Origin of the sequence: Ureibacillus xyleni (assembly GCF_900217795.1) — a bacterium.
In the GTDB taxonomy this organism is placed as follows: domain Bacteria; phylum Bacillota; class Bacilli; order Bacillales_A; family Planococcaceae; genus Ureibacillus; species Ureibacillus xyleni.
On sequence record NZ_OBMQ01000005.1, the window covers coordinates 230,686 to 278,781 of the forward strand.

General features: G+C 36.7%; 60 protein-coding genes and 1 rRNA gene (1 of these 61 only partly in view). 52 read left to right on the top strand and 9 right to left on the bottom strand.

Annotated elements, in window-relative coordinates:
* From CRO00_RS09595 to CRO00_RS09820, 46 genes are all read left to right on the top strand, one after another.
* Positions 1-82 carry the final stretch of an FtsX-like permease family protein gene (locus CRO00_RS09595; protein WP_097073473.1) on the top strand. The gene continues 1,895 nt to the left of window position 1, outside the view, so only the last 82 of its 1,977 coding nucleotides appear in the window; its start codon lies beyond the left edge, outside the window; the stop codon is at positions 80-82.
* Positions 83-224: 142 nt separating this feature from the next.
* The gene (locus tag CRO00_RS09600; RefSeq protein ID WP_097073474.1) at positions 225-1,541 is read left to right on the top strand and encodes a Na+/H+ antiporter family protein; all 1,317 of its coding nucleotides are present in this window, start codon (positions 225-227) and stop codon (positions 1,539-1,541) included.
* Between the two features lie 312 nt (positions 1,542-1,853).
* Positions 1,854-2,162: a 30S ribosomal protein S10 gene (rpsJ, locus tag CRO00_RS09605; protein ID WP_036172433.1), complete on the top strand. Its 309-nt coding sequence runs from the start codon at positions 1,854-1,856 to the stop codon at positions 2,160-2,162.
* 47 nt (positions 2,163-2,209) lie between these two features.
* Positions 2,210-2,839 (top strand): 50S ribosomal protein L3, encoded by a 630-nt coding sequence (gene rplC, locus CRO00_RS09610; protein ID WP_097073475.1) that lies wholly within the window; start codon positions 2,210-2,212, stop codon positions 2,837-2,839.
* A 26-nt stretch (positions 2,840-2,865) separates the two neighbouring features.
* Complete coding sequence (gene rplD / locus CRO00_RS09615) at positions 2,866-3,489, top strand: 50S ribosomal protein L4 (RefSeq protein ID WP_097073476.1); 624 nt, start codon at positions 2,866-2,868, stop codon at positions 3,487-3,489.
* Entirely contained in the window at positions 3,489-3,773 is a 285-nt protein-coding gene (gene rplW / locus CRO00_RS09620; protein WP_097073477.1) for a 50S ribosomal protein L23, read from the top strand. Before rplD ends, rplW begins: the two co-directional genes overlap by 1 nt.
* 48 nt (positions 3,774-3,821) lie before the next feature.
* Positions 3,822-4,652, top strand: a complete 831-nt coding sequence (gene rplB, locus CRO00_RS09625) for a 50S ribosomal protein L2 (RefSeq protein ID WP_097073478.1) — start codon at positions 3,822-3,824, stop codon at positions 4,650-4,652.
* A 60-nt stretch (positions 4,653-4,712) separates the two neighbouring features.
* Entirely contained in the window at positions 4,713-4,991 is a 279-nt protein-coding gene (rpsS, locus tag CRO00_RS09630; protein ID WP_036200750.1) for a 30S ribosomal protein S19, read from the top strand.
* A 22-nt stretch (positions 4,992-5,013) separates the two neighbouring features.
* Positions 5,014-5,358 carry a 50S ribosomal protein L22 gene (gene rplV / locus CRO00_RS09635; protein ID WP_036183146.1) on the top strand — a complete coding sequence of 115 codons (345 nt, stop codon included), beginning with the start codon at positions 5,014-5,016 and terminating at the stop codon, positions 5,356-5,358.
* 3 nt (positions 5,359-5,361) lie between these two features.
* A complete protein-coding gene (gene rpsC / locus CRO00_RS09640) occupies positions 5,362-6,018 on the top strand; it encodes a 30S ribosomal protein S3 (RefSeq protein ID WP_097073479.1) in 657 nt (218 codons plus the stop codon).
* A gap of 2 nt (positions 6,019-6,020) precedes the next feature.
* A complete protein-coding gene (rplP, locus tag CRO00_RS09645) occupies positions 6,021-6,455 on the top strand; it encodes a 50S ribosomal protein L16 (RefSeq protein WP_097073480.1) in 435 nt (144 codons plus the stop codon).
* Positions 6,445-6,645, top strand: a complete 201-nt coding sequence (gene rpmC, locus CRO00_RS09650; protein ID WP_004233646.1) for a 50S ribosomal protein L29 — start codon at positions 6,445-6,447, stop codon at positions 6,643-6,645. Before rplP ends, rpmC begins: the two co-directional genes overlap by 11 nt.
* Before the next feature lie 17 nt (positions 6,646-6,662).
* Positions 6,663-6,926, top strand: coding sequence for a 30S ribosomal protein S17 (gene rpsQ / locus CRO00_RS09655; protein WP_036200740.1), 264 nt, complete (start codon positions 6,663-6,665; stop codon positions 6,924-6,926).
* A 43-nt stretch (positions 6,927-6,969) separates the two neighbouring features.
* Positions 6,970-7,338 carry a 50S ribosomal protein L14 gene (gene rplN, locus CRO00_RS09660; RefSeq protein ID WP_097073481.1) on the top strand — a complete coding sequence of 123 codons (369 nt, stop codon included), beginning with the start codon at positions 6,970-6,972 and terminating at the stop codon, positions 7,336-7,338.
* A 37-nt stretch (positions 7,339-7,375) separates the two neighbouring features.
* Positions 7,376-7,684, top strand: a complete 309-nt coding sequence (gene rplX / locus CRO00_RS09665) for a 50S ribosomal protein L24 (protein WP_141396956.1) — start codon at positions 7,376-7,378, stop codon at positions 7,682-7,684.
* A 28-nt stretch (positions 7,685-7,712) separates the two neighbouring features.
* Positions 7,713-8,252, top strand: a complete 540-nt coding sequence (gene rplE, locus CRO00_RS09670) for a 50S ribosomal protein L5 (RefSeq protein WP_097073483.1) — start codon at positions 7,713-7,715, stop codon at positions 8,250-8,252.
* Positions 8,253-8,273: 21 nt separating this feature from the next.
* Positions 8,274-8,459 (top strand): type Z 30S ribosomal protein S14, encoded by a 186-nt coding sequence (locus CRO00_RS09675; RefSeq protein WP_097073484.1) that lies wholly within the window; start codon positions 8,274-8,276, stop codon positions 8,457-8,459.
* Between the two features lie 29 nt (positions 8,460-8,488).
* Positions 8,489-8,887: a 30S ribosomal protein S8 gene (gene rpsH / locus CRO00_RS09680; protein WP_097073485.1), complete on the top strand. Its 399-nt coding sequence runs from the start codon at positions 8,489-8,491 to the stop codon at positions 8,885-8,887.
* 30 nt (positions 8,888-8,917) lie between these two features.
* Positions 8,918-9,457, top strand: a complete 540-nt coding sequence (rplF, locus tag CRO00_RS09685) for a 50S ribosomal protein L6 (protein WP_097073486.1) — start codon at positions 8,918-8,920, stop codon at positions 9,455-9,457.
* A gap of 33 nt (positions 9,458-9,490) precedes the next feature.
* Positions 9,491-9,850: a 50S ribosomal protein L18 gene (rplR, locus tag CRO00_RS09690; protein WP_097073487.1), complete on the top strand. Its 360-nt coding sequence runs from the start codon at positions 9,491-9,493 to the stop codon at positions 9,848-9,850.
* Between the two features lie 21 nt (positions 9,851-9,871).
* Positions 9,872-10,372, top strand: coding sequence for a 30S ribosomal protein S5 (rpsE, locus tag CRO00_RS09695; protein ID WP_097073488.1), 501 nt, complete (start codon positions 9,872-9,874; stop codon positions 10,370-10,372).
* 14 nt (positions 10,373-10,386) lie between these two features.
* Positions 10,387-10,569 (top strand): 50S ribosomal protein L30, encoded by a 183-nt coding sequence (rpmD, locus tag CRO00_RS09700; protein WP_097073489.1) that lies wholly within the window; start codon positions 10,387-10,389, stop codon positions 10,567-10,569.
* A gap of 33 nt (positions 10,570-10,602) precedes the next feature.
* Positions 10,603-11,043: a 50S ribosomal protein L15 gene (rplO, locus tag CRO00_RS09705; protein WP_097073490.1), complete on the top strand. Its 441-nt coding sequence runs from the start codon at positions 10,603-10,605 to the stop codon at positions 11,041-11,043.
* Positions 11,043-12,338 (top strand): preprotein translocase subunit SecY, encoded by a 1,296-nt coding sequence (gene secY / locus CRO00_RS09710; protein ID WP_097073491.1) that lies wholly within the window; start codon positions 11,043-11,045, stop codon positions 12,336-12,338. The genes rplO and secY overlap by 1 nt, the downstream gene beginning before the upstream one ends.
* Before the next feature lie 61 nt (positions 12,339-12,399).
* Entirely contained in the window at positions 12,400-13,056 is a 657-nt protein-coding gene (locus tag CRO00_RS09715; RefSeq protein ID WP_097073492.1) for an adenylate kinase, read from the top strand.
* A 388-nt stretch (positions 13,057-13,444) separates the two neighbouring features.
* The gene (gene infA, locus CRO00_RS09720) at positions 13,445-13,663 is read left to right on the top strand and encodes a translation initiation factor IF-1 (protein ID WP_016839390.1); all 219 of its coding nucleotides are present in this window, start codon (positions 13,445-13,447) and stop codon (positions 13,661-13,663) included.
* Positions 13,664-13,700: 37 nt separating this feature from the next.
* The gene (gene rpmJ, locus CRO00_RS09725) at positions 13,701-13,814 is read left to right on the top strand and encodes a 50S ribosomal protein L36 (protein WP_000868344.1); all 114 of its coding nucleotides are present in this window, start codon (positions 13,701-13,703) and stop codon (positions 13,812-13,814) included.
* 23 nt (positions 13,815-13,837) lie between these two features.
* Positions 13,838-14,203, top strand: a complete 366-nt coding sequence (gene rpsM, locus CRO00_RS09730) for a 30S ribosomal protein S13 (protein WP_097073493.1) — start codon at positions 13,838-13,840, stop codon at positions 14,201-14,203.
* 25 nt (positions 14,204-14,228) lie between these two features.
* Positions 14,229-14,618 (top strand): 30S ribosomal protein S11, encoded by a 390-nt coding sequence (gene rpsK / locus CRO00_RS09735; RefSeq protein WP_097073494.1) that lies wholly within the window; start codon positions 14,229-14,231, stop codon positions 14,616-14,618.
* A 142-nt stretch (positions 14,619-14,760) separates the two neighbouring features.
* Positions 14,761-15,705 carry a DNA-directed RNA polymerase subunit alpha gene (locus tag CRO00_RS09740; RefSeq protein ID WP_097073495.1) on the top strand — a complete coding sequence of 315 codons (945 nt, stop codon included), beginning with the start codon at positions 14,761-14,763 and terminating at the stop codon, positions 15,703-15,705.
* Positions 15,706-15,752: 47 nt separating this feature from the next.
* Positions 15,753-16,133 carry a 50S ribosomal protein L17 gene (gene rplQ / locus CRO00_RS09745; RefSeq protein WP_097073496.1) on the top strand — a complete coding sequence of 127 codons (381 nt, stop codon included), beginning with the start codon at positions 15,753-15,755 and terminating at the stop codon, positions 16,131-16,133.
* A 456-nt stretch (positions 16,134-16,589) separates the two neighbouring features.
* The gene (locus CRO00_RS09750) at positions 16,590-17,435 is read left to right on the top strand and encodes an energy-coupling factor ABC transporter ATP-binding protein (protein WP_097073497.1); all 846 of its coding nucleotides are present in this window, start codon (positions 16,590-16,592) and stop codon (positions 17,433-17,435) included.
* Positions 17,411-18,283 carry an energy-coupling factor ABC transporter ATP-binding protein gene (locus tag CRO00_RS09755; RefSeq protein ID WP_097073498.1) on the top strand — a complete coding sequence of 291 codons (873 nt, stop codon included), beginning with the start codon at positions 17,411-17,413 and terminating at the stop codon, positions 18,281-18,283. The genes CRO00_RS09750 and CRO00_RS09755 overlap by 25 nt, the downstream gene beginning before the upstream one ends.
* Positions 18,280-19,077: an energy-coupling factor transporter transmembrane component T family protein gene (locus CRO00_RS09760; protein WP_097073499.1), complete on the top strand. Its 798-nt coding sequence runs from the start codon at positions 18,280-18,282 to the stop codon at positions 19,075-19,077. The genes CRO00_RS09755 and CRO00_RS09760 overlap by 4 nt, the downstream gene beginning before the upstream one ends.
* A gap of 13 nt (positions 19,078-19,090) precedes the next feature.
* Complete coding sequence (gene truA / locus CRO00_RS09765; RefSeq protein ID WP_097073500.1) at positions 19,091-19,831, top strand: tRNA pseudouridine(38-40) synthase TruA; 741 nt, start codon at positions 19,091-19,093, stop codon at positions 19,829-19,831.
* 179 nt (positions 19,832-20,010) lie between these two features.
* Complete coding sequence (gene rplM, locus CRO00_RS09770) at positions 20,011-20,448, top strand: 50S ribosomal protein L13 (protein ID WP_097073501.1); 438 nt, start codon at positions 20,011-20,013, stop codon at positions 20,446-20,448.
* A gap of 22 nt (positions 20,449-20,470) precedes the next feature.
* Positions 20,471-20,863 carry a 30S ribosomal protein S9 gene (gene rpsI, locus CRO00_RS09775; protein WP_097073502.1) on the top strand — a complete coding sequence of 131 codons (393 nt, stop codon included), beginning with the start codon at positions 20,471-20,473 and terminating at the stop codon, positions 20,861-20,863.
* Positions 20,864-20,990: 127 nt separating this feature from the next.
* Positions 20,991-21,551: a GNAT family N-acetyltransferase gene (locus CRO00_RS09780; protein ID WP_097073503.1), complete on the top strand. Its 561-nt coding sequence runs from the start codon at positions 20,991-20,993 to the stop codon at positions 21,549-21,551.
* Positions 21,548-22,111, top strand: a complete 564-nt coding sequence (locus CRO00_RS09785) for a dihydrofolate reductase family protein (protein WP_097073504.1) — start codon at positions 21,548-21,550, stop codon at positions 22,109-22,111. Before CRO00_RS09780 ends, CRO00_RS09785 begins: the two co-directional genes overlap by 4 nt.
* A gap of 60 nt (positions 22,112-22,171) precedes the next feature.
* The gene (uvsE, locus tag CRO00_RS09790; protein ID WP_097073505.1) at positions 22,172-23,137 is read left to right on the top strand and encodes a UV DNA damage repair endonuclease UvsE; all 966 of its coding nucleotides are present in this window, start codon (positions 22,172-22,174) and stop codon (positions 23,135-23,137) included.
* A 49-nt stretch (positions 23,138-23,186) separates the two neighbouring features.
* The gene (locus tag CRO00_RS09795) at positions 23,187-23,447 is read left to right on the top strand and encodes an alpha/beta-type small acid-soluble spore protein (protein WP_097073506.1); all 261 of its coding nucleotides are present in this window, start codon (positions 23,187-23,189) and stop codon (positions 23,445-23,447) included.
* A gap of 315 nt (positions 23,448-23,762) precedes the next feature.
* Complete coding sequence (locus CRO00_RS09800; protein ID WP_097073507.1) at positions 23,763-26,477, top strand: penicillin acylase family protein; 2,715 nt, start codon at positions 23,763-23,765, stop codon at positions 26,475-26,477.
* Positions 26,478-26,594: 117 nt separating this feature from the next.
* Entirely contained in the window at positions 26,595-27,659 is a 1,065-nt protein-coding gene (locus tag CRO00_RS09805; RefSeq protein ID WP_419865873.1) for a PQQ-dependent sugar dehydrogenase, read from the top strand.
* 12 nt (positions 27,660-27,671) lie between these two features.
* Positions 27,672-28,097: an SRPBCC domain-containing protein gene (locus CRO00_RS09810; RefSeq protein WP_097073509.1), complete on the top strand. Its 426-nt coding sequence runs from the start codon at positions 27,672-27,674 to the stop codon at positions 28,095-28,097.
* Between the two features lie 155 nt (positions 28,098-28,252).
* Positions 28,253-28,813, top strand: a complete 561-nt coding sequence (locus tag CRO00_RS09815) for an RNA polymerase sigma factor (RefSeq protein WP_097073510.1) — start codon at positions 28,253-28,255, stop codon at positions 28,811-28,813.
* Positions 28,794-30,407: a DUF4179 domain-containing protein gene (locus CRO00_RS09820; RefSeq protein WP_097073511.1), complete on the top strand. Its 1,614-nt coding sequence runs from the start codon at positions 28,794-28,796 to the stop codon at positions 30,405-30,407. Before CRO00_RS09815 ends, CRO00_RS09820 begins: the two co-directional genes overlap by 20 nt.
* A 43-nt stretch (positions 30,408-30,450) precedes the next feature.
* On the opposite strand, the gene CRO00_RS09825 is transcribed toward CRO00_RS09820, so the two are convergent.
* The 7 genes from CRO00_RS09825 to CRO00_RS09855 form a co-directional block, all read right to left on the bottom strand.
* A complete protein-coding gene (locus tag CRO00_RS09825; protein WP_097073512.1) occupies positions 30,451-33,333 on the bottom strand; it encodes an ATP-binding protein in 2,883 nt (960 codons plus the stop codon).
* On the bottom strand, positions 33,323-33,691 hold the full coding sequence (locus CRO00_RS09830) for a response regulator (RefSeq protein ID WP_097073513.1): 369 nt from the start codon (positions 33,689-33,691) through the stop codon (positions 33,323-33,325). Before CRO00_RS09830 ends, CRO00_RS09825 begins: the two co-directional genes overlap by 11 nt.
* A gap of 34 nt (positions 33,692-33,725) precedes the next feature.
* On the bottom strand, positions 33,726-35,138 hold the full coding sequence (locus tag CRO00_RS09835) for a glycosyltransferase family 2 protein (protein WP_097073514.1): 1,413 nt from the start codon (positions 35,136-35,138) through the stop codon (positions 33,726-33,728).
* On the bottom strand, positions 35,116-36,180 hold the full coding sequence (locus CRO00_RS09840; RefSeq protein WP_097073515.1) for a HEAT repeat domain-containing protein: 1,065 nt from the start codon (positions 36,178-36,180) through the stop codon (positions 35,116-35,118). The genes CRO00_RS09835 and CRO00_RS09840 overlap by 23 nt, the downstream gene beginning before the upstream one ends.
* A complete protein-coding gene (locus CRO00_RS09845; protein ID WP_237658371.1) occupies positions 36,181-37,800 on the bottom strand; it encodes a GGDEF domain-containing response regulator in 1,620 nt (539 codons plus the stop codon).
* Positions 37,801-38,007: 207 nt separating this feature from the next.
* Entirely contained in the window at positions 38,008-38,670 is a 663-nt protein-coding gene (locus tag CRO00_RS09850) for a GNAT family N-acetyltransferase (RefSeq protein WP_097073517.1), read from the bottom strand.
* A 22-nt stretch (positions 38,671-38,692) separates the two neighbouring features.
* The gene (locus CRO00_RS09855) at positions 38,693-39,550 is read right to left on the bottom strand and encodes a carbon-nitrogen hydrolase family protein (RefSeq protein ID WP_097073518.1); all 858 of its coding nucleotides are present in this window, start codon (positions 39,548-39,550) and stop codon (positions 38,693-38,695) included.
* 162 nt (positions 39,551-39,712) lie between these two features.
* Here CRO00_RS09855 and CRO00_RS09860 point away from each other — a divergent pair, with 162 nt between their 5' ends.
* The 4 genes from CRO00_RS09860 to CRO00_RS09875 all read left to right on the top strand — a co-directional run bounded on the left by CRO00_RS09860 (position 39,713) and on the right by CRO00_RS09875 (position 45,460).
* Positions 39,713-41,452: an ABC transporter ATP-binding protein gene (locus CRO00_RS09860; RefSeq protein ID WP_097073519.1), complete on the top strand. Its 1,740-nt coding sequence runs from the start codon at positions 39,713-39,715 to the stop codon at positions 41,450-41,452.
* Positions 41,445-43,250, top strand: a complete 1,806-nt coding sequence (locus CRO00_RS09865) for an ABC transporter ATP-binding protein (protein WP_097073520.1) — start codon at positions 41,445-41,447, stop codon at positions 43,248-43,250. The genes CRO00_RS09860 and CRO00_RS09865 overlap by 8 nt, the downstream gene beginning before the upstream one ends.
* 183 nt (positions 43,251-43,433) lie before the next feature.
* Positions 43,434-44,147, top strand: a complete 714-nt coding sequence (locus CRO00_RS09870) for an N-acetylmuramoyl-L-alanine amidase (RefSeq protein ID WP_097073521.1) — start codon at positions 43,434-43,436, stop codon at positions 44,145-44,147.
* Positions 44,148-44,404: 257 nt separating this feature from the next.
* Positions 44,405-45,460: an Mrp/NBP35 family ATP-binding protein gene (locus tag CRO00_RS09875; protein ID WP_097073522.1), complete on the top strand. Its 1,056-nt coding sequence runs from the start codon at positions 44,405-44,407 to the stop codon at positions 45,458-45,460.
* A gap of 64 nt (positions 45,461-45,524) precedes the next feature.
* On the opposite strand, the gene gerD is transcribed toward CRO00_RS09875, so the two are convergent.
* Complete coding sequence (gene gerD, locus CRO00_RS09880) at positions 45,525-46,139, bottom strand: spore germination lipoprotein GerD (protein ID WP_161946657.1); 615 nt, start codon at positions 46,137-46,139, stop codon at positions 45,525-45,527.
* 147 nt (positions 46,140-46,286) lie between these two features.
* Between gerD and CRO00_RS09885 the strand changes: the two genes are divergently transcribed.
* The gene (locus tag CRO00_RS09885; RefSeq protein ID WP_097073524.1) at positions 46,287-46,982 is read left to right on the top strand and encodes a KinB-signaling pathway activation protein; all 696 of its coding nucleotides are present in this window, start codon (positions 46,287-46,289) and stop codon (positions 46,980-46,982) included.
* Positions 46,983-47,038: 56 nt separating this feature from the next.
* On the opposite strand, the gene CRO00_RS09890 is transcribed toward CRO00_RS09885, so the two are convergent.
* Positions 47,039-47,692: a hypothetical protein gene (locus CRO00_RS09890; RefSeq protein WP_097073525.1), complete on the bottom strand. Its 654-nt coding sequence runs from the start codon at positions 47,690-47,692 to the stop codon at positions 47,039-47,041.
* Positions 47,693-48,036: 344 nt separating this feature from the next.
* On the opposite strand from CRO00_RS09890, the gene CRO00_RS09895 reads away from it, so the two are divergent.
* Positions 48,037-48,096: ribosomal RNA gene (locus CRO00_RS09895) — 16S ribosomal RNA — on the top strand; the annotation flags it as partial.

The window sequence follows — 48,096 nt, forward strand, 5'->3', positions numbered from 1 at the left end:
CTGTTTATACGTTGTCATGTACACTGTATTTGCGGTACTTTCAATTCAATATTATAAAAAGGTTGTTAGAGAGTCATTATAATAGAAGGAAGTCACTATATATTCCGAATATTTCAGGAATTTATAGTGGCTTTTTCTTATATTGACATTATATTATCGAGCAGTTAGACTTTAACACGTTGCCAATTTAGCAATTTAGCAAATGAAAGTAAGAGGGATTATTTATGAATGCTGTTTTAGTAGCAGTTATTGTTATGTTGTTGTTAAGTTTACTCAGAGTCAATGTTGTATTATCACTTGTAATTGGAGCAGTTATTGGTGGGTTATCAGGCGGGTTGTCTATAACCGAGACAATAGAGGCTTTTAATAATGGATTAGGTGGCGGTGCACAAGTAGCATTGAGCTATGGTTTACTTGGAGGTTTCGCAGTCGCGATTTCAAAAACTGGTATCACAGAATTACTTATATCAGGTATTTTGAAAATTGTAAGAAAAGAAGGAGATTCAAAAAATAAAGCATTAGGAAAAGTAGTAATCTTTTTCTTCCTGCTATTAATGGCAATCTTCTCTCAAAACTTAATTCCAATTCATATTGCGTTCGTACCTTTATTAGTACCACCTATTTTAAAAATTTTAAACTTATTAGAAGTGGATCGTCGATTAATAGCATGTATTATCACGTTCGGGTTAATTACGCCGTATATCTTCTTACCGTACGGATTTGGTGCCATTTATCAAGATATAGTTGCTACTCAAATTGGGCTATCAGGTTTAGAGATTAAGACTTCTGATATTTCTAAAGCAATGGCGATACCAGCTTTAGGTATGGTAGTAGGATTAGCTATAGCATTTTACGTCTATCGAAAGCCACGTAAATATAATCAAGTCGATATAGAGGAAGACAAACTTCAAGTTAAGATAGATAATAAAACAGTTCTATTTACTATTGTTTCCTTAATAGGCGCAGTTGTTATCCAAGTAGCAACAGGATCGATGATTATAGGTGCATTATGTGGGATATTAATTCTATATGTAACAGGGGCATTAAAATGGAATGAAGCGGATTTAATCTTGTCAGATGGAATGCGTATGATGGCGTTCGTTGGATTTGTTATTATTTCTGCGAATGGCTTCTCATCAGTAATTAATGCAACAGGAGATGTAGAAACTCTAGTGAAAAGTACGTTAAGCATATTAAATGGAAATGTTAGTTTAGCAGTTTTACTTATGCTGTTCATCGGGTTAGTTGTTACGATGGGGATTGGATCATCCTTTGCAACAATTCCTATTATTGCAGCAATCTTTGTACCGTTATGTTTAGAGCTTGGATTAAGTGAAATGGCAATTATATCGCTAATTGGAACAGCTGGTGCTTTAGGAGATGCTGGTTCCCCTGCTTCTGACTCAACATTAGGTCCGACATCTGGTTTAAATGTAGATGGACAGCACAATCACATTTGGGATACATGTGTACCGACGTTTGTTTTCTACAACATACCATTAATTATTTTTGGATGGATTGCAGTAATGTTTGTTCTATAATTTGTATTACATTTAAAAGGAAAACAAAACTCGAATTACCATAAAAATTATTGAAGATTTTAATTGATATACTGTATAAATTCTTATATACTAAATATCGGCTTGAAAAAGCGACATCTAAAACTTATCAATAAAAATGAATTTGTAAAAAGTACTTGCACATTCGTTTTTTATTGTATATAATGTTGAATGTTGGTCTTTGACTGCGATGAAGCGAGAGGTTGCCGACACACCCGGCCGCTTTGCCATGGCGCGTGTGTGGGAAATTTTCGTGGAGAATGTCTAGAAAATAGGCGAGAAGGAGGGAAAATAATGGCAAAACAAAAGATTCGTATCCGTTTAAAAGCGTATGATCACCGTGTTTTAGATCAATCTGCTGAGAAAATTGTGGAAACTGCTAAACGTTCAGGTGCAAGTGTATCAGGTCCGATTCCGTTACCAACTGAAAAGTCTGTGTACACAATTCTTCGTGCGGTTCACAAGTACAAAGATTCTCGTGAACAATTCGAAATGCGTACGCATAAACGTTTAATCGACATCATTAACCCAACACCACAAACTGTTGACGCGTTAATGAAACTTGATTTACCATCTGGCGTTGATATTGAAATCAAACTTTAATGGTAAAAACAAATAGAACTTTTTAATAATCACAGGAGGTGTGACAAATGACTAAAGGAATCTTAGGTAGAAAAATTGGTATGACTCAAGTTTTCGCTGAGAATGGCGATTTAATCCCAGTAACAGTAATTGAAGCTTCTGCAAACGTAGTACTTCAAAAGAAAACTGTTGAAACTGATGGCTACGAAGCAATCCAAGTTGGTTTTGAAGATAAGCGCGTTAAGCTTTCTAACAAACCAGAACAAGGTCACGTAGCAAAAGCGAATACTGCTCCTAAGCGCTTCATTCGTGAATTCCGTAACGTAAACGTTGGAGAATACGAAGTTGGTCAAGAAGTCAAAGTAGAAATTTTCGCAGAAGGCGATGTAGTAGACGTAACAGGCGTTACTAAAGGTAAAGGTTTCCAAGGTGTTATCAAACGCCACGGACAATCTCGTGGACCAATGGCCCACGGTTCTCGTTACCACCGTCGTCCTGGTTCAATGGGTCCAGTTGCTCCGAATCGCGTATTCAAACAAAAGAAATTACCTGGTCAAATGGGTGGAAATGTAGTTACAATCCAAAACTTAGAAATCGTTAAAGTTGACGCAGAGCGTAACTTACTACTTGTTAAAGGTAATGTTCCTGGTTCTAAAAAAGCATTAGTTACAGTTAAAACAGCTGTAAAATCTAAATAATTTCTCGAAGAAAGGAGGAAACAGGAATGACAAAGGTATCTGTACTTAGTCAAACAGGTGCTTCAGTTGGCGAAATCGAATTAAACGATACGATTTTTGGAATCGAGCCAAACGAAGCAGTATTATTCGACGCAGTAATCGCTCAACGCGCTTCTCTACGTCAAGGTAATCATAAAGTAAAAAACCGTTCTGAAGTTGCTGGTGGTGGACGTAAACCATGGCGTCAAAAAGGAACTGGTCGTGCACGTCAAGGTTCAATCCGCTCTCCACAATGGCGCGGCGGTGGTATCGTATTCGGTCCAACTCCACGTAGCTATTCTTATAAATTACCGAAGAAAGTTCGCCGTTTAGCTCTTAAATCAGCTTTATCAGCTAAAGTTGGAGAACAAAACTTCGTAGTTCTTGATGCATTACAATTAGATGCACCAAAAACTAAAGACTTCGTTTCAATTTTAGGTAACCTAAACATTGATTCAAAAGCATTGTTCGTTACTGCTGAATTAAATGAAAACGTAGCATTATCTGCTCGTAACATCCCTGGCGTAACGGTAGTAACAGCTAACGGAATTAACGTTCTTGACCTTCTAGGTCATGAAAAAGTTGTATTCACAAAAGCTGCAGTAGAAAAAGTTGAGGAGGTGCTTGGATAATGGAAGCACGTGATATCTTAAAACGTCCGGTCATTACTGAGCGTTCTTCTGAGCTTATGGCTGAGAAAAAATACACTTTTGAAGTTGACGTTCGTGCAAACAAAACTCAAGTTAAAGATGCTGTAGAAGAAATCTTTGATGTAAAAGTTGATAAAGTTAATATCATGAACTATAAAGGTAAATTCAAACGTGTTGGTAAATTTGGCGGATACACAAACAAACGTCGTAAAGCAATCGTTAAATTAACTGCTGATAGCAAAGAAATCGAAATATTTGATATCTAATTCCTATAAAGAACTAGATTTTTAACATTCAAGAAGGAGGGAAAACAAATGGCGATTAAAAAGTATAAACCAACCTCAAATGGTCGTCGTAATATGACGTCATCTGACTTTGCGGAAATCACAACTAATAAGCCTGAAAAGTCATTATTAGCTCCAAAAAAACGCAAAGCTGGTCGTAATAACCAAGGTAAAATTACTGTTCGTCATCACGGTGGTGGTCACAAGAAACAATACCGCGTAATCGACTTTAAACGTATTAAAGACGGTATCCCAGGACGCGTTGCCACAATCGAATATGATCCAAACCGTTCTGCAAACATCGCATTAATCAATTATGCTGACGGAGAAAAACGTTACATCTTAGCTCCAAAAGGATTGGAAGTTGGTCAAACAATCGTTTCTGGTCCAGATGCTGATATTAAAGTGGGTAACGCTTTACCATTAGCAAACATTCCAATGGGTACAACAATCCATAACATCGAATTAAAACCTGGTAAAGGCGGTCAATTAGTACGTTCTGCTGGTACTTCTGCACAAGTACTTGGTCGTGAAGGCAAATACGTAATCATCCGTCTACAATCTGGTGAAGTTCGTTTAGTACTTGCTACTTGCCGTGCTACAATCGGTCAAGTTGGTAACGAACAACATGAGCTTATCCACATCGGTAAAGCAGGTCGTACTCGTTGGTTAGGTAAACGCCCAACAGTTCGTGGTTCTGTAATGAACCCTAATGATCACCCACACGGTGGTGGTGAAGGACGTTCTCCAATCGGACGTAAATCTCCAATGACACCATGGGGCAAACCAGCTCTTGGTTACAAAACTCGCAAGAAGAAAAACAAAACTAATAAGTTAATTATTCGTTCTCGCAAAAAATAATGTGATTGTACTGCGGTTCGCTAGTCGTGCCGTGGTGAGTCACGAAAGGGAGGTTCCTAAATGGGTCGCAGCTTGAAAAAAGGACCTTTTGTCGATGACCACTTAATGAAAAAGGTTGAAGCACAAGAGAGTTCTGAGAAAAAACAAGTTATTAAAACTTGGTCTCGCCGTTCTACTATCTTCCCGAACTTCATCGGATTAACAATCGCTGTATATGATGGACGTAAACATGTTCCTGTATACGTGACAGAAGATATGGTAGGTCACAAGTTAGGCGAATTCGCACCAACACGTACTTATAAAGGTCACGGTGCAGATGACAAGAAAACAAGACGCTAATTTTGGAAGGAGGTAAATCCTAATGACACAAGCTAAAGCTATCGCTCGCACAGTGCGCATCGCTCCTCGTAAAGTTCGTCTAGTAGTAGACTTAATCAGAGGTAAGCAAGTTGGTGAAGCAGTTGCAATTTTACGTCATACTCCAAAAGCGGCGTCTCCAGTCGTTGAGAAAGTATTAAAATCTGCAGTTGCTAACGCTGAGCACAACTATGAATTAGATGTAAACAACTTAGTTGTTTCTGAAATCTTTGTTGACGAAGGTCCAACATTAAAACGTTTCCGTCCACGTGCACAAGGACGTGCAAGCGCAATTAACAAACGCACAAGCCACATTACTGTTGTGGTATCTGAGAAGAAGGAGGGTTAATCCGTGGGTCAAAAAGTACATCCAATAGGACTACGAGTTGGTATTATTCGTGATTGGGAGTCAAAATGGTACGCTGAAAAAGACTATGCGACATTACTTCACGAAGATATTAAAATTCGTAAATATATCGAAGCTGCTTTAAAAGATGCATCTGTATCTAAAGTAGAAATCGAACGCGCAGCAAACCGCGTAAACATTACAATTCACACAGCGAAACCAGGTATGGTAATCGGTAAAGGCGGTACAGAAGTTGAAAACTTACGTAAATACCTTAACGATTTAACTGGCAAACGTGTACACATTAATATCGTAGAAATCAAAAAAGCTGATCTTGATGCTCGTTTAGTAGCAGAAAACATCGCTCGTCAACTTGAGAACCGCGTATCATTCCGCCGTGCTCAAAAACAAGCAATCCAACGCACAATCCGTGCTGGTGCAAAAGGAATTAAAACACAAGTATCTGGACGTTTAGGTGGCGCTGATATCGCGCGTGCTGAACATTATAGTGAAGGAACAGTTCCACTTCATACTCTTCGTGCTGACATCGACTATGCTCATGCTGAAGCAGACACTACTTATGGTAAATTAGGTGTTAAAGTATGGATTTACCGTGGTGAAGTCCTTCCTACTAAGAAGAACTCTGTGGAAGGAGGCAAATAATTATGTTATTACCAAAACGCGTAAAATACCGTCGTGAACACCGTGGAAACATGCGTGGTGAAGCAAAAGGCGGTAAAGAAGTTGCATTTGGTGAATGGGGCCTACAAGCTACAACAGCTAGCTGGGTTACTAACCGTCAAATCGAATCTGCCCGTATCGCTATGACACGTTACATGAAACGTGGCGGTAAAGTTTGGATTAAAATCTTCCCACATAAACCTTATACGAAAAAGCCTCTAGAGGTACGTATGGGTTCTGGTAAAGGTTCTCCAGAAGGTTGGGTAGCAGTAGTAAAACCAGGAAAAGTAATGTTTGAAGTTGCAGGTGTATCTGAAGAGGTAGCACGTGAAGCACTTCGTTTAGCATCACACAAACTTCCTGTGAAATGTAAAGTTGTTAAACGTCAAGAAACTGGTGGTGAATCTAATGAAAGCTAATGAAATCCGTGACCTTGCCACTTCTGAAATTGAATTAAAAGTGAAATCACTGAAAGAAGAGCTTTTCAACCTTCGCTTCCAATTGGCGACTGGTCAATTAGAAAACACAGCTCGCATTCGCGAAGTTCGTAAAGCGATTGCGCGCATGAAAACTGTGATTCGTGAAAGAGAAATCAGCGCAAATAACTGATAAGGAGGTTTGAAAGAATGACTGAGCGTAACCAACGCAAAGTTTACACAGGCCGTGTTGTTTCAGATAAAATGGACAAAACAGTAACTGTTCTTGTTGAAACTTATAAGAAACACAAATTATACGGAAAACGTGTAAAATACTCTAAAAAATTCAAGGCTCATGATGAGTTAAACGAAGCGAAAATCGGTGATATCGTTCGTATCATGGAAACTCGCCCGCTATCAGCTACTAAACGTTTCCGTCTAGTGGAAGTTGTAGAAAAAGCGGTTATTATTTAATAACATTTCGGAAACATTTAAATTCCGAAGGGAGGTAACCTAAGTGATCCAACAAGAAACTCGTATGAAAGTTGCTGACAACTCAGGTGCACGTGAAGTTTTAACAATTAAAGTGCTTGGTGGTTCTGGCCGTAAAACTGCTAATATCGGAGATATCGTAGTTGTTACAGTTAAGAAAGCAACACCAGGAGGCGTTGTCAAGAAAGGTGACGTTGTTAAGGCTGTTGTCGTTCGCACAAAATCTGGTGTACGCCGTAAAGATGGTACTTATATCAAATTTGATGAAAATGCTTGCGTAATCATTAAAGACGATAAGTCACCACGCGGAACTCGTATTTTCGGGCCTGTTGCTCGTGAATTACGTGATAGCAACTTCATGAAAATCGTTTCATTAGCTCCAGAAGTTCTTTAATTTCATGAGAGTACCAATCAAGGAGGTGCGACACATAATGCATGTAAAAAAGGGTGACAAAGTCAAAGTTATCACTGGTAAAGATAAAGGTAAAGTAGGCGTAGTTTTAGCAGCTTTCCCTAAACAAGACCGTGTTCTTGTTGAAGGTGTAAACATTGTGAAAAAACACGTTAAACCTAACCAGTTAAACCCACAAGGTGGTATTGTTAGCCAAGAAGCAGCAATCCACGTTTCGAACGTAATGCTAATCGATCCTAAATCTGGCGAGCCGACTCGCGTAGGTTACAAAATCGAAGACGGCAAAAAAGTTCGTGTTGCAAAAAAATCAGGTGCAGTAATCGACTAATAAGTAAATTGAGAAGGGAGGTACGAACATGAGCCGCCTAAAAGAAAAATATACAAAAGAAGTTTCTCCAGCTCTTATGAGCAAATTTGGATATAAATCAGTAATGCAAGTGCCAAAAGTTGAAAAAATCGTAATCAACATGGGTGTTGGTGACGCTGTACAAAACTCTAAAGCATTAGATTCTGCTGTAGAAGAATTAACAATCATCACTGGTCAAAAACCAGTTGTAACTAAAGCTAAAAAATCGATCGCAGGTTTCCGCTTACGTGAAGGTATGGCAATCGGTGCAAAAGTTACATTACGTGGTGAACGTATGTATGAATTCTTGGATAAATTAATCGCTATCGCACTTCCACGTGTACGTGACTTCCATGGTGTTTCTAAAAAATCATTCGATGGTCGCGGTAACTACACTTTAGGTGTTAAAGAACAATTAATTTTCCCAGAGATCGATTACGATAAAGTTTCAAAAGTACGCGGTATGGACATCGTGATCGTAACAACTGCGAATTCTGACGAAGAAGCTCGCGAGTTATTGACACAATTCGGTATGCCGTTCCAAAAGTAATAAAACAAGGAGGGCGAAAACGTGGCTAAAAAATCAATGGTCATTAAACAACAACGTAAGCAAAAGTTTAAAGTACAAGAATATACACGTTGTGAACGCTGTGGTCGTCCACATTCAGTATATCGTAAGTTTAAACTTTGCCGTATTTGTTTCCGTGAACTTGCATATAAGGGACAAATTCCTGGCGTTAAAAAAGCAAGCTGGTAATCCCCGAAATTGGGAAGGAGGTAAAATCAATGACAATGTCAGATCCAATTGCAGATATGCTGACTCGCATCCGTAATGCGAACATGGTTCGTCACGAAAAATTAGAAGTACCTGCTTCTAATTTAAAGAAAGAAATCGCTGAAATCTTAAAGCGTGAAGGTTTCGTTCGTGATGTTGAGTATGTTGAAGATAATAAGCAAGGTATCATCCGTATCTTCTTAAAATATGGAAGAGATAACGAACGTGTTATCACTGGTTTAAAACGTATTTCAAAACCTGGCTTACGTGTATACGCTAAAACTAACGAAGTACCAAAAGTACTTAATGGTTTAGGTATCGCTTTAGTATCTACTTCTCAAGGTGTACTAACTGATAAAGAAGCACGTGCTAAACAAGTTGGCGGAGAAATCTTAGCTTACATTTGGTAATTAGTAATATATGAATGGAGGTGCAACTAAATGTCTCGTGTAGGTAAAAAACCAATCGAGGTTCCAGCTAACGTTACTGTGACTGTTGCTGAAGACAACACAGTTACTGTTAAAGGACCAAAAGGCGAATTAACTCGTCAATTCAATACTGAAATGAAATTTGAGCAAGAAGGCAACATCATTACGATCGTTCGTCCTTCTGAATCAAAAGAACACCGTACTATCCATGGTACAACTCGTGCGCTATTAGCAAACATGGTAACTGGTGTTTCTGAAGGATTCTCTCGTTCACTAGAACTTATCGGTGTCGGTTACCGTGCGCAATTACAAGGTAAAAAGCTTGTTCTAAACGTAGGGTACTCTCATCCAGTAGAGTTCACACCTGAAGAAGGTCTAGAAGTGGAAGTTCCTTCAAACACTAAAGTGATCGTTAAAGGTATTAGCAAGGAACGTGTTGGTGCTTTAGCATCTAACATTCGTGACGTTCGTCCACCAGAGCCATACAAAGGTAAAGGTATTCGTTATGAAGGCGAATATGTACGTCGTAAAGAAGGTAAAACAGGTAAATAATGCTCTAAGAAGCGTTAGAAAGGAGTGACCTCTGTGATTACGAAACAAGATAAAAATCAAGTTCGTAAAAAACGTCATGCGCGTGTACGTTCTAAAATCTCAGGTACTGCTGAGCGTCCACGTTTAAACGTATTCCGTTCAAACAAGAACATTTATGCGCAAATTATTGACGATGTTGCTGGTGTTACACTTGTTAGTGCATCAACTCAAGAAAATGGTTTTGAGGGTGCAGGTAGCAATGTAGAAGCTGCAACTAAAATCGGTGAAACAATCGCTAAACGCGCTGCGGAAAAAAATATTACTGCTGTTGTATTTGACCGTGGTGGTTACTTATATCATGGACGTGTAAAAGCTTTAGCTGAAGCTGCACGTGAAAACGGCTTAGAATTTTAATAAGAAGGAGGGACATACTTCATGAGTCGCATTGACGCAAACAAACTTGAACTTGAAGAACGCGTAGTTACAATTAACCGCGTTGCAAAAGTTGTTAAAGGTGGACGTCGCTTCCGCTTTACAGCACTAGTTGTTGTAGGTGATAAAAACGGTCATGTAGGTTTTGGTACTGGTAAAGCTCAAGAGGTTCCAGACGCAATCCGCAAAGCTGTAGAAGACGCGAAGAAAAACTTAATCGAAGTGCCACTTGTTGGTGGAACAACTCCACATGACGTGGTTGGTCGCTTCGGAGCAGGTCAAATCTTAATTAAACCTGCAGCTCCTGGTACTGGAGTTATTGCTGGTGGTCCTGTACGTGCTGTACTTGAACTTGCTGGTGTTACTGATATTCTTTCAAAATCTCTTGGTTCTAACACACCAATTAACATGGTGCGTGCAACTATCGCAGGTTTAAATGAATTAAAACGCGCAGAGGAAGTTGCAAAACTTCGCGGTAAATCAGTGGAAGAACTATTAGGTTAAGGGGGGGAATTATAATGGCAAATAAATTAGAAATTACCCTTACTAAATCTTTGATCGGTACAAAACCAGGGCAACGTAAAATCATTGAAGCATTAGGTTTACGCAAAGTAAACTCTACTGTTGAACAAGCTGATAACGCTGCTATCCGTGGTATGATTGATAAAGTAGCTCACTTAGTTACTGTAAAAGAAAATTAATTTTTAAACTTTGAACAAGGAGGTGCCACCTATATGAAACTTCATGAGTTAAAACCAGCAGAAGGTTCTCGTAAAGAACGCAACCGTGTTGGTCGTGGTATCGGTTCTGGTAATGGTAAAACTGCAGGTAAAGGTCATAAAGGTCAAAACGCTCGTTCTGGCGGCGGCGTTCGTCCTGGATTTGAGGGGGGTCAAAACCCACTATTCCGTCGTTTACCAAAACGTGGCTTTACGAACATTAACCGTAAAGAATACGCTATCTTGAACCTTGATGCATTAAATCGTTTCGAAGACGGCGCAGAAGTAACACCTGCATTGTTATTAGAAACTGGAGTTGTAAGCAGTGAAAAAGCTGGCATTAAGATTCTAGGTAATGGAACTCTTAATAAAAAGCTTACTGTGAAAGCTCATAAGTTCTCTGCTTCAGCTAAAGAAGCTATCGAGAACGCTGGCGGAACAACTGAGGTGATTTAATGTTTCAAACAATCTCAAACTTTATGCGCGTTCGAGATATACGAAATAAAATCATTTTCACTCTCTTAATGTTGATTGTTTTTCGTATCGGGACTTTTATTCCGGTACCAAACGTCGACTCAGAAGTATTAAAGGTAGCCGATGAATTTAATTTAATTGGCTTCCTTAATACATTTGGCGGTGGTGCACTGTCTAACTTCTCAATTTTTGCATTGGGAATTATGCCTTACATTACTGCTTCCATTATTGTTCAACTATTACAAATGGATGTTGTACCTAAGTTTGCAGAATGGGCTAAACAAGGTGATGTTGGACGTCGTAAGCTTGCACAGTTTACACGTTATTTAACAATTGTTTTAGCGTTCATCCAGGCTTTCGCCATGTCATTTGGTTTTAATCAAATGTACGGTGGATCGTTAATTAAAGACACAAGTGTTTTGTCATACTTAACAATTGCAGTTGTATTAACTGGTGGTACTGCTTTCTTATTATGGTTAGGGGAACAAATTACTTCTCATGGTGTTGGAAACGGTATTTCAATCATTATCTTCGCAGGTATTGTTGCAGCTCTTCCAACTACTGTGAACCAAATTTATGCACAACAAATCGAGGATGCTGGTGATCAGTTATTCATTCGAATTGCTATCCTAGTATTACTTGCTTTGATTATGCTTGCAGTTGTAGTCGGTGTTATTTACTTCCAACAAGCGTTGCGTAAAATTCCGATTCAATATGCAAAACGAGTTGCGGGACGTACTGCTCAAGTTGGTGGACAACAAACTCATTTACCGTTAAAAGTAAATGCTGCAGGGGTTATTCCGGTAATCTTTGCAATAGCGTTCATTGTTACACCTCAAACTTTAGCTACATTCTTCGGTCAAAATGATATCACTTCTTTCATTCAAAATACGTTTGATTATACAAAACCTGTTGGAATGATTATATATATTGCATTGATTGTTGCATTTACCTACTTCTATGCATTTATTCAAGTGAATCCAGAAAACTTGACAGACAACTTGAAAAAACAAGGTGCTTATATTCCTGGTATTCGTCCGGGAAATGATACACAAGAATACTTAACAAAAGTTTTATATCGTTTAACATTTGTTGGTGCTATATTCTTAGTTGTAATCTCTGTATTACCGATACTATTTATTAATTTCATGAATCTACCTGCTACGGCACAAATCGGTGGAACTAGTGTTATTATCGTTGTCGGTGTTGCATTAGAAACAATGAAACAATTAGAATCTCAATTAGTTAAACGTCATTATAAAGGCTTTATGAAATAATTTGCAGGTTTTAGGAAACTCTTTGTTTCCTAACCCGCAGTATTAGGGGGAGACAAAACGTATGAATATCGTTTTAATGGGTTTGCCTGGTGCCGGTAAAGGTACTCAAGCAGACAAAATTGTTGAGAAGTACGATATCCCTCATATTTCTACAGGCGACATGTTCCGTGCGGCTATAAAAGATGGCACTGAACTTGGTTTAAAAGCAAAATCGTATATGGATCAAGGGGCATTAGTTCCTGATGAAGTTACGATTGGCATCGTTCGTGAGCGACTTTCACAAAATGATTGCGAAAAAGGGTTCTTATTAGACGGATTCCCTCGCACAGTTCCTCAAGCGGAAGCTCTGGATAACATCTTAGAAGAACTAGGGAAAAGAATTGAACATACAATTAACATCCAAGTTGAAAAAGATGAACTGGTTGCACGTCTAAGTGGTCGTCGTATTTGTAAAGTTTGCGGTACATCATACCATATCTTATTTAACCCTCCAGCAGTGGAAGGAAAATGTGATAAAGATGGTGGCGAATTATATACACGTGCGGACGATAATCCTGAAACTGTTGCAAACCGTCTGGAAGTAAATATGAATCAAGCTCAACCTTTACTTGATTTTTATCAAGCAAAAGGTGTGTTAACAAATATAGATGGACAGCAAGACATTGAAAAAGTGTTTGCTGATCTTGACGCTCTTTTATTACAGGGCAGCCGCAGCTGATACCCGGCATTAGGCGAAAGTCAAACTGCTTTACTTGGGAGACGTGCGGAGGGCAACATTAAAACATTATTTTTGAGAGTTGCAAAAGCATATTGTGCCCGGTATACACTCAAACAAAAGTGGGAAACTTTCCAACTTTTGAATAAGTGTTAGGGTTTCGTGGAAGCATCTGTATAAAGGGTATGAATCTCTCATCCAGACTTATCCGTAACCGGTTAGTCGTTCCTGGATTGTGTGAAGCGAAACCAGACGAGCGTCTTTCGAACATCTCTCACAATCCAAAGTTTATAATGTAGTTGCTTCTTACTGGAAGAAAACAGTTGCAATAATTCTCTATCTCGTGTAAGTTAGAGAATTGGGAATTGCATATAGAAGGGAGACAGGATTGATGGCGAAAGACGATGTAATTGAAGTCGAAGGAACAGTTGTTGAGACTTTGCCAAACGCGATGTTTAAGGTAGAATTAGAAAATGGGCACACAGTGCTAGCACACGTATCTGGAAAGATTCGTATGCACTTTATTAGAATTTTACCAGGAGATAAGGTTACTATCGAGTTATCTCCATATGATTTAACTCGCGGTCGTATCACATACCGTTTTAAATAATCTTTTGCACTCCGGACTATTAAGGAGGTTGGGTTAGATGAAAGTGAGACCATCTGTGAAACCGATCTGCGAAAAATGTAAAGTAATTCGCCGACGCGGTAAAGTAATGGTAATCTGTGAAAATCCTAAACATAAACAAAAACAAGGATAATTAGAAGGAGGTGCACTTAAAGTATGGCACGTATTGCTGGTGTTGATATTCCTCGTGACAAACGCGTGGTAATTTCATTAACTTACATCTACGGAATTGGTAAAACAACATCTCAAAAAGTATTAGCTGCTGCTGGTGTTAACGCTGACACACGCGTTCGCGATCTTACTGAAGATGAGTTAAACAAAATCCGTGAACAATTAGATAAATACAAAGTGGAAGGTGACTTACGTCGCGAAATTTCACTTAACATTAAACGCTTGATGGAAATCGGTTCATTCCGTGGTATCCGTCACCGTCGTGGTTTACCTGTTCGTGGTCAAAATACGAAAAACAATGCGCGTACGCGTAAAGGTCCTCGTAAAACTGTAGCGAACAAGAAAAAATAATAAGTAAAGGGGGTTCCTTCTTAACATGGCTCGTAAACAACAAACACGTAAACGTCGTGTGAAAAAGAATATCGAATCTGGTATTGCACACATTCGTTCTACATTTAACAATACAATCGTAACGATTACAGATATGCAAGGTAACGCAGTATCTTGGTCTAGTGCTGGTGCACTTGGATTCAAAGGTTCTCGTAAATCTACTCCATTTGCTGCGCAAATGGCTGCAGAGGCTGCTGCAAAAGCATCCCTTGAACATGGTCTGAAGACGTTGGAAGTAACTGTTAAAGGTCCTGGTGCTGGTCGTGAAGCTGCAATCCGTGCACTTCAAGCTGCAGGTCTAGAAGTAACAGCAATTAAAGATGTTACTCCAGTTCCACATAATGGTTGCCGTCCGCCAAAACGTCGTCGTGTGTAATGGGTGCATCTCAAATCTAATTTGAGTTCATCATTGCTTGTACAAAACAAAAATCTTGTGCAAAATTTATAAAGTCAACACTTTTTGACTATTATGATGTTATGAACCTATACATTCGATGTTTTGAAGGAGGGTAAATTGAATGATCGAAATTGAAAAACCAAAGATTGAAACTGTTGAGATCAGCGAAGATTCCAAATATGGTAAGTTTGTTGTAGAACCGCTTGAACGCGGCTATGGAAACACTTTGGGTAATTCTTTACGTCGTATCCTTCTGTCTTCTTTACCAGGAGCTGCTGTTACATCTATTCAAATTGATGGCGTGTTACACGAATTCTCTACTGTAGAAGGCGTTGTAGAAGACGTTGCTTCAATTATTCTGAATATCAAAAAGCTTGCACTAAAAATCTACTCTGACGAAGAAAAAGTTATTGAGATTGACGTGAAAGGTGATGCAACAGTTACAGCTGCCGATATTACGCATGACAGTGACGTAGAGATTTTAAATCCAGACCTACACATTGCACAAATCGCTAAAAATGGTCATCTACGTATGCGCATGTATGCTCGTCGTGGCCGTGGCTATACTCCTGCTGATCAAAACAAACGTGAGGATCTAAGTATCGGCGTGATCCCGATCGACTCTATTTACACTCCAGTTTCACGCGTTAATTTTCAAGTGGAGAACACTCGTGTTGGACAAAACTCTGATTTCGACAAGTTATCACTTGATGTGTGGACAGATGGAAGCATCGGTCCAAAAGAGGCGATTTCGCTCGGAGCTAAAATTTTAACTGAGCACCTTAACATCTTCGTAGGCTTAACTAATGAAGCACAAACTGCTGAAATCATGGTCGAAAAAGAAGAGGATCAAAAAGAGAAAGTTTTAGAGATGACGATTGAAGAACTAGATCTTTCTGTACGTTCTTACAACTGCTTAAAACGCGCTGGTATCAATACGGTATTAGAACTTGCGAATAAGTCAGAAGACGACATGATGAAGGTACGTAATCTTGGTCGTAAATCGCTAGAAGAAGTTAAAGCGAAATTAGAAGAGCTTGGATTAGGACTGCGCAAAGAAGACTAATCAAGTGATTGAATTTATATAGTTCTGAAATAAAGGAGGGAACATCCATGGGTTACAGAAAACTTGGTCGTACAAGTTCTCAACGTAAAGCGTTACTACGTGATTTAGCTACTGACTTAATCATTAACGAACGCATTGAAACAACTGAAGCACGTGCGAAAGAATTACGTTCAGTTGTTGAAAAAATGATTACTTTAGGTAAACGTGGAGACTTACATGCTCGTCGTCAAGCGGCTGCATTTATCCGTCGTGAAGTAGTAACAACTACAGACGAAGAAGGTAACGAAACAACTTCATTTGCACTTCAAAAATTATTTAATGATGTTGCACCACGTTATACTGACCGTCAAGGTGGTTACACTCGTATTCTTAAAGTAGGTCCTCGCCGTGGTGACGGTGCGCCTGTAGTTGTAATTGAATTAGTATAATTTAGTTAAGCTACTTGCAATTGAGGGTGTCCGGTTCACCGGTTGAACCCGGACACCTCTTTTTTTAAATAATGATTTATACGACAATAAAATGGCATGAGCGTTATAATGAGCGAGCAATCATTTGCGGCGTCTCGTCTAGCTCTCCGCACCTCATTCAACAAAGCACGGAATTGAGCAGCCGTGTCTTGTATTAAATGTTGTTAAAGCGCATTTCTCTGAATGGGGTGCGCGCTTTTTTATTATTCCTTAAAACAAATTAAACATACAAATGACGAATTATACACTTATACATATGCAAAAATAATGTACGTTGCAATCTTACCTTTTTCCTTAAAGATTTGTTAACGTACCTTATTTTTATATATGTCAAATAAAAACCGCTAAAAGTATAGAATTACACTACAATTCAGTGTAATTTAGTTTGTAGAGTTTGAGCGAGAGGAGATTAGAATAGTGACGGAAATTTTGTCGTTTAACAACGTAAGTTACTCATATACACCAGATAATCCAAATGCTCGTAAAGCCGTTCAAAATGTGTCCTTCTCCATCTCAGAAGGCGAATGGATTGCAATTGTTGGTCATAATGGTTCTGGTAAATCCACTATGGTGAAGCTTGTAAGTGGGTTACTTTTCCCACAAGAGGGTGAAGTTCGTGTTATGAGGGATGTATTAACAGAAGAAAATCTTTGGGAAATTCGTTCGCAAATCGGAATGGTTTTTCAAAATCCAGATAATCAGTTTGTAGGTGCTACTGTTCAAGATGATGTAGCCTTTGCTCTAGAAAATAGTGGTGTTCCATATCAAGAGATGGTTCAACGTGTTCACAAATCCCTTGCTCAAGTTAAAATGGATAATTTTCTAAATCATGAACCACATCATTTATCAGGTGGACAAAAACAGCGTGTAGCGATTGCAGGTGCCCTTGCGATGCGTCCCAAAATATTAATTTTAGATGAATCAACTTCTATGTTAGATCCACAGGGCCGGGATGAAGTGTTAAAAACTGTTCGTGCATTGCGTGAAGAAATTGGTTTAACTGTACTATCCATTACCCATGATGTAGAAGAAGCACTATATGCAGATCGTATTTTATTTATGAATGACGGAAAAAAATATGCTGAAGGTACACCGACAGAAATCTTTGCACTAGGAGACAAGCTTGTAGAATTTGGACTTGAGCTTCCCTTTGCAATGCGCATGACAAAACTTCTACAATCGAAAGGTGTACAGTTAGTAGGAGAACATATGACAGAAGAAGAGTTGGTGAATGATTTATGGACATCAAACTTCAACAAGTAAGCTACGCCTATTCGATTGGTACCCCATTTGAAAAGTACGCATTATTTGATGTTGATTTAACGATTCCATCTCAGACGTATCAAGCAATTATAGGACATACAGGCTCAGGCAAATCCACTATACTACAACATTTTAATGGCCTATTAAAGCCTTCTAAAGGACAAGTACATATTGGAGAACGGGTTATTGAAGCGGGTAAAAAAGCAAAGGAACTAAAGCCAATTCGTCAAAAGGTGGGAATTGTCTTTCAATTCCCAGAACATCAGCTTTTTGAAGAGACGGTATTAAAAGACATTATGTTCGGACCGATGAACTTTGGTGTTTCCGAAACAGAAGCAGAAAAACGTGCTAAGGAGCTTATTAAACTGGTCGGTTTACCTGAAGAAACGTTAAATAAGTCACCCTTTGATTTATCAGGAGGGCAAATGCGACGTGTAGCCATTGCAGGAGTGTTAGCAATGGATCCAGAGGTTATTGTATTAGACGAGCCTACTGCAGGTCTTGACCCTCGTGGACAACGTGAAATTATGGATATGTTTTATACTTTGCATAAAGAAAGAGGACTCACGACAATTCTCGTAACCCATAGTATGGAAGACGCGGCGAAATATGCTGATCGAATTGCTATCATGCACGAAGGAAAATGTGTCTTAAATGGTACACCGCATGAAATCTTTTCTGATGCAAAGACATTGGAAACTTATCGATTGGAGTTGCCGCATATTGTAAGATTCCAACAAAAGATTGAAAATATGATGAATCTACGTTTATCAAAGATTTGTTTAACGGAAGAAGAGCTTGCTGAGGAAGTTTCACGTGTCTTACGAAAGGGGCGTGATTACCAATGATGGAAAAAATGATATTTGGTCGATTTATTCCAGGGGATTCGTTTGTTCATAGAATGGACCCACGCTCAAAATTACTATTTGTTTTTGCGTTTATTGTCATTGTTTTTTTAGCAAATAACGTTGCTACCTATGCGTTATTATTAGCCTTTACATTGTTTGTAATCTTAATGTCTAAAATCCGCTTATACTTTTTAATTAATGGATTAAAGCCGGTTATTATATTATTAATATTTACGTTTATGATTCATATTTTGTTTACTCGTGAAGGGGATATTATTTTCCAACTAGGCTTTTTTAAAGTGTATGAGGAAGGTTTAAGGCAAGGGATATTTATCTCAATCCGTTTCTTAGTTCTAGTCTTTATGACGTCTATTTTAACGCTAACAACGTCACCTATATCTATTACAGATGGGCTTGAGACATTGTTAAACCCATTAAAGAAAATAAAATTGCCAGTGCATGAGTTGGCGTTAATGATGTCTATTGCTTTACGTTTTATTCCAACGTTAATGGATGAAACCGATAAAATTATGAAGGCACAAATGGCGCGTGGTTCGGATTTAAGTGCAGGGCCATTAAAAGACCGAATTAAAGCCGTTGTACCTTTGCTTGTACCTCTCTTTGTTAGTGCGTTTAAACGTGCTGAAGATTTGGCTACAGCAATGGAGGTACGTGGATACCGTGGTGGTGAGGGCAGAACTCGTTATCGCCAATTAAAATGGGATTGGCGTGATACAACAAGTTTAGCATCATTAGTAGTCGTAACAATTATTTTAGTAGTTTTACGTAACTAACGAGGTGAAGTTGATGAGGCGTTTAAAAGCAACGATTAGCTATGATGGGACACTTTTTGCAGGATACCAAGTACAACCAGGTGAACGCACTGTTCAGCTTGAAATTGAATCGGTATTAGCGAAAATGCATAAGGGAGAAAAAGTGCGGATAACAGCAAGTGGTCGGACGGATGCGCGTGTACACGCTACTGGCCAGGTAATTCATTTCGATACAACCTTAACTATTGCACACGATCGTTACAAAAAAGCGTTGAATGTTCAACTACCTCGTGATATTCGTGTTTTAGAGGTAGAGGAAGTATCAAGTGACTTTCACGCAAGATTCAGTGTAACAGGGAAACGTTACCGCTACATTTGGAATTGCGAGGAAGAACAAAGCCCATTTCGTAGGCATTTCTCAGTTGATACGAAAGGAATAAACCCAGACGTTGAGAAAATGAATGAAGCTGCACAGTTTATCGTTGGTACACACGATTTTTCATGCTTTTGTGCAGCAAATACCAGTGTCGTTGATAAAGTGCGTACGGTGCATTCTCTAGCTTTTGAGAGGCATAATGAAGAGCTACATATGGTGATAGAAGGCAATGGCTTTTTATACAATATGGTACGAATTATTGCAGGTACTTTATGGGAAGTTGGTATCGGGAAACGGGAAGTAGCTAGTTTAAAAGATATTATAGCTTCCAAAGAACGAGGAAAAGCGGGCAAAACAGCGCCAGCACACGGTTTGTATTTAGAAAAGGTATTTTATTAATAGCTATCGCATTAAAAAACAACTTTCCCAGGTGTGCAACTTTTTTCTTGACTAAACCCAAAAAATATTATAAGATGACATATGGTATTTTCATTACCAACCACAAATAAGCCCCGAAACTTATAAGTGATTATATAATGAAAAATAACGGTAATCGAATCGATTAGGAGGACAAATAAATGCGTACAACATTCATGGCTAAAGGTCACGAAGTAGAGCGTAAATGGTTAGTAGTTGACGCAGAAGGCCAAACTCTTGGACGTTTAGCTTCTGAAGTAGCTTCAATCTTACGCGGTAAACATAAACCAACATTCACACCAAACGTTGACACAGGTGACCACGTAATCATCATCAATGCAGACAAAATTGAATTAACAGGTAATAAATTAGAAGGTAAAATTTACTACCGCCACACTCAATTCGCAGGTGGTTTAAAAACACGTACTGCTGGCGAAATGAAAGAAAAATACCCACAACAAATGCTTGAATTAGCAGTTAAAGGTATGCTTCCTAAAAACTCTTTAGGTCGTAAAATGTTCACTAAACTTCACGTATACGCTGGAGCAGAACACCCACATGCAGCACAAAAACCGGAAAGCTACACGCTTCGCGGATAATTAACTAGAGGAGGATATTCACTTGGCACAAGTTCAATATATCGGCACAGGTCGCCGTAAAAGTTCAGTAGCTCGCGTACGTTTAGTACCAGGCGAAGGCAAAATTGTTATTAACGATCGTAATATCGAAGACTACCTACCATTTGAAACTTTACACTTAATCATCAACCAACCATTAGAAGCAACTCAAACTAAAGGTAGCTATGATGTATTTGTAAACGTAAACGGTGGTGGTTTCACTGGTCAAGCTGGTGCAATCCGTCATGGTATCGCTCGTGCGTTACTACAAGTTGACCCAGATTTCCGTCCAGCACTTAAATCTGCAGGTTTACTAACTCGTGACCCACGTATGAAAGAACGTAAAAAATACGGTCTTAAAGGTGCTCGTCGTGCGCCTCAGTTCTCAAAACGTTAATATGGCGTTTCAAGGCTCTTTTCTCTTCGGAGGAAAGGGTCTTTTTTTTCTGCATGATAATCGAAATGAGTAAAGAAATCAACTATAGTTCACTAATGGTTCACATGATGACAATGGGGGTATTAATATGATGGGAAACAATGCAGAATATTATGTTGAAAATCTACGGTATGTTATTAGGTCTGCAATGGAGAAGGATGCAAAGAGACTATCTGAAGTGAGATTACAAATAGATGGGGAAACAGAGAATTTAGATCGAGAAAGAGGAGAAGCATACATAGATGAACAAGGCTTTATCCAACTCATTAAAGAGGATATAGAACACATTCATAACTTATTTTTAGTTGCTGAAGTGGATGGAATGGTTGTGGGCTTTTCAAGATGTGAAGGGAACAAATTAAAGCGAACTTCCCATAAAGTAGAATTCGGAGTTTGTGTATTAAAAGATTTTTGGGGCTATGGTATTGGACAAAACCTTTTGAAGGAGTCTATTAAATGGGCAGATTTGAATGATATTAAAAAAATATATCTAAACGTTCTTGAAACCAATGTTAAAGCTATAAAATTATACGAAAAGTATGGATTTGAAGTGGAAGGTGTTATAAAAAAGGACAAGCTATTATCTGACGGAAACTATTATAATACCGTTATCATGGGAAGATTTAATTTGCATGAGGGTGAATTATGACTAAAATTGAAAAACGAAGAAAAGTAGTTTTAGATTTAGCTGTTACTCTAGATGGTTTTATAGAAGGGAAAAATGGTGAAGTGGATTGGTGTATCATGGATCCAGGGATGGAGTTTCTTGATTTTTTAAATGGAATTGACATAATTTTTTATGGTAGAAAAAGTTATGACTTATGGGGGCAATTTACTCCAGAAACAGATGCTCCAGTATTTGAAATAGAACTATGGAAAGCAGTGCATAGCAAAGAAAAATACGTGTTTTCTAAAACGCAAAAGGGAGCGGATAGTAAGGCAATATTTATTAATGACCAACTTGTTGAGGAAGTTAATAAACTAAAGAGTGTGACAGGTAAAGACATCTGGTTATATGGCGGGGCGAATCTTATAACGACTTTTCTACAATTAGGACTTGTTGACGAATTTCGATTATCTATTCACCCAGTTATTTTAGGAGATGGGAAACCCCTATTCGTTGGCTTACAAAATAGGTTGAATTTGAAATTAGTTAAGACAAAAAGATTTTCCTCAGGTGTTGTCCAGCTAATTTATCATTTAGAATAGGTTTGATTTTTATGTCTACGATCACCTCATTTTCTTCATACTATTGATGAGGTGGGAAAATTGACAATTGTACGCTTAGGCTATGTTGCAATGAGTATGGAACTGAAGAACGCTTCCCCGTCTAAAACGATGACATTTGCACAATTTCAGAAAATCGATGATCGTGAGGCAGCAATACGTAAATTAGAACGAATTGCATTGGCTAATTTAGAAAATACCCACAGGCTACTGAAACATAATGCATCAAGAGATATTCATTTTTACCGTTTCACTTCGCATTTAATCCCATTAGCGAATCATGAGGAACTTACGGATTGGAATTATATGAAACCACTTAAAGAAAAGTTAAGTGAGCTTGGTGAGTTTGTCGCAAAACATCAGATGCGCGTTGACTTTCATCCAGATCATTTTGTTGTACTAAACTCTAACAAAACGGATGTATTGAAAAATTCCTTAAAAACTTTAAAAATGCATTATCTTATACTAAAGGGAATGAAAATTGACCCGATGCATCGTTGTGTATTACATGTTGGCGGGAATTATCAGGAAACGGAACAATCATTGGAGCGATTTGTGGACAATTGGATGGAAGTTCCGAGGTCGATACAAAAAATGATTATGCTTGAAAATGACGATACATCTTTTACAATGGAGGACACTTTATATTTATGTGAAAAGTTAGGAATTCCCTTTGTATTCGATTATCATCACCACCTTGCACATCATCAGAATGAAAATTGGCTGGAAAATTGGGATCGAGTGTTAGCAACCTGGCATAATTCATTACTTCCTATTAAAATGCATATTTCAAGCCCGAAAAGTGAAGAACAATTTCGACATCACTCTGATTATGTTGATGTAAAGATGTTTTTTAGTTTTTTAAAGGAGATCAAAGGAACAATCCCTGAAATTCACTGTATGATTGAAGCTAAAAAGAAAGATGAAGCGCTCTTTACTTTGATGAAGCAAATTAAAAGAAGAGATGATATTGAAAACATTGACGGATCTTCGTTTTATTTAAAATGAACATGTTTCACCCTATATTAGGACATTCTAAAATAAAGGAGTGAGATTCATGGGGAGAAGAAGTCGTAATAAAATTTTAGTACCAGAAGCGAGACAAGGATTAGATGAACTAAAGGCAAAGGTTGCTGGTACAACAAATCCAGATCAAGCAAAGTTTGAAATTGCAGAAGAAATTGGTGTGCCTTTAAAAGAAGGTTATAACGGAAAACTTACCTCTGAAGAAGCAGGTAAAGTGGGTGGTCGTTTAGGTGGAAATATGGTGAAAGAACTAGTAAAAATGGCGCAAGAAAATTTAAAAAATAAGCAGTAATGATGTTAAAAGCTCTCGAAGCAAAAACGCTTGAGGGCTTTTTAATTTTTCATACATCTGAAAGTAACTTCGGTCGTCTATTATCTAAATTGTTTGACAATTGAAGTTGATAGTTATACTCTATATAAAGTTAATAGTTTCTACCGTTTTAATAGTGTTATATGGGGAGATAGGGTTTTGGATTTTCACCCATTTCTACTATGACAAAATTAATGTATAGCGTTTTAAAAGCGTTATATAAGAAAAAGGTGGAAAGGAGGGTTGTGTTTTAAAGTTATATCATTTTCATAGTTTAATTAAAGGAAGGGGTTCTATATGAAGAAGAATGCTGTATTCGTCTTATTGCTTAGTTTAATGTTAGTTTTTACAACATTTCCACCTAGTTATGCTGCTGAGAATGAGAATTCAGTTGTCACAATTCATCGTGATGAGTATGGAGTACCACATATTTATGCCAACTCAACTGAAGAATTATATAAGGCATATGGTTATGTTATGGCGCAAGACCGCTTGTTCCAACTTGAAATGTTCAAACGAGCAAATGAAGGGACACTTTCTGCTGTGTTTGGAGAACAATATTTAAAACGCGATGAAACTATGCGTCGTGATGGTTACAACGACGAAGAAGTACAAAAGATGATTGATAAAATGGACCCATTCGCTAGAAATATATTAAAAACCTTTGCAAGTGGGATTGATTCGTATGTGGTAGAAGCGATGAATAACCCAGGAGATAAACTTTCTAAAGACTTCAAGGACTATGGTTTAGAACCTGAACGTTGGAGTGCGGTTGATGTGCTCCGTCTGTATATGGCTTCTATGACCGCCTTTATGGACCAGGAAACTGAGATGACAAATGCCCAAATGTTAGCTAATTTAACTACACAGTTTGGCGAGGAAAAAGCTCAACAAATTTTCAACGACTATATTTGGGATAATGACCCGGACTCTCCTACTAGCATCAACTCTGAAGCTACTTTAGGTACATTTACGCCATTTGGGAGCAATACAACAAGTGATGCTGTAGTGAAAGCTGCTGAAGAACTGAATGAAGATCGAATAGCGTTTCAACAGCAAACAGAAGAATTAGGATTGCCAACAAAAGTTGGTAGTAATGCTGTCATCATTGGTCCTACAAAATCTAAATCAGGTAATCCAATTATGTTTGGTGGACCTCAAGTTGGACTTACAGCACCTGGGTTTATTTATGAGGTAGGTCTTCATGGCCCAAACATTGATATTCAAGGGTCAAGTTTCATTGGCTATCCATTTATTATGTTTGGTGCGACACAAGACTTTTCAATGGGTGCAACTGCTGGATATGGGGATGTAGTCGATATTTTTGAAGAGAAACTAAATCCAAATAACCCTAGCCAGTATATGTTCAAAGGTGAATGGCGTAACTTTGAAAAGCAAACCGAAATAATTGAAGTAAAACAAAAGGATGGCACAACGAAGAAAGTTTCTAAAGAATTTGAATACAGTGTTCATGGGCCAGTTATTTCAAAGGACCCTAAAAGTGGAGTTGCTTATACAAAAGCATGGACGTTCCGTGGTACAGAAGCTGATAGTTGGGCGGCATATTTAAGCATGAACTACGCTAAAAATGTGGATGACTTTGCTGAAGCTGCACGTGACTACACAATGACATTAGATTGGTTCTACGCAGACAAGGAAGGGAATATTGCATTCTTCCATACGAGCAAGTCTCCAATTCGTGATGAACGTGTAGATTGGCGTTTACCGACACTAGGAACGGGCGAGTACGAATGGAAAGGTTTTAGAGACCCTAAGGACAACCCGTATGAAATAAATCCGGAAAGTGGTTTTATTACAGGGTGGAATAACAAACCATCTCAACATTGGAGTAATAATTCACAAAATAGTAGATGGGGCATTAATAACCGCGTTCACAAGTTTATTGATGGGATCAATGCGCGGGATTTACTAACTTTTGATGATGTAAACGAAATCAATTATGCAGCGAGCTTTGCAAACCTAGATGAAAAATGGTTTAAACCATACCTTTTAGAATTGCTATCGAAACAAGAAGGTTCTGTATACAAAGAGACACATAGTTTACTAGAAAAGTGGAATGGTTTAAATGAAGATGTGGACAAAGACGGCTATTATGATGCCACAGCTGCGGATAGAATTTTAAATGCTTGGATCGCTCAACTGTCTAAAAATGTGATTGAGGATGATTATGCACAAGTGAATAAAGATTTACTTATTCACATTCTACAAGGAGAGAAATCAAATTTAAAACCTCAGTATGAATGGTTAAAAGAAAATAAATCGATTGAAAAACTAGCATTAGTAAGTTTTGACCAAGCAATGGTATCACTGAAAGAGAAATATGGCGATACAATTGAAAAATGGACGCCACAACCTATTCAGAAGCAAACCTTTGCGGGAGAGTCATGGATTGGATGGAAATATGGTGCTGGTGATGATACGGAATTTATCGTGATGAACCGAGGAAGTGAAAACCATTTTGTTGAGTTGACACCAGATGGCCCAATCGGAATGAACGTGACACCTCCAGGGCAAATTGGCTTCATTTCACAAAATGGAGAATATTCTCGGCATTATTCCGATCAAATTGACTTATATATCAATTTTGAATATAAGCAAATGTTGTTTAATAAAGAGGATGTTTTAAAGAATGCGGTGAATACTTTGACGCTTGATTTTAGTAAGATTTCAATCGGTGAAGCTATAAATAAGGAAACTGGTAATGTAACAGTTTCAGGTTATATTGTAGGAAATGCGAAAAATGCAAAGAATATAGCATTAAAATCAAACTTCTATAACAATGGTAATCTTTTAATTGCAGATCAACCGAATGAAACGGATGTTTCTAAGATGATGTTAGTGACATTAACTGGAGAAAACCAAAAATCGTATGGTTTAAAAGAAAACCCGAACAATCTCGGTAAGCTTATTGTAATTAAGGGTGAGCGCCATAAAGAGCAATATGGGATTGCCCAATTAATGAAAACAGAAGTGATAAGTATAGAAGAATAGGTATTATTAAGCTGTCCGGATTGTTTCGGGCAGTTTTTTTAATTCCTTAGATAATAGAAATTTATAAAATAAAATGGTAATAATAGGATTAAACTTAAATCGAAAGTAGAGGGTAAATTGAAGAAGATATTTATGTTATTGATTGCATCTTCCCTAATGTTAATGGCGTGTAATAACAAACAATCAGAGGACATTCCCGTAAGTACAATTTCACAAAACCAAATTGAGGTGATGGCAGAGAATTTAGAAATTCCGTGGTCAATTCAAAAACTAGGAAACACATTTTATCTATCTGAAAGGGTTGGAAGTATTGTAAAGGTAGAAGGAGATAGGCAAGAACGTCAGCAAGTTGAACTTAAAAAGGAATTAGCAACAGCAGCAGAGGCAGGGTTATTAGGGTTTGTTCTTGATCCTAATTTTCAACAAACAAATCTTGCCTATGCCTACTACACATACGAAAATAGCTCAGGACAATATAATCGGATTGTTACACTACAATTAGAAAACAATGTTTGGAGAGAAGAACAATTACTATTCGATAACATCCCAAGTGGACCATTTCATCATGGCGGAAGACTTAGAATCGGACCAGATAATAAGCTTTATGCTACGACGGGTGATGCGCTCGAGTCAGCTCTTGCACAAGATTTAAATTCATTAGGCGGGAAAATACTCAGAATGAATTTGGATGGCTCGATTCCAAATGATAACCCATTTCCTAATTCGTACATTTACAGTTATGGGCATCGTAACCCTCAAGGATTAACTTGGCTAGCAGATGGTTCTCTTTATGCAAGTGAGCATGGCAACGATGCAAATGATGAAATAAACAAAATTGAAGCGGGTAAAAATTACGGTTGGCGAATTATACAAGGGAATGAAAAAAGAGAAGGATTGGAAACACCGATTTTTACTTCGGGAAGTAATGCAACATGGGCTCCTTCTGGCATGGACCATTATAACGGCAAATTGTATGTTGCTGCGTTACGAGGCGCGGGAGTTTATGAATTTAACCTTGCTAATAAAGAGTCAGAAAAAGTAATTTCAGGATTAGGCAGAATTCGTGATGTGTTCATAGATGAAGAGTTTCTTTACTTTATTAGTAATAACAAGGATGGTCGAGGAAATCCCCAAGAAAATGATGATAAATTATATCGAGTTTCGATATCCCAATTTCAATAAGGAGTTGTAGAAATGAGGAACATTACAAAAATGAGCATTTTAAAACCAGCAAATGAAGTATTTGAAGCTTTTGTAAATCCATTAAAAATCGGTAACTTCTGGTTTTCATCAAGTTCAGAACGATGGGAGCAAGGAAAAACGATCACATTGCGATATAAAGAGTATGACTATGATGGTCTGATAAAAATACAAAAGGTTATCCTCAATGAAAAAATCGTTTTTGAGGATGAAACAAACCATATCGTTACGATTCAACTAAATGAACAAACACCATCTCATACAATTATTGAAATTACAGAGGAAGGTTTTAATGAAAATGAACCAGACCTTATTGATCAGTTAATCGATAACAAAGAGGGTTGGGTCTACATGATGACTTGTTTAAAGGCATATTTAGAATTTGGTGTGACGCAGCTTAGAAGCGCTTTAGTTAAATAAGAATTACGTGTGCCCTAAACCATTTTGTAGTTTAGGGTTTTTTTATGTGAAAATTTTTTCCACAAAAGTGAAATTTTTTCATAACTATATCCGTTATAGTAATTGAATACATGAAAACGACTCATGCGCATGGACGTTTACTTAAGGAGGTTTCTATGAAAGAGGAGCTAGAATTGATTGAGAGTGTCTTAGCAGGTAATAAACAAGCCTACGCACACATCATCAATCAATATAAAAATCAGTTGTATGCACTCGTATTACGGATGACGAAAAACCCACAAACAGCACAAGATTTCGTACAAGAAATTTTTATAAAAGTGTACCAGCAGCTCGGTAAGTATGACAAGAAAGGTTCTTTTTCCAGTTGGCTTTACCGAGTAGCAATCAACTACTGTATGGATGAGTTCCGAAAGAAGAGCTACCAAATGAAGCAGGTTGAAATAGAAGACGAGCAAGTCATCAACCACAACAACCCAGAGATCGTATTTTTCAAAAAGGAAAAAAGCCGTCAATTAGAAAAGCTCATTGCTATGCTACCAGAAGATGAACGGCTAATTATTTTGTTACGATTTGTTAATGAACTTTCTTACCAAGAAATAAGCGACTTACTAACGATTTCAATTTCAGATGTTCGCAATAAACTCCATCGGGCAAAGAAAAAAATGCGAATGACAGTAAAACAAGGGGGCTATTTTTATGAACTGTGTGAAGGCTGATCAACTGTCTCAATATGTTGACCGATTGTTGACGGAACAAGAGAATAAACAAATTGAAGAGCATCTAGTGAATTGTGCGATGTGTAAACAAATCGTTACTATGCTTGAAGAGGAAAATGACTTTTTACAAGAAACATTAAAATCACCAACGTTACCTGAAGACTTTGCCACAAACGTATTAGAACAGTTAGAACCATACAAACAAGTAGCTAAACCTAAAAAACGTGTTTGGAATCGTATGTTGATTACAGCAGCAGGTGTTGCTCTAGCCTTTGGGGTTTCTACTACATTTAGTCCAAGCTTTGCGGAATTAATTGGTGGCATCTTTGGAAAGCAAGTAGTAGATGAAGGGTTAAAAATGGCCAATGAAGCTGGATTTGGAGAGAGAGTAAATCTTTCTGTTACGGACAAGGGGCTAACATTTAAAATTGAAGATGTTATTGCAGATACGTCTCGAATTGCTCTATCGTACCAAGTGTTAAATAGTAAAGGCATTGCAAAAGACCCGGCATTAAATGAACATGATCTAAATAGCGGTAATGAAATAACGTTATATGATCATAATGGCAAAAAGCTAATACTATTGGACAGTAGTTATTCACAGGAAGATGGTTATGCATTATTGGAATATTCACTTAGAGAACTTCCATCGTTAGATTCGATTACTGTAAAATTTAATTTAACAGAGCTAGATGGTGTAAAGGGAAATTGGCAATTAGAAGTGCCAATCGATTTAAAAGAGATAAGTAAGCAAACGAAGACGTATGCGCTACAAGATGAAGAGTTTACAGCGGGTGGAGTTCATGTAACTTTAGATGAATTGAAAATCGCACCAACATCAGCTGATTTCGATTATGAAACATCTTTTACAAAAGATGAATTAAACAAGATTGAGAATCAATTGGATGCTTTAAGCAATAAATTAGGTGAAAATATAATAAAAGGTTTTAACGGAACTTACGAGACTTCTCTAGGTTACCGAATTGAAAACGCAAATGGAGACTCAATTTTTAAGCATAAAGGCTTTATCGAAGGAAAGGGGCACCCGATTTTAGAAGGTGGACTTCAGGGTTCAGGTAAGTGGAAATCGCAAATAGGCCATGTTGAATGGAAGGATTCATTTATCCCTTCTAAAAATCAAGAGAAGCTTACATTTGTATTAGATGGTGTATTTAAAACTGTACCGTCTGATTTCTCGATTAACATCAAACCTGAAAAGTTAACATCTTTCGAATTTGAAGGAAATCATATTACTGTAAAAGATGTAAAGGTGGAAAATAATCTTTCCCTTGAAAACTCTATAACTCCAATAAAAAATGAGAAAAGTTTAAAAATCGAGATGGAAGGTAGTAGAGAAGCAAAGGCATCCCAAATCGTTAATTGGGTGTTGGTGGATGAGAAAGGCAAAGCTTATGAAGTAAATGGTACGGGCGAAATATCAGATGAAAAGAATGCAGATGGTTTCTATAAAACAAAGAATATTCTTGAGGTTCCAGGTATCACTGAAGTGCCAAATGAGTTTACGTTATATGTAGTTACTGTCACTCAGTATGAAGAATTAGATGAAAAATGGAAGGTTCACTTAAATAAATAAAATTAACGAGTAGCAAGGGTGATTCTTGCTACTCGTTACATTTTTAAACCTCTTCTTTCGGTATCATGATTTGACCGTGTTTACCGTTTACTAAAAGGGTTTGCATAATCGTATTTGAAAGTTTGCTCGGACTATAGGGTTTTAATAAGTAATCTTGTGCTCCGAGTGAATATCCACGCTGCTTTTCATCAAAGGCAGAAGAAATAAAGATAGGGATATCTTTAAGCTTATCATCTTTTTTCATTTCCTCCATAATCGCCCAGCCATCCAACTCATTTTCCTCAAGTTTGATATCTAGAACTAAAGCATCTGGTGGAGATATCTTCATTTGTTTTAAAGCGGTGGATCCATTGTTGAAACATGAAACTTGAAACCCATTTCCTATTAACTCTTGTGATAATAAATCAGCTAAGCTTTTATCATCTTCTATAATGACAACATTATGGTGTTGCTTTATGTTTACATTCTTTTCTGAGTTTTTCATATCTTCTAATATAATTTTGGGGAAAGTTAATGTGAATACACTTCCTTTTCCAAGTTCTGAATCAACAGAGATACTACCATCGTGAATTTTAACGATTTCTGAAACAATGGATAAACCTAAGCCTGTTCCACCAATGTGGCGATGGTCGGTATTATCAATTCGATAAAACTTCTCAAAAAGGTGTGGAATTGCATCATTTGGAATCCCTAATCCTTCATCTTTAAAGTCAATTTTTAATGAATTTTCATCTTCCCGTATACGAACAACAATGTCCCCGCCTTTTGGAGAATATTTGATTGCATTGTTTAAAAGATTACCAAAGACTTGTTCTATCCTGCTTTTATCACCAAGGATTCTTGTTTGTTGTGCACCAATAGATAAGTGAATTTGATGTATTAATGTTTGGACTTGTTGATGTTCAATTACCTTTTCAAGAATTGGAACAATATTAATAAACTTTTTATCATACGTTTGTTTTCCAGATTCCATTCGCTGTATATCTAAAAAGTCGTTAATTAAAGCAGATAGACGTTGAGCCTCATTAAAGATAGTTTTTAGGTATTTTGTTTTTCTTTCTGGTTTTAATTCTTTATGCAGTAAAAGTTCAGTAAACCCTAGAACACTTGCTAAAGGGGTACGTAACTCGTGGCTTACTGTACTCACAAACTCAGATTTCATTTGATCGACTTCGAATTCTTTCGTAATATCTCGGTGAACAATAATCGTTCCGGTTTCCTTTTCGCCGTTGAACATTTTTTTACAATAAACTTGAATGACACGAGAATCTTGCTTCATGTGGTAAATAAACGATGTTGGCTCTACATGATTATCCCTAGAAGCATAAGATATTGCTTGATCTAGAGAAGGGATAAATTGCTCATCTTCTATTTTCGATGCTAATGTGGAACTCCAATCCGACCATGAAAGACCAATAATCTCATTCGTATTCCCAATGCATTCAAACATTTCACTGAACTCATGGTTTATTTGAAGAATGTTTCGGTTTTCATCGATTAATTGTATCCCTTCTTGAACCGTGTTTAAAATATCTTGATTAATAATTCTTTCTTCTTCAGAGCGTTCGTATAATTTGATTTTTTCTAGTGAAATAGCAATTTGCTTTGTAAGGATTTGATACTCTACGGTTTCCTTCTCTGAGTACGTGTTCCCCAAACGACTATAAACCATAATTGCTTCTATATCCTGATTAGCTGTAATAATTGGAATATACAAATCAGTAATATAGTTAGTAGCTTCATGGTAGCCTTTTTCAGAGGTTTCCTGTTGACGTTTTACAACAAATGCTTTTCTTGTGTTCAGTAGACGTTGGATAAGCCCTGAATCTAAGTTGTTTCTAAATTGTTGTACACCTGTTTCTGACACACCAAAAGAAGAATATGCATCCTCATGAAGAAACGTAATTAAGCCACAATCAGAAAACGTTATTTTACACATGTTTACAACAATACTATATAGAACGTCCTTCTTGTCTAGAGAGGTTGATATGCCATTAATTAATGCATTACTTCTCGTTAGTTTCTCTTCATTATCCATAAGAATGCTTAGTGTTTCCTGTAGTTGATCTTGTCCAGCTTGCAATTCCTCTTGCTGTGCCATGAGTTCTTCATTTTGCGCAATTAAATCTTGTTCCTTCACTTGAAGAGTGGTAATCATTTTTTCAAAAGCAATTGACAATGTACCTAATTCATCTTTTCGATTAGGGTATGCTTTTATCACAGCCTCTTTACCTTCTGCAATTTCATTAGCGGCATTTGCAAATTCCGATAATGGCTGACCAATATTCGTAAATACTCTTTTAACAATTCTTTGTAATGTGAAAAGAAATAGAAGAATAAAAAGAATAAATATAACTTGAATATAAGTTTGATTTTGAGTTAGGTTTTGTACATTTTGTTCAAGGGCTTTTCCAATCGACATAATTGAACTTTGCATCGAGTTTCGGAAAGTTTTGACCTCTGGAAGTATGATATTGTTCGAAAGTTTATCCAGCTGTTGTTGATTTCCACTTTCATACACTTCTAAAAATGAAGGCAGAATAAATGAATAAAACTCATTGGAAAAATCTCGAACCATATTAGCGTGAGTAATATCTCTTCCGCCATTTTCCAATGAAGTCTCTAAACTTTCTATTAATCGCTCAATCTCATCTTGTTGACTATATAACTGGCTTTCAATTAATGGATTAGCTAATGTAGTAGAAGCCCCCATATCAATAAAAGTTGTATTAAATAAATCGTTAATTTGAATTAATAAATTTCTTTCGTTTACAATTTTTTGGCGTTCTTCAATATACCCTTGATTTGCCTGGTATTGAATATAAAACAAAACAATCGTTCCTAATATGAAACATGCAATACTGATTCCAAATAAATAGACTACTTGATTAGATAAGCTTCGTTTTATATGTTCGTTAACTTTCATTTAAGATGTCCTCGACCAATTGTACGAGTTTAATCGGACTAAAAGGTTTACTCATAAAATAATCTGCCCCCGCTTCTAAAACACGGTCTTGTTCAGCTTGTTGACTTTTCGCAGAGAGCATTAGTATTTTAACTCGATTTTCGCCTTCAGTAGAACGAATCTTCTTTATAACATCTAAACCACTCAAAATGGGCATCATATAATCTAGTATTAAAAGATCATACTTCCCATCTTCATATAAATCTAAAGCTTCCTGGCCATCCGCTGCTTCATCCACTTCATATCCTTCATCTTCAAGGGTATCAACCACTAACATTCTTAAAACTTCTTCATCTTCAGCTAATAAAATTTTCTTCATTTCTTTTTCCTCTTTCATTGTTTATAAGGTCATTTCACTCAGATATTCCTTTTCGTTTCATTTCGCCCCATTGATGTTTCCCTCTCATAACATTCCAAATGCCCTCTAATCTCCAGAAGACAGTGAGTGGTCGATACCAAAATGTTTCTGTAAGGGAATAAAGAAAGAGGTTAATAATATCACTTACTTTCGGATATTTTCGTAGGCTCCACTCTTCTAATAGGACCGCGCCCATTGAAAAGATAGAACCATATAAAAACGATAGTAAGAAAAGTAACAACGATATTTCTAAATAAATACCACCAATAAAGAAAGAAGTAATCATGTAGAGATACCCGGTAAATTCTACAATTGGACCGAAAAATTCAACAATCCAAAAATAGGGGAGTGAAATAAAACCGATATTGCCGTATTTAGGGTTTGCGAGCATCTTCTTATGTGCCCATAGACTTTCGAAAAGGCCTTGATGCCAGCGTCTTCTTTGTCTTCTTAAATAAGTAATTTCTTCAGGTACTTCTGTCCAACAAACTGGATCGGGAATATAAACGATTTGTTTTTTTGCATTTTTCTCTTTTATTAATCGATGAAGACGTATCACTAGCTCCATATCTTCTCCAACAGTATCCCGCTTGTACCCACCAGCTTCGAGTACCCAGCTTTTCGAAAATACGCCGAAAGCACCAGAGACAATTAGCAGTAAATTATGTCGACTTAATCCGATTCGACCCATTAAAAATGCACGTAAATATTCAATCGTTTGCATAATGGCAAGCGGGTTTTCAGATAATCCTACTTGTAGCACATTTCCGTTTTGTATCTTACAACCATTGGCGATACGAATACTCCCACCTGATGCAATAACATCATTGTTTGAATCTAAGATTGGCTTCATTACTTTGATAAAAGCATCTCTTTCTAAGATGGAGTCTCCATCTAAAGAACAAAAGTAAGGGTAGTTCGAAAAATTAAGGCCAGCGTTTAATGCATCTGCCTTTCCACCATTCTCTTTATCTATTAAATATAGATTAGGCAGAACTTCTGATTGGTAAATGGCTTTAATTTGATTTGTTGGAATCACCGTTCGAACCACTTTATCAACAGGAGTCATATCGTAAGTTTTAATCATCTTTTCTAATGTTGAATCTTTAGAGCCATCGTTTATGACAATAATTTCGAATAGAGGATAATGAATATTTAACAAAGAGCGGACACTTTGTATGATGCCCGCTTCCTCATTGTAAGCAGGTACCAAAATGGATATAGGCTTTACATTATCCCCATAAATATGCTCAATAAAGGATTGATCAAGTTTCAAACGGTATTCTTTTCTTAGCTGAATGGCCGATGTGACAAAGATAAATAAATAAAAAGCAATGATAATGATTGTGTATAACGTAATCATGAATCCGATTAAGAGTGCGATATCACTCCAAATGGTTTCTGGCATTCTCATTCTTTACTCCTTTTTGTAGCCATTCTAATGCTAAATCTTTTGCGAACTGGTCTTGTTCTGTTTGTACAACGTCCTGCAGTATTTCAGTACTATTAGGATAAGAAGCAATAGCATGTCCAGCTTGAGTTCGAACCCACCAAATAGGGTCGCGTAAAAGCTCTCTTAACGCTGGTAAATACTGTTGTTCTTTAACGGTACCTAATAATTTTGCCGTAAGCATTCTTTCTTCCCAAACCATTGAGTGGACTAACGGAATGAACTTATTAATATCCTGTGCATACCCAAGCTTTACTAATGCTTTGTATGATCGAATTCGTTCCTCTCCAATCGAATGTTTGAAAATATCTTCAACTAAGTGGATATACTGCAAATTACTTGTAATATAAATAACGTCCAGAAGAGCATATTTTAATTGCGCATTGTGTTGGTGGTAATTTAAAAATAGTAAATCGAGTAATTGGTGGTTTAGCTTTAATAGGATTCCTTTATAATCACTATCAGACATAAAATTAAACTCACTAACATATTCCACAATTTTAGGGTGTTGAAATGTTGCTAAAATCCTTAACATTTGAACTTTTTCTGTTTGGGACGTTTTACGATGGTCCATACGATTTAACATAGTTGGGATTAACGATTCCATCCCTAATTCTTCGATGTAGTAGAGCGTATTCATTCTAGTACTCCATCGTCTACTAGATAAATTCTTTACGTATATATGTTTAAAATGATGATCTGCAAAATCCAGAATATGCATTTTTACTTTTTCTTCAGTTAGCACTTCAGCATAATTTACAAATAGTTCTTCCATTGCTTGTAGATAGACTCTTTTTTTAAACGTAAAACTATTTCCAAAATACCCTTCCAACAAATAGTTGATCACGGATGGTTGCAACTTGTTTTTTACATCAGCAAGTTGGTTTTGATGCTTTATTTCAATAAATTTTCGTATGACTAAATAACCGAGCAAACTGATTAATCCTACAAAGAGCACTAAATTGAGTATGGACAGAAATAAAATTTCTTGGTTAAACATTTAATTTACTCTTTTAAGAAGTCTAGTAATTCTTGCTTCTAATTCAGTTGTACTAAATGGTTTTGTTACATAATCATCTGCACCTAATTTTAGCGCGCGGGCAATATCTTCTTCCCGTTTTCTACCTGTTAGCATGAGAACAGTAAATTTGTCTGAATTTTCTCCAGCTTTCACTGCTTGTAGTACTTCTAAACCATCCATTCCTGGCATCATCCCATCTAAAATGAGGAAGTGCTCCTCCCCATTTTGAGCAGAATCCGATTTTAAAAACGAAGGACCATCTTCATATATACCTATGTTTATATCAAGCTGTTCGTTTTGGATTCCACTAAGTAATTTACCGAGTATGGATCGAATAATAATATCATCATCTACTACTGAAATATTCAGTACTTTTTTAACTGATGGATCGATATTCACTTTAGAACATTCTACCCGAGCTCTTCCTAAACGTTTTGCTTCATATAAGGCAGCATCGGCTTCTCTTATAGCTGTTTTAAGGGGAATGTGTAAATCGTTCACTGTATAGATTCCAGCAGAAAATGAAATTGAAAAAGGGGTGTCCTCATAAGTAAATAGTTTTTCGGAAAATTCCTCTATCAGATTAGTCAGAAGCTTTTTTACTTCATTTTCATTGGACCTTGGGAAAGTGATAATAAATTCCTCGCCGCCAATTCGGTAAACTCTATCTACATTGCGCACTTGCTCTTTCAGGAATTGTGCAAACTCTTTTAATACAAGGTCTCCTGTTAAGTGACCATATGTATCATTTACTTTTTTGAAATGGTCTAAATCTAGAATACTTACAACAAATGCTTGGCCTGTTCTCTTATAATCCTGTAATAGTCTAGAAAAATTGTCTTCTAAAAATTTACGATTGTATACTTGTGTTAACTCATCGATTAAAACGGATTGGTCAAACATTTGTTTGCGATATAAATGCCTTTCAACACGAACTAAAAATTCATCAAGTTCGATTGGTTTTGCAATAAAATCATCTGCACCATTTTGATAGGCTTTTATTCTTGTTTCTTTATCATTATTCACACTGATGATAACTCTAGGAATGAAGTACTTTTCAATATGTTGCTGTATTTCTTTTAAGGCTTCAAATCCTAACTTTGTTGGTAGTTGATAATCGATAATTAGACAATCTGGCTTTAGTTGATAGTATTGTTCAACGGCTTTCTCAGGATCAACACTTGTAATGACCATCCAACCGTTTTCTTCTAAACTATCTTTTAATAAAATAAGCATAGAAACATCATCATCAATCACTTGGATAAGTGGTTTTTGCGGGTCTCGAGTATTGTCGTCTTCAGAAACTTCTTCTTCAAAATGTTCATATTGATAGGATAATTCAATCAGTTTGAAGAGATAATCTTTCAGTTCTTGTTTATGCCAGTTAAATTCACTTTTTTCATCTAGTTGCTCTAGTAACTTAATGGAGAGTTGAGCTAATCCATTAAGATTTAAAGTACCAGAAGTTCCTTTTAGTGAATGGAGAAAACGATAAACTTCAGTAGATGGTATTGTTTCATATTCATTTGAATCAAACCATTTTGATAAATTTTGTTTTATATTTTGAAAAAGTAAACTTTTATACTTTTGTAGGTTCAAGGTAATTCCACCTTTCATTCATAAAGGTACTAAATTAATTTTACAACATTTATAAAGAACTATCATGAAGTAAAATTTTCTTGTTTTGATACTTAAATCATATCGTTTATTTTGATTTTTGCTATATAAAAAAAGAGTAGAATGTTAACTTTTTTCTACTCTTTTCATAGTGTTTATTATTCGTTTACATTTTTTGTTACTAAAACGTTACTTTAACGGATTTTTCCATTCCATTAGAACGCCAAAATTTTGCGATTCTTCGTCGTCTAAATAATTTTCCACGACTGCAATAGGCAATCTACCACACCGTAATAAAAATGAAATAACGGAATCATGTAATTCTCCGCGCATCACCTTTTCAACATATTCGTTAGCTGTCATATTTGCTGAGTGTTTATGATATCCCGGTATTCGTCCACCCCCAAGCAATCTGTCTAGCCCTTTATTAATGACAACATGGTACATTGCTTGCATCATGATTTTGCCAAGCCCAAGTGAACGATAACTTGGACGAACACTAATATCAACTATATAAAGTGTATTACCCTTTGGATCGTGGTTTGTAATATACCCAGAGTCGGTTGCTTCAGCCCAAGAGTGAGCTGGATGGGCGGGGTCAAATTGTACGCATAGCCCTGTTAATGAGCTAACAACCTTTCCGTCTATCTCTATGCATAGAGCACCTTCTGGAAATAAGGTAACGTGATTCGTTAACTGTTCTTTATTCCACCATAATTCTTGTGGAAAAGGAGGGGGGAAACATTCAGATTGTATCTCAATTAAGTCATCGAAATCTTCTTTCGTGTAGTTCCGAATTGTAATATGAACTGGTTTACCTTGCTCAAACAACAGCTGCTCACTGCGATACATAGTAAAGCTCCTTTCGAATTATCTACTCCCAATCAGTGTATAAATCTACTCGTCTATCACGCCATGTCGTAACAGAACCTTTTTCACGTACCTTGTATAAAAGCTCTAAATCAAGGTCAGCTGTTACAAGCATATCATTGTTAATTTCGCCCTCAGCTAAAAGCCCTTTAGGAGGGAATGGAACATCATTTGGTGTAATAATTGCTGCCTGACCAAAGTTTGCACGCATAAAGTCGACGGTAGGTAATGCGCCCACTGTTCCTGTAAGTACTACATATACTTGATTTTCAATTGCGCGGGCATGGCTTGTATAGCGTACACGATGGAAGCCATGACGGTCATCCGTGCACGATGGACAGAAGATGACATCGGCACCGCGAGCTTTTGCCATACGAACGATTTCAGGAAATTCAATATCATAACAAGTAAGTATCGCGATTTTCCCTTTATCCGTTTCAAAAATGTTTAAACCATCGCCACGAGACATATTCCATTCATTCACTTCTGTTGGTGTAATGTGGATTTTATCTTGTGTTCCAATTTTTCCATCTGGATAGAATAGATGCGCGGTATTTCGTAATTTGCCTTCAACTTCGATTACATGAGTACCTGCAATAATATGAACGTTATATTTTTTAGCAAGTGTAGTAAATAAATTGCGATATTGCTCAGTGAAAGTTGGCAAGTCATTAATTGTTAATGCCTCTCCGTTTTCGCCTTTAATTGATAATAATTGGGTAGTAAAAAATTCGGGGTATAAAACAAACTCTGTATCGAATTCTAAAGCTGCTTTTAAATAGTGCTCACATTGCAGTGCAAAGTCCTCAAAAGAATCGATTGTATGTAAATGATATTGAATAGCTGAAACTCGTAATTTCATAGGGAAAATCCTCCTGTTTCTAATATTTTCTATATAGTAGCATACATAACTTCAGTGAGAAAAAACAAAGGCATTATGAAAATAATTCTCATTTAACTATTGAGAAATAAAATCAATAAGAGTAGTATTTCTAACAGATAAAAAGAACATGAGGTGCATTGAATGAAGGCTGCGTGGAAGCTAAGAAAATATTTAAGTCCATACATCTTCTTTGCCATACTTGCTCCATCAATGATGATTCTTGAGGTTGTGATGGATTTAGTACAACCGACCATATTACAGAAAATTATTGATAATGGAATTGCAAATGGTGATGAAAAATATATCATGAGCATGTTTGCATTAATGATTTTAGCTGCTTTTTTAGGTCTAATTGGAGGGATCGGGTGCTCCACATATGCGACAAAAACGGCAGTTAACTTTGCAACAGATATTCGACAAGAGTTATATGAAACAATCACTCGTTTTTCGGAACGCAATAAAGATCACTTTACATTAGGGAAACTAATAACTAACTTAACAATGGATGTAGAGACGTTGCAGCGAGCAATTATCATGTTGTTAAAAGTATTCGTTCGTGGACCATTAATGTTTATTGGTGCCATTATTTTTGTATACATAACGGCGCGAGAACTGTTTTCTGTTCTTCTATATGTGGTGCCGCTACTTGCCATTAGTGTCATTGTCTTAACTCAATTAACGGGTAAATTTTTCAGAAAAGTACAAGAAGCTGTGGACATTATGAACACAAAAGTACAGGAAAACCTGGCGGGAATACGGGTAATTAAGGCGTTTAACCGTAAAACTTATCAAATGAAGCAATTTCTTGAAGTGAACGGACTTTTAACAAAGCGTAATATTACAGCAGAACAAGTGGTAGCAGTACTAATGCCATTAACCGCTTTAATTGTGAATATGGGTCTTGTCTATGCGCTATGGATTGGAGCTATTAAAGTTGACAATAACACACTTGAAGTAGGGGTGATTTTAGCCTTCATCAACTATTTAATGATGATTATGAACGGATTAATGAGTTCTAGTAATGTCTTAATTCAAATTGCACGTGCAATCCCGAGTGCTGAACGAATTGTCACTGTCCTTGAAGAACCGAATGATATCCTTAATCCAGCTGAACCGATGAAAACAAAGCTCCGCGGAGAAGTAGAATTTAAAAACGTTAGTTTCTCTTATACGAAGCAAGGGGAGCCGGTATTAAAAAACATCTCTTTCCAAGCAAAAGCTGGAGAAACGATTGGGATTATTGGGATGACAGGTAGTGGGAAATCAACCATGATGAAATTACTTCCTCGTATTTTTGATGTAGACGAAGGGGAAGTATTAATTGATCGCCAACCAATTCAAAACTATGATTTACAGATTTTAAGACAATCGATTGGCTATGCACCTCAAAAAGCTGCTCTTTTTTCCATGTCAATTGAAGAAAACTTAAAATATGGCAAATCAGATGCCAATGTAAATGAAATAAATGTAGCATTGGAAGCTTCGTGCGCTGCAGAATTTGTAGAAAAGCTATCGGAACAAGAACAGCATGTATTAACACAAGGAGCTACGAATTTGTCGGGGGGCCAAAAACAACGATTAGCAATGGCCCGTAGCTTTATTCGTAAGCCAGCAATTTTAATTTTAGATGATACCACTTCAGCAGTTGACGCAATCTCTGAAAAGAAAATCCAACAGGCAATTACAACAAACTTTCCAAATAGTACAAAGTTTATCGTTTCTTCAAAAGTATCTTCTATTAAAAATGCGGATCAGATTCTCGTCATTGATGATGGTCATTTAATTGCTTCTGGTACCCATGATGATTTACTAAAGTCTTGTGAGCATTATAAAGAAATCGTTGAAACACAAGTGGAGAAAGGAGGCGTACTTAATGACTAATGAAGCAAAGTCGACAAGAACCGGCTTAGAACGGGGACATGGTTTTAAAGGTCCAGTGGTCAAACCAAATAACCAAAAAGCTGCTTTAAGCCGTATTTGGAGCTACCTTCAATTGCAACCAACAGGCATTATATTTGCGACATTATTCGTTATTGTCTCTTCCATTCTTAGCTTATTAGGTCCATTATTTATTGGAATCATCATAGATCAGTATATAATTCCTAGCGATTTATCCGGTACGGTTAGGATGTTAATCATACTTGCATTTATTTATTTAGGATCATCCGTCTTTTCATGGTTACAAACATTTGTTATGGTACGTGTTTCATTAAATACAATTCAACGACTTCGAAAAGAACTTTTCGAAAAAATTCAAATGCTCCCTCTTTTTATTTTTGATAAACGTCAACAGGGGGATTTAATGAGCCGTATGACAAATGATGTGGATAATTTACATTTGGCCTTATCTCAAAGCGTTATTCAAATCGTTTCATCACTATTTACAATCATTGGGACTGCAGTTGCGATGTTTTATTTAAACTGGATGTTAGCCATTGTATCGCTGATTATCATTCCGCTTGTTGTCTATGCAACGAAAAAAATAATTAAAAGAAGTAGCGTGAACTATAAGGCGAGACAAGGAGATTTAGGAGAGTTAAATGGCTATATAGAAGAAAACATTTCAAATGCTAATATTATTACGTTATTCGGAAAAGAAGATGAGACAATCGCGCAATTTAAAAAGACCAATGAACGTTTGCGAACATCGGCTTTAAAAGCAGAGACGGTATCAGGCTATTTGCCACCAATTAATAACTTTATGAATAACATAGGAATTGGCTTCATTATTGGGAGTGGGGCATTGTTATCTGTAAATGGACTTGTAACGGTAGGTGTCATTGCGTCATTTGTAACCTACTCAAGACAATTCTTCCGGCCAATTAATCAATTGTCGAATTTACTCAATACATTCCAATCCGCCATTGCAGGTGCTGAGCGCGTATTTGAAATACTTGATGAGCAGGAAGAAGTAAAGGACGTACCGAATGCCATCGTAAAAGATCGATACGATGGTGATGTTGCTTTCCATTCTGTCGGTTTTTACTATAACGAAAATAAGCCAGTTCTCAATAATATTTCGTTTCATGCAAAAGCAGGAGAAACGATAGCTCTTGTAGGTCCAACTGGTTCGGGTAAAACAACAATTATCCAACTATTAAATCGGTTTTATGATGCAAAGCAAGGCCATATTACGATTGATGGTGAAGATACTACATCGTATCAGTTGGAAAACTTACGCAATCATATAGGTGTTGTTTTACAAGACACCTACTTGTTTTCAGGTACTGTTCGGGAAAATATTCGTTATGGAAAACTAAGTGCAACAGACGAGCAAGTAGAAAATGCGGCAAAAATTGCTTATGCTCACAATTTTATTAAATATTTGCCACATGGATACGATACGATGCTAGTTTCAGGCGGCATGAATTTAAGTCAAGGTCAACGTCAGCTAATTGCGATTGCTCGGGTGATATTAGAAGATCCAGATATCTTAATTTTAGACGAGGCTACATCAAGTGTTGATACAATGACAGAAGTACACATACAAAAAGGGTTAAACAACTTAATGAAAGGTCGAACTAGTTTTGTGATAGCCCATCGTCTTAAAACGATTGAGAACGCCGATCAAATATTAGTAATTAAAGACGGTGCTATACTTGAACAAGGCAACCACGAAAGTTTAATGAGTAAAAACGGATTTTATGCTAACCTTCAAAATCAATTACAAATTCAATAAAATATTTTACTGTCCATTTGTAAAAGAGTGGACAGTTTTTATTTTACCTATCTACTATTTTCGGCACTTTGTCCAACATATGACATTAAGTGGAGGTTCATATATTTGTTTGTAGAATACGCATACTAGTCCCCAATTTTGCGTATAGTAGTGCAAAAGGTTGCTAAAGGCGGTGTAATAGTTTTGAAGCGATGGATCGCTCTTGGAGTTATTTTGTTATGTTGTTTACTTGTCGTTGTTTATGAGACAAGCGCTTCCGATCGTAGTTTCTTTTTACCTGAACCATTAGGTGGGGTTAAAATCGTATTGGATGCTGGTCATGGTGGGATTGATGGTGGTGCATCATCAGGTGAAGTCATTGAAAAGGATGTTACTTTAGCAATTGCGCAAAAAGTTGAGCGTCAATTAAAGCGTATGGGTGCAGAAGTTGTAATGACACGTTCTACTGATGGAGATGTATTAGATGAACATGCTCCAAGTGAAGAGTTCTCCACATTAAGGGAAAGAAAAAAGGAAGATATTTTCTTTAGAGCTAATCTAGTGAAGTCAAATGAACCGGATATTTTTGTTACGATTCATGCAAATGCAATCCCAGAGGAGAAATGGCGAGGTGCACAAGTATTCTACCATAAAGAAGGACATGCCAATAGTGAATTGTTAGCGAAAGCAGTGCAATCTTCCATTAAAGATTCATTGCAAAATACAGATCGTGAAGCGATGGCAATTAAGCAAATTTATCTTTTAAAGAAAACTGAAGTACCTGCTATTTTAGTAGAAACAGGATTTTTAAGTAACAAAGAAGAACGTGACCTTTTATCGAGTAAAGATTATCAAGACAAGATGGCCCAGGCGATTGTTGATGGGATTGAAAGCTATGTGAATTTAGAGTTCCAATAAAGAGTTTGAAATTATTTGCGTAATATACTTTTACATCATTTTCTATTAAGGACCATAGATTAATTCGAGATTCCTCGATTTTATCTATGGTTCTTTTCTTTTAAAAGAGGATAAAATTGGTGATAATCTTAATAAAGTTAGGTAACAATGGAGTATGATGTTTGATTGTGGAAGTAATAGTGAGAATGTTTCATTAAAGCATTCAAATACCACTGTGTTATACTATTATTGGAAGTAAATAATGGGGAGTGTTTCAAGTGATAAACGAACAAAAAGTCCGTGACGCTTTAAGTCAATTACAAGATCCTTTTTTACATAGATCGTTTGCTGAAACGAATGCGATTACAAACGTATCCATTAAAGAAGAAAAAAATCACGTTAGTGTGAAAATAGCGATAGCTAAAACAAACACACCAGAACAAATGCAATTACAAATGAAAATAGTTGAACTATTAAAAGAAGCTGGTGCCTCTACAGTAGGTATTCGCTTTGAAGAATTATCACCAGAAGTGCTAGAAAGTTTCCGTGGTCAAGCAACAGAATCTGAAGTCCATGATTTGCTATCTCCACTTTCGACAGTTCAATTTATTGCAATTGCTTCTGGTAAAGGTGGCGTTGGTAAATCAACAGTTTCTGTCAATTTAGCAGTAGCGCTGGCTCGACTTGGTAAAAAAGTAGGCTTAATTGATGCAGATATTTACGGTTTTAGTGTTCCAGATATGATGGGCATTCAAGATATGCCAGTTGTGAAGGAAGAAAGAATTTACCCTGTAGAACGTAAAGGTGTAAAAGTCATTTCAATGGGATTCTTTGTAGAAAACAACGCACCAATCGTTTGGCGTGGGCCAATGCTTGGAAAAGTTTTAGATCAATTTTTCCGAGATGTTGAATGGGGAAATCTTGATTACTTATTACTAGACTTACCTCCAGGAACAGGTGATGTGGCACTTGATATTCATCAAATGTTACCATCCTCAAAGGAAATTATTGTGACAACACCACATCCGACTGCTGCTTTTGTAGCTGCTCGAGCGGGTGCGATGGCATTACAAACAAATCATGATATTTTAGGGGTTATCGAAAATATGGCATGGTTTGAGTCGAAATTAACTGGAGAGCGTGAATATGTCTTTGGTCAAGGTGGCGGTCCAAAACTTGCCGATGAATTAAGAACCGATTTACTAGGCCAAGTTCCTCTTGGACAACCTGATTGGACAAATGAAGATTTTGCACCTTCCATTTATGAAGAAGACCATCCAACAGGTCAAATTTATTTGAATATGGCACAAAAGGTTATTGATAAATTATCATGAAAAAAGAGGTGTCTCATTATTGAGACGCCTCTTTTCTTTCAGCTGAAAAGTAAAAGTGGTGAATTTATGAACCGCCACCGCCTTCTTCTCCACCTTCTTTTCCACCACTACCGCCTTCTTTACCGCCGCCTTCTTCACCGCCACCGCCTGAAGTTTCTCCGCTCTTTTTAATAATATCTATCCATTGTGTTTGTAAAAGTGGATCTTGAAGGGTTTCCATAACGACTTCTTCCATTTGTTTTCGTAAAGTTGAGCTTTTTAAGACAGTTTCAAGCTCTTTTTGCATATCTGCTTGTCCGAAAAATTTAACTAAGTCTTCCTGATAAGTTGCGTTTTTTATAAGATCCTTCATAATTTCTGTTTGTTGTTCTTTCATGCTTTTCGCCATAGCTTCCTTAAATTTTGGATCTTCGTAAGTTTTCTTCCAAAATTCTTCAGCATCTTTTGAAAGTAATGTTGTATTTATGGCTGTTTCAATTTGATCATGTTCAAGAACAATAAGCTCACGGAAACTCGGATCTTCTAATAGTTGACGAATGGCTTTTTTTCCATCCTCGGTTTGTACGGCATCAATCACCATTTTTTTAACCTCGTCATAGGAAAGGTTTGTATTTGTATTTTCGGAACAGCTAGCGAGCAAAAGTACTACGAACAATATGGGGAATATACGCTTTAGCACAAGTACCAGTCCTTTCTTAAAGACTCTCTTTCATTTATTGTTCACATTCTTACGCATAATATGTATGCAATTATGACTTCGATAGCTTTTTTACAATTGCATTGCTAAAATATAAAGGTATATTGAAAAAATGGAGGACGTTACGTCGTGACAATACGAAATTGGGTCAAATTTTTCTTTATGTGTTTAGTAGTTGGTGGTAGTGTTACCGGCATCGCAGGAATGATTATTCGTTGGAACTTTTTTCAACCCTATTTAGCTCAAGGGCAAATCGGTGAATTTCTAGCAGCCTTTTCCTGGATGATCTTCCTAGGGTTCACCATGAGTGTTATTGCACAAGCTGGTTTTTTTGCATATTTAACATTACATCAAGTAGGGATAGGTATTTTTAAAACGTTAACTTTATGGAACTGGGTTCAAGTTTTATTAATGGTTATTCTTATTGTTGATTTAATTGTATTCCGTTTTGTTCCAAGTGCAGAAAATGCAAGTGATTGGGTCTTTTATATCGGTCTTTTAATTTTTTTACTATTTGGTGCCATCGCAACATCCATGAAGAAAGTGCAGTTAACCGGGAAAAAACATGTGTTAATTTCTTCAATGTTCTTCATGATTGTTATTACATCATTAGAGTGGATTATTGCTTTAATGGGGCGCCAAGGAAATATTGATACATATGTAGCATTATTATTGTTCCCATTAATTGCAGTTAATGCATATCAATTATTGTCATTGCCAAAATACAATGAAAAATCTGATGAGGATCGTAAAAGGTTGGAAGAACGTAAAAAAGCGAGAAAACTTGCAAGAGAAGGAAAGAAAAACGCAAGTACGAATGCATAATACGCAAAAATCTAAAAAGGCTATTACCTATTTTTTAAGGTAGCAGCCTTTTTAATTTATGGCATTTTTTTAGTTTTAATCGAATAACCAAAAACATTTTCCTCTATGGATATAAACTTTTCGCTTTTAAGTAAATTTGAGACATCCTCAAAATTAAATTTAGATTTTTCGTGAAGCGGCAAAGTGACAATTGTACCTTTTGTAGTTTTATAATTTTTAGTATAAATTGTAGAAGGAGACAATAAGTTTACTTCTTCCTTAAACACAACTTGCATTAGTTCGGGATTAAATTCATAATCAGTTGTCATAAACCACAATGGCTTGTACTCAAAATGCTTTTGGTAGATTGCCAAATCCTTACTGAAATCATTAATTGAATATTTATCCTTGTTCTCCGCTCCTTCTCCCCCTAGAAGACCAGTTGGGAAATTTCTCTTTTTTATAATTTCTACTAGCTTAGGAGAGCGATCAATCCAATCCGCATCTAACATTAGTAAGGGATAAGGCTTGTTCGCTGATTGTAGCCATTCTTCTAACCCTTCATGAGAGAAGGAAATTTCCAAAACGAGAGATTGTCCATAATGACCTTTTGAAATAATAATAGGATCCTCAGTCATACGGAAAACAGAGACAAGTGAATTTTTTTCTGGAAAAACAAACAATGTTACTAAAAATACTACTGTTATTGTTAGCAACAATTTACGAATCATGTATCTTCCCCTTTTTAACTTAATTTCTTATATAAAATTAGTGCTTCATAAAAAACTTATGAATTCATATTGACTTTCATGAATAATTCGTTGTATTATGTAAAAGTTGTCATCATAACTAGTCAATAACTAGTTGAAACTTATTACTGAGAGTTGATTGGAAATAATTATTTTGACTAACATTTAAATATTTGTTACAATATGTTTGTCGCTTTTTGGAGCGATATATATGAACTTTGGAAACTGAACAACAAAACGTTAATGAATATAATTTCTCATTAATTTGAGAAATAACATTTTGACATCAATTTTGATGCCAGCAAATTTGAGCTTTATCAAATTCTTTTATGGAGAGTTTGATCCTGGCTCAGGACGAACGCTGGCGGCGTGCCTAATACATGCAA

Excerpts from the sequence above, each read along its gene's own strand:
- CRO00_RS09600 (WP_097073474.1), top strand. The coding sequence starts at position 225 with ATGAATGCTGTTTTAGTAGCAGTTATTGTTATGTTGTTGTTAAGTTTA.
- rpsJ (WP_036172433.1), top strand. The coding sequence starts at position 1,854 with ATGGCAAAACAAAAGATTCGTATCCGTTTAAAAGCGTATGATCACCGT.
- rplC (WP_097073475.1), top strand. The coding sequence starts at position 2,210 with ATGACTAAAGGAATCTTAGGTAGAAAAATTGGTATGACTCAAGTTTTC.
- rplD (WP_097073476.1), top strand. The coding sequence starts at position 2,866 with ATGACAAAGGTATCTGTACTTAGTCAAACAGGTGCTTCAGTTGGCGAA.
- rplW (WP_097073477.1), top strand. The coding sequence starts at position 3,489 with ATGGAAGCACGTGATATCTTAAAACGTCCGGTCATTACTGAGCGTTCT.
- rplB (WP_097073478.1), top strand. The coding sequence starts at position 3,822 with ATGGCGATTAAAAAGTATAAACCAACCTCAAATGGTCGTCGTAATATG.
- rpsS (WP_036200750.1), top strand. The coding sequence starts at position 4,713 with ATGGGTCGCAGCTTGAAAAAAGGACCTTTTGTCGATGACCACTTAATG.
- rplV (WP_036183146.1), top strand. The coding sequence starts at position 5,014 with ATGACACAAGCTAAAGCTATCGCTCGCACAGTGCGCATCGCTCCTCGT.
- rplP (WP_097073480.1), top strand. The coding sequence starts at position 6,021 with ATGTTATTACCAAAACGCGTAAAATACCGTCGTGAACACCGTGGAAAC.
- rpmC (WP_004233646.1), top strand. The coding sequence starts at position 6,445 with ATGAAAGCTAATGAAATCCGTGACCTTGCCACTTCTGAAATTGAATTA.
- rpsQ (WP_036200740.1), top strand. The coding sequence starts at position 6,663 with ATGACTGAGCGTAACCAACGCAAAGTTTACACAGGCCGTGTTGTTTCA.
- rplX (WP_141396956.1), top strand. The coding sequence starts at position 7,376 with ATGCATGTAAAAAAGGGTGACAAAGTCAAAGTTATCACTGGTAAAGAT.
- rplE (WP_097073483.1), top strand. The coding sequence starts at position 7,713 with ATGAGCCGCCTAAAAGAAAAATATACAAAAGAAGTTTCTCCAGCTCTT.
- rpsH (WP_097073485.1), top strand. The coding sequence starts at position 8,489 with ATGACAATGTCAGATCCAATTGCAGATATGCTGACTCGCATCCGTAAT.
- rplF (WP_097073486.1), top strand. The coding sequence starts at position 8,918 with ATGTCTCGTGTAGGTAAAAAACCAATCGAGGTTCCAGCTAACGTTACT.
- rpsE (WP_097073488.1), top strand. The coding sequence starts at position 9,872 with ATGAGTCGCATTGACGCAAACAAACTTGAACTTGAAGAACGCGTAGTT.
- rpmD (WP_097073489.1), top strand. The coding sequence starts at position 10,387 with ATGGCAAATAAATTAGAAATTACCCTTACTAAATCTTTGATCGGTACA.
- rplO (WP_097073490.1), top strand. The coding sequence starts at position 10,603 with ATGAAACTTCATGAGTTAAAACCAGCAGAAGGTTCTCGTAAAGAACGC.
- secY (WP_097073491.1), top strand. The coding sequence starts at position 11,043 with ATGTTTCAAACAATCTCAAACTTTATGCGCGTTCGAGATATACGAAAT.
- CRO00_RS09715 (WP_097073492.1), top strand. The coding sequence starts at position 12,400 with ATGAATATCGTTTTAATGGGTTTGCCTGGTGCCGGTAAAGGTACTCAA.
- infA (WP_016839390.1), top strand. The coding sequence starts at position 13,445 with ATGGCGAAAGACGATGTAATTGAAGTCGAAGGAACAGTTGTTGAGACT.
- rpmJ (WP_000868344.1), top strand. The coding sequence starts at position 13,701 with ATGAAAGTGAGACCATCTGTGAAACCGATCTGCGAAAAATGTAAAGTA.
- rpsM (WP_097073493.1), top strand. The coding sequence starts at position 13,838 with ATGGCACGTATTGCTGGTGTTGATATTCCTCGTGACAAACGCGTGGTA.
- rpsK (WP_097073494.1), top strand. The coding sequence starts at position 14,229 with ATGGCTCGTAAACAACAAACACGTAAACGTCGTGTGAAAAAGAATATC.
- CRO00_RS09740 (WP_097073495.1), top strand. The coding sequence starts at position 14,761 with ATGATCGAAATTGAAAAACCAAAGATTGAAACTGTTGAGATCAGCGAA.
- rplQ (WP_097073496.1), top strand. The coding sequence starts at position 15,753 with ATGGGTTACAGAAAACTTGGTCGTACAAGTTCTCAACGTAAAGCGTTA.
- CRO00_RS09755 (WP_097073498.1), top strand. The coding sequence starts at position 17,411 with ATGGACATCAAACTTCAACAAGTAAGCTACGCCTATTCGATTGGTACC.
- CRO00_RS09760 (WP_097073499.1), top strand. The coding sequence starts at position 18,280 with ATGATGGAAAAAATGATATTTGGTCGATTTATTCCAGGGGATTCGTTT.
- truA (WP_097073500.1), top strand. The coding sequence starts at position 19,091 with ATGAGGCGTTTAAAAGCAACGATTAGCTATGATGGGACACTTTTTGCA.
- rplM (WP_097073501.1), top strand. The coding sequence starts at position 20,011 with ATGCGTACAACATTCATGGCTAAAGGTCACGAAGTAGAGCGTAAATGG.
- CRO00_RS09780 (WP_097073503.1), top strand. The coding sequence starts at position 20,991 with ATGATGGGAAACAATGCAGAATATTATGTTGAAAATCTACGGTATGTT.
- CRO00_RS09785 (WP_097073504.1), top strand. The coding sequence starts at position 21,548 with ATGACTAAAATTGAAAAACGAAGAAAAGTAGTTTTAGATTTAGCTGTT.
- CRO00_RS09795 (WP_097073506.1), top strand. The coding sequence starts at position 23,187 with ATGGGGAGAAGAAGTCGTAATAAAATTTTAGTACCAGAAGCGAGACAA.
- CRO00_RS09800 (WP_097073507.1), top strand. The coding sequence starts at position 23,763 with ATGAAGAAGAATGCTGTATTCGTCTTATTGCTTAGTTTAATGTTAGTT.
- CRO00_RS09810 (WP_097073509.1), top strand. The coding sequence starts at position 27,672 with ATGAGGAACATTACAAAAATGAGCATTTTAAAACCAGCAAATGAAGTA.
- CRO00_RS09815 (WP_097073510.1), top strand. The coding sequence starts at position 28,253 with ATGAAAGAGGAGCTAGAATTGATTGAGAGTGTCTTAGCAGGTAATAAA.
- CRO00_RS09820 (WP_097073511.1), top strand. The coding sequence starts at position 28,794 with ATGAACTGTGTGAAGGCTGATCAACTGTCTCAATATGTTGACCGATTG.
- CRO00_RS09825 (WP_097073512.1), bottom strand. The coding sequence starts at position 33,333 with ATGAAAGTTAACGAACATATAAAACGAAGCTTATCTAATCAAGTAGTC.
- CRO00_RS09830 (WP_097073513.1), bottom strand. The coding sequence starts at position 33,691 with ATGAAGAAAATTTTATTAGCTGAAGATGAAGAAGTTTTAAGAATGTTA.
- CRO00_RS09835 (WP_097073514.1), bottom strand. The coding sequence starts at position 35,138 with ATGCCAGAAACCATTTGGAGTGATATCGCACTCTTAATCGGATTCATG.
- CRO00_RS09840 (WP_097073515.1), bottom strand. The coding sequence starts at position 36,180 with ATGTTTAACCAAGAAATTTTATTTCTGTCCATACTCAATTTAGTGCTC.
- CRO00_RS09850 (WP_097073517.1), bottom strand. The coding sequence starts at position 38,670 with ATGTATCGCAGTGAGCAGCTGTTGTTTGAGCAAGGTAAACCAGTTCAT.
- CRO00_RS09855 (WP_097073518.1), bottom strand. The coding sequence starts at position 39,550 with ATGAAATTACGAGTTTCAGCTATTCAATATCATTTACATACAATCGAT.
- CRO00_RS09860 (WP_097073519.1), top strand. The coding sequence starts at position 39,713 with ATGAAGGCTGCGTGGAAGCTAAGAAAATATTTAAGTCCATACATCTTC.
- CRO00_RS09865 (WP_097073520.1), top strand. The coding sequence starts at position 41,445 with ATGACTAATGAAGCAAAGTCGACAAGAACCGGCTTAGAACGGGGACAT.
- CRO00_RS09890 (WP_097073525.1), bottom strand. The coding sequence starts at position 47,692 with ATGATTCGTAAATTGTTGCTAACAATAACAGTAGTATTTTTAGTAACA.